Source organism: Klebsiella sp. H-Nf2, from assembly GCF_002806645.1.
Classification (GTDB): domain Bacteria; phylum Pseudomonadota; class Gammaproteobacteria; order Enterobacterales; family Enterobacteriaceae; genus Klebsiella; species Klebsiella variicola.
Window position 1 is genome coordinate 1250029 of sequence record NZ_PIBL01000001.1, and the last position, 57671, is coordinate 1307699.

Genomic DNA, 57671 nt, shown 5'->3' on the forward strand with positions numbered 1-57671 from the left:
ATGGCGATAACCAGGACAACGCAGACCCCCCATGCCCCTTTGGTGCTGTAAGGCTTTCCTTCATGCTTACGTAGCGCAGGCCAGGTGGCCGCTGCCAGCAGCATCAACCCGGCGGGTACCATCAAACGGGAAACGAGCGGCCAGAAGTCGAAGCCGGCATCAAACAGTGCCCAAATCAGGGTACCCACGAATACCAGAGCAAACAGCCACACCGCGGACGACTTGCGGCGGAAAAACTGAATCGCGGCGAGCAGGGTAATAACCCCGGCAATAAGGAAATACCAGCTTCCCCCCAGGGAAACCAGTTTATAACCGCCGATGACAAAGAACAGGCCTGTCGCAAGCAGTATCACGCCGACCAGCAGGCACCACAAGCCTAACCAGCCGGATGAGCGGGGATTCGTATCTGACATAATAACTCTCCTGATAACACCATGAAATAAAACTATTTCTTATTTAACTATCGATGTTTAACCCCGCAGTAAGCCAGACGGCATAAATGAAGCATAATGCCGGGATAGAAAATGGCGACAAAACATCGACGCCAGGAATTATATTGAATTGTTAATAGATTGTGTAAGTCCGTTATGTAAGATCTTGTATTTTATTTATTTGTTGATTGTTTTTTATGCAAGCCTGGCGTGATATAGCAAAAAAAAACGCAAAATACAATGAAACGGAAACAACTATAACAGACAGGAAATACAGAATAATATATTGCATTTTCATGTTTCACGTGAACATTAAATCAGCTAACAGCTTAAACTATGGTTATTACTCTTTTTTTAAAATTGACTGGATACGCATATCGATGCGGGTCACTTTTTCCTGATCGATATTAAGCCATAGGGTAAATACGGATTATCCACTGGTTTTCGGAAGGTATTACACCGGGCTTAGACAAGCGTCCTACATTCAGGAACGCAGTGATTTCATGGCCCCCAAAATTGCAGCACCCGTATGATAAAGGCACACATAACACGCTGACATTGGCCAATAAAAATCACGCCACAAGGTTAAAGTTGCAGATGATCATTTTTTAAATTCTATTAATTGCTTTGCGTAAAGTTCACGCAGGGTTATTGTAGGGGTATTCGTCATTGATTAAAAATTTTGAAAGGGAATAACAAATGTTTTCAATAAACGCTTCATTTTTTTGGGCTACTATTTTCGTACCTGACCCATGTAAGGAGCTTTTTGTGAACGTTTTGAAAAAAACAGCATTTCTTTCTCTGCTTGCCTTATATATCCCTGTTTCACAAGCCGCGGCGACGGAATATAACCTGGATCCGCAGCACACGTCGGTTGTTATTGCCTGGAACCATTTCGGCTTCTCTAACCCTACAGCCTATATCTCTGATGTTTCAGGAAAATTGTCTTTTGACAAAGAAAACCCTGAAAAATCTTCTGTTAACGTTACTCTGCCGGTAAAAACCATTGACACGCATGTCAAAGCGTTAACCGATGAATTTTTAGGCAAAGAATACTTCGATGTCAAAACGTTTCCCGAGGCCACTTTCCAGAGTACCAAAGTGGAAAGCAAAGGCGGAAATAAATATGATGTTGAAGGTAACCTGACCATTAAAGGCATCACCAAACCGGTAGTACTGCATGCAACCCTGAATAAGCAGGACATGCATCCGATGGTGAAAAAAGAGGCTATTGGCTTTGATGCGACGGGCGTGATCAAACGTTCAGACTTCAAGCTTGATAAGTATGTGCCAGCGGTGAGTGATAACGTGACCATCACGTTATCTACTGAAGCATATGCAAAATAAATTAACGCACGCGTAATAGCGTGCATTTTATTCAGGCGCGTTATCCAGACCGCCATCCTGAAAGGGAAACACTGGCGCAGATTATTTCAGCTCCGGTGGGGTTCATTTAGCCTCAAGCGCGATTTCCTGACAGCGCCTGTTTCATTATTCCCCTCAACTTACATCAGGTTGCATCTGCTGGTCTGGGGTGACATGCGTTCGACAACGCCGCACCCGTCTGGGTAACAATAAATGCTGCATGCCGATTAATTCCTGTGGCGCCAGGGATAGGTTCAGTCTGAAAGAAACGGCCCGGAATAACGTGGCGTGCATAGCATGCCTATTTCAATGAGACGTGAAATCAAGCCAGGTTCAGTCTGTCGTTGCATCGCTGCATGACAACACAAAGATTTCAATATGGCGAAGATAAAAGATGGCGAAGATAAAAGGGAATTCAGCGCAGAATTGAGAAAACGACAACGGCACCGCTCACGGTGCCGTTAATCTGCTCACTTAACAGTCGGGGAAGACAAACAGCAGAGCATGACGCTGCCGTTTCACCAGTCCCTTCCTGATAGCAAGGATCCGCATATTGCGGCGCGATTGGGCTTCCAGCCAGCGCGCTTTACGGCGATTCACCTGTCTCAGCATGCGCCAGCGCCCTACTTCCGTTCTACTACGCTTCATTGCAACGACTCTACGAGTGAAAATAGCCTCCATTATAAACCTCTGCCGGCAACTGACTACCGCTTTTGCTGCGTTTTTATTTGCCAGAAAAATACTGATGCGTAAACTCATCACATAACGTCATTCAAAAGGATTTTACATCTATGACAACCTTTTACACGGTGGTGAACTGGCTGGTCATTCTGGGGTACTGGCTGTTGATCGCCGGTGTAACATTACGAATACTAATGAAACGCCGCGCTGTCCCGTCCGCCATGGCATGGTTGCTGATCATTTATATCCTGCCGCTGGTGGGAATTATCGCCTATCTCTCCTTTGGTGAACTGCATCTCGGCAAACGCCGGGCGGAACGCGCCAGAGCGATGTGGCCCTCGACGGCCAAGTGGTTAAACGATCTCAAAGCCTGCAAACATATCTTCGCGGAAGATAACAGCCCGGTGGCCGAATCCCTGTTCAAGCTATGCGAACGGCGTCAGGGGATTGGCGGGGTGAAAGGCAACCAGCTGCAGCTGCTGACGGAATCTGACGACGTGATGCAGGCCCTGATCCGCGATATTCAGCTGGCCCGCCACAATATCGAGATGGTCTTTTATATCTGGCAGCCAGGCGGTATGGCCGACAGCGTCGCCGAATCGCTGATGGCCGCCGCCCGTCGCGGGGTTCACTGTCGGTTAATGCTCGACTCTGCGGGCAGCGTGGCCTTTTTCCGCAGCCCGTGGGCGGCGATGATGCGTAACGCCGGTATTGAGGTCGTCGAGGCCCTCAAAGTTAACCTGATGCGTGTGTTCCTGCGCCGGATGGATTTGCGTCAACATCGCAAAATGGTGATGATCGATAACTATATTGCCTATACCGGCAGCATGAATATGGTCGATCCGCGCTACTTTAAGCAAGACTCGGGGGTCGGCCAGTGGATTGACCTGATGGCGCGGATGGAAGGCCCGGTGGCGACCTCGATGGGCATCGTCTACTCCTGCGACTGGGAAATCGAAACCGGAAAGCGCATTCTGCCCCCGCCACCGGACGTCAATATCATGCCGTTCGAAGAAGCCAGCGGGCATACCATCCACACGATCGCCTCCGGCCCGGGCTTTCCGGAAGATCTGATCCATCAGGCGCTCCTCACCGCCGCCTACGCGGCGAAAGAGCATCTGATCATGACGACGCCCTACTTCGTGCCCAGCGACGACCTGCTGCACGCGATCTGTACCGCAGCCCAGCGCGGCGTCGACGTGAGTATTATTTTACCGCGCAAGAACGATTCACTGCTGGTGGGCTGGGCCAGCCGGGCCTTTTTCACCGAGCTGCTGGCAGCCGGGGTCAAAATTTATCAGTTTGAAGGCGGACTGTTGCATACCAAGAGCGTGCTGGTGGATGGCGAACTCAGCCTGGTGGGAACGGTGAATCTGGATATGCGCAGCCTGTGGCTCAATTTTGAGATTACGCTGGTCATTGATGACGCCGGTTTCGGCAGCGATCTGGCGGCGGTCCAGGATGACTATATCTCACGTTCGCGCCTGCTTGACGCCCGTCGTTGGCTAAAACGACCGCTCTGGCAGCGGATCGTCGAGCGACTGTTTTACTTCTTCAGCCCGTTGCTGTAAAACGTGCCCATCAGATACCGAATGAGTAGCAATCATGGATATGGATTTAAACAACCGCCTGACCGAAGACGAAACGCTTGAGCAGGCTTACGATATCTTCCTCGAGCTGGCGGCCGACAACCTCGACCCGGCGGACATCATTCTGTTTAACCTGCAGTTTGAAGAGCGCGGGGGCGCCGAGCTGTTCGACCCGGCAGCAGACTGGGAAGAGCATGTGGATTACGATCTGAATCCGGATTTCTTCGCCGAAGTGGTGATTGGCCTGGCGGATACCGATGGCGGGGAAATCAATGACATTTTCGCCCGTGTTCTGCTGTGCCGCGAAAAAGATCATAAGCTGTGTCATATTCTGTGGCGTGAGTAACGCTCACCAGCTAGTGAAAAGCCTGCCGTGATCCTCCCGGCAGGCTTTTTTTATGCTGGCAGCTTATTTCGGCAACGCATGCCCGCAGGCGTGACAAAAACGGGCGTTATCGTCATGGTCGCCCTGCTGACATTGCGGACACAGGCGACGCTGACGCCGACGATTCAGGGCGCTGGTCATATGGGTAGTGATAAGCCCGGTCGGTATCGCGATAATGGAGTAGCCGATCAGGATGAGGATCGACGCCAGAATGCGGCCCAGTGGGGTATGCGGGGTGATATCGCCATAGCCGACGGTAGTGATGGTCACGATGGCCCAATAGACCGAGGCGTTGAGCGTCGTAAAGCCGTATTCCGGTCCCTCAATCAAATACATTAGCGAGCCGAAAATCACCATCACAATGGCGATAAACGAATAAAACAGAATCAGCTGGTGGCGCGCACTGACGATTGCCCGCCAGAATACGTTGAGCGAAGGCATAAAACGCAACAGTTTGAGAATACGCAGCGCGCGGATCGCCCGCATTGCTCGCCAGGCAAAAACATAATTCAGGCTAATCTCCGGCCACAGCCACATCACATACAGCGGTAAAATCGTCGCCAGGTCAATCAGCCCCCAAAAACTGAAAATATAGTGGAGCGGATTGGGCCAGGTGGCGATACGCAGCAGGTACTCCACGGTAAAAACCGCGGTCACCAGCAGCTCCAGCCAGACGAAAATATGCCATTCATCTAATGTCAGATGATATTGCGTGCCCAGCCCCGACTCGATAAAAATCACCAGCACGCTGAGCAAGGCGAAAAGTCCGCACAGCCCTTCGAAGCGGCGGCCGGAACGTCGGTTCTGATCAAAAAGTAAATGATAAAGCCGCAGACGAGCGGCAGAAAGCATACCCACTTCGTTAACCTCGCAAAAAAAAGGGCTGACCTGCGTCAGCCCCTGAGATTATAACGGGTCTACCTTAAGGCAGGAAACCGCATGGCGGAAACTGCCCTCCAGTACCGGGCGGGTTTTCGCACACTCTGGCCCGGCGAGCGGGCAGCGGGTGCGGAACACGCAGCCCGACGGCGGGTTAATTGGCGAGGGTAATTCGCCCTCCAGCAACTGAATAGTTTTCGCTTTCTCGAGATCAGGATCGGGGATCGGTACCGCCGACATCAGCGCTTTGGTATAAGGATGCAGCGGATTATGGTACACCTCGTCGTAGGTGCCCAGCTCCACCGCATGGCCCAGATACATCACCAGGACGCGATCGGAGATATGTTTAACCACCGCCAGATCGTGGGCGATAAATATCAGCGACAGCCCCATTTCACGCTGCAGCTGCTGCAGCAGGTTGACCACCTGAGCCTGAATCGACACGTCAAGCGCAGATACTGGCTCATCGCAGATAATCAGCTTCGGCTCAAGGATCAACGCCCGCGCGATGCCGATACGCTGGCACTGACCGCCGGAGAACTCGTGCGGATAGCGGTTGATCAGGTTAGGCAGCAACCCGACCTTCATCATCATCGCTTTGACGCGATCGCGAACTTCCTGACGCGACATCTTCGGATGATAGGTGCGCAGCGGTTCGGCGATAATCTCCCCGATGGTCATGCGCGGGTTCAGCGATGCCAGCGGATCCTGGAAGATCATCTGGATATCGCTGCGCACGTCGCGCCACTCTTCCTGCTTCATGCCCAGCAGATCTTTCCCAAGCCAGGCCACTTTGCCATCAGTCGCTTTCACCAGGCCAATAATGGCGCGGGCGAAGGTCGATTTGCCGCAGCCTGACTCCCCTACTACCCCCAGGGTTTCCCCCTCATAGAGACGCAGTGTCACGCCATCCACCGCTTTCAGCGTTTTCGACGGCTGCCAGAACCACTGCTTGCCATCTTTGATATCGAAATGCACCTTCAGGTCGGCAATCTCGAGCAGAACTTTTCGTTGTTCAGTTACGGCGTTCATAGCAGATCCCCCACCGGTTTAAAGCAGGCGCGCAGGCGGCCTGGCGCGAACGACTCCAGCGGCGGTGCGCTGCTACACTGCTCCATGGCGTGCGGACAGCGCGGCTGGAATGGGCAGCCTTTCGGCAATCGCAGCAGGTTTGGCGGGTTGCCAGGGATGGTTAACAACGCATCGCCTTCGGCATCCAGGCGTGGAACCGCATTCAACAGGCCAATAGAGTATGGATGCGACGGCTGATAGAAGACATCGCGCGCCTGACCGTACTCCATGGTGCGCCCGGCATACATCACCAGCACTTTATCGCAGATCCCGGCCACCACTCCGAGGTCGTGGGTGATCATGATGATGGCCGTATTAAATTCGCGTTTAAGCTCATTCAACAGCGTCATGATCTGCGCCTGCACGGTGACGTCCAGCGCGGTAGTGGGTTCATCCGCTATCAGCAGCCGGGGCCGGCACAACAGCGCCATGGCAATCATCACACGCTGGCGCATCCCGCCGGAGAATTCGTGCGGAAACATCTTCATACGCTTGCGCGCTTCCGGCATTTTTACCGCGTCGAGCATCTTCACCGACTCTTCAAACGCTTCGGCTTTGCTCAGTCCTTTATGCAGCATCAGGACTTCCATTAACTGCTCGCCCACCCGCATATACGGATTGAGCGACGTCATCGGGTCCTGGAAAATCATCGAGATTTGCTCGGCGCGCAGTTTGTTCAGCTCGCGTTCGGGCAAATTGAGGATCTGCCGGCCGTTAAAGGTGGCGGAGCCCCCGATACGACCGTTGGCCGCCAGCAGTCCCATCAGGGCGAAGGCGGTTTGCGATTTACCGGAGCCAGATTCCCCCACAATGCCGAGCGTCTCGCCCGCCTGCAGGGTGAAGTTCAGGTCATTGACGGCGGTGACATCGCCATCCGGCGTTTTAAAGGTGACGCGAAGATCTTTCACGTCCAGCAGCAGGCCGCTGTGACTCTGCGCTTGCGGCGCTTTTGCCGTTTCAATCATGGTCATGGCAGCGCTCCTTAGCGGTCTTTCGGGTCGAGGGCATCACGCAGACCATCGCCGATAAAGTTGAAACAGAACAGGGTCACCACCAGGAAACCCGCCGGGAACAGCAGCAGCCAGGGCGAGACCTCCATTGAGTTGGCGCCATCGCTGAGCAATGCTCCCCAGCTGCTGAGCGGCTCCTGGGTTCCCAGCCCGAGGAAGCTGAGGAAGGATTCGAAGAGGATCATGCTGGGGACCAGCAGCGAGGCATACACTACCACCACCCCCAGTACGTTGGGGACGATATGGCGCAGCACGATGCTGGCCGTGGAGACCCCACCGACCTGCGCGGCTTCGATAAACTCTTTGCGCTTCAGGCTCAAGGTCTGTCCGCGAACGATACGGGCCATATCCAGCCAGGAAACCATGCCGATGGCGACGAAGATTAACAGGATATTCTGACCAAAAAAGGTGACCAGCAGGATAACAAAGAACATAAACGGGAAGGAGTTGAGGATCTCCAGCAGACGCATCATCACCGAATCCACTTTGCCGCCGAGATAACCGGAAAGCGAACCGTACAGCGTGCCGAGGATCACCGCCACCAGCGCCGCCGCCACCCCGACCATCAGCGAAATACGCCCGCCGATCGCCACACGCACCAGCAGGTCGCGCCCGGAGGAGTCGGTCCCGAAGTAGTGGCCTGAAGCCATATCCGGCGCGTTGGACATCATGCCCCAGTCGGTATCGAAGTAGGAGAACGACGACACCATCGGCGCAAGGGTGACAAACAGCGCAATAAGCACCAGCATGATCAGGCTGGTCACCGCGGCGCGGTTATGCATAAAGCGGCGACGCGCATCCTGCCAGAGGCTACGCCCCTCCACTTCCAGCTTCTCACTGAAGTTTTCCAGCGCCTCGCTATTTTTCTTACTTAACATCATGGCGAACTCCGGCTTCAGTAGCGAATCTTCGGATCGATAACGGCGTACAGCACGTCAACGATGGCGTTGAACAGGATAGTCAGGGCGCCAACGAGGATCGTCAGGCTCAGCACCAGCGAGTAGTCGCGGTTAAGCGCCCCGTTAACGAACAGCTGACCGATCCCCGGCAGGCCGTAAATGGTTTCAATGACCATTGAGCCCGTGATGATGCCCACAAAAGCTGGCCCCATATAGGAGAGCACCGGCAGCAGCGCCGGCTTCAGCGCATGGCGCAAAATAATGCGGCGCATCGGCAGCCCTTTTGCCCGCGCGGTGCGGATAAAGTTAGAGTGCAGCACTTCAATCATCGAGCCGCGGGTAATACGCGCGATGCTGGCAATATAGGCCAGAGAAAGCGCCACCATCGGCAGGATCATAAACTTCAGCGCTCCCCCGTTCCAGCCGCCCCCCGGCAGCCAGTGCAGGGTAATGGCAAAGATCATCACCAGCAGCGGCGCGACCACAAAGCTCGGAATAACCACGCCGGTCATGGCTACCCCCATCACCGCGTAGTCCCATCGGGTGTTTTGCTTCAGGGCGGCTATCACCCCGGCGGCGACGCCGATCACCACCGCCAGTAAAAAGGCGGCGAAGCCCAGTTTCGCAGAAACCGGGAAGCTGGCAGCCACCAGATCGTTGACCGAATAATCTTTGTATTTAAAAGAGGGACCAAAATCGCCATGCGCCAGCTGCTTCAGATAATTGAAGTACTGCGTCATGATAGGGTCGTTTAAATGGTATTTTGCTTCAATATTCGCCATGACTTCCGGCGGCAGGGTGCGCTCCCCGGTAAAAGGACTTCCCGGCGCCAGACGCATCATGAAGAATGAGATGGTAATAAGAATAAATAGTGTCGGAATCGCTTCCAGACAGCGACGAAAGATAAATTTTAACATTGCCCGTACCTTCTGGCGTGTGCCTTTGCACTGCTCTCAAATAAGACACGATGGAGCGAGCACAGGCCCGCTCCACGTATTGCCATTAATGTTTGATAACGTAGAGATCTTTGGTATAGACGTTATCCATCGGGTCTTTACCGGTATAGCCCCCTACCCACGGTTTCACCAGGCGGGCGTTGACGTAGTAATAGACCGGTACAATCGCGCTGTCTTTATCCAGCTGCTGTTCCGCTTTCGCATAGGCTGCCGTACGCTGCGCTTCATCAGACGCTTTTACGGATTCAGCCATAATCTTGTCGAACGCCGGGCTCTTATAGTGCGCAGTGTTCATTGAGCTGTCAGAGAGCATGGTGTTCAGGAAGGAAGTTGGCTCGTTATAGTCGGCGCACCAGCCCGCGCGTGCCACGTCATAGGTGCCCTGGTGACGGGTATCGAGGAACGTTTTCCACTCCTGGTTAACCAGCTTCACGTCAATGCCCAGGTTTTTACGCCACAGCGAGGCGGCGGCAATCGCCAGCTTCTTGTGCAAATCGGAGGTGTTATACAGCAGGTTAAAGGTTAACGGTTTATCCGCGGTGTAACCGGCTTCGGCCAGCAGTTTCTTCGCTTCTTCGTTACGTTTTTCCTGCGACCAGGTGAACCATTCCGGCTCGCTCAGCTTCGCGCCATCGGTGTAAGGCGGTGTGTAGCCGTAGGCCGGCAGATCGCCCTGTCCTTTCACCTTGTTAGCAATAATGTCGCGATCCAGACCCAGCTTCAGCGCGGTACGGACGCGTACGTCGGTAAACGGCGCTTTCTGGTTGTTGATTTCGTAATAATAGGTACACAGATACGGGTCAACATGCAGCTCGTTCGGGATCTCTTTTTTCAGCTTCTGGAAGAGTTCGATCGGCAGTTGGTTATAAGTCATGTCCAGTTCACCGCTGCGATAGCGGTTAACATAGGTCACTTCAGAAGAGGTCGGCAGCCAGGTGACGGTGTTAATGACGGTTTTAGCATTATCCCAGTAGTGCGGGTTGCGCTCCATCACGATACGTTCGTTGACCACCCAGTCTTTCAGCGTGTAGGCACCGTTGGTGACGATATTGCCAGGCTGTGTCCATTTCTCGCCAAATTTTTCAATGGCCGGTTTGTAGACAGGAGACATCGCCGGGTTAACCAGCAGCTTATAAAAATAAGGGACTGGCTCACTGAGGGTGACTTCCAGCGTGTGGTCGTCAATGGCTTTTACACCCAGTTCGCTCGGGGCTTTCTTGCCGTCAATGATTTCGTCGACGTTAAGGATATGACCATATTGCGGATAGCTGGCATAAGGAGACGCTGTTTTCGGGTCCACCAGACGCTGCCAGCTGTATACGAAGTCCTGGGCGGTAACCGGCTCGCCGTTAGACCATTTCGCATCTTTACGCAGATGGAAGGTCCAGACTTTAAAATCTTTATTATCCCAGCTCTCTGCTACGCCAGGGATCGGGTGGCCATCTTTCGGCGAAGTATTCAGCAACCCTTCGAAGAGGTCGCGGCTAATATTGGCCTCGGGTACCCCTTCAATTTTATTCGGGTCCAGCGATTGCGGCTCAGCGCCGCTATTTCGTACCAGCGTTTGCTTATCCGACAGCTGCACACCGGCCGGGACATCCGCTGCCATAGCCATATTGCCGGCAATGAGTGCGGATAGCACTCCCGCGGCGATCAAACGTTTTTTAGTGATGATGGTCATTGTGTTGTAACTCCAGTCATTATAATTACTGGTTTTTTAACCAGCCTGTTTTTTTCCCGTTTAAGGGGATCTGTCCAACGCAGGAGCGTTTGCGATTGGCAGATTGCTATCACCGACTTATTTATTACGACCGCTCGAACGGCAGTCTTAACGTCGATTCGTTCCCCCTCGCTGGAGGGCAGTTCCGGCGCAGTGAGATTATTAAAAATGATTCTCATTTACGCACATAATTCAGCTGACGATAACGGCGGAAAGTACCAAAAGGTAAACACCTCCGCCAATGCAATTTGCAAATATGTTACCGGATTCTCTTTTATTGCTGATGCTGATCGCGATGCTTAAGGTTTCCGCGAACCAGTGATAAAAAAATATCATTATTAATCATAACGATATGATTACTTTATCGTCTGGCGAACCGAGCATTGCTTGAAAGATGCTTTTTTGTACAAAAATTTAACAACAGGTTACTTTTTAGCACATTCATCTACAGCCTTGTTAAAATTACTAATATCATTTCGATGATCCGACAGCAAGTGCCAGAGAATGATGTGAGGAAAATAACATCACAGGAAGGAAGAGCGTGAGCGGAAAACAATGAACAAAAACAGATATCTTAATGAAAAATATGAAATTACAGATATTATCGCAAAACGTTATCTCAACAGCCGATCTCGCGCTGGTTAATAGGTTTTGCTAATAATCGCGCAAGCGCGAAGTGAAGCCTCCACGCTTGCATGGTGTTCCACTAATTAAGCAGTCCGGGGAACAGCGCTTTAATACCGGTTACGATAAATTCGATCCCCAGGGCCATCAGCAACAAGCCCATGATACGGGTGATGACGTTGATTCCCGTCTGCCCCAGCAGACGAACCAGCCACGGCGCCATTCGGAAAATGCCCCAGCAGCAGAGAGCGAATACCGCTATCGCCAGTGAGAACCCGACCAGGTGCATCCAGGAATGATATCGGGTACCCCAGACGATGGTTGAACTGATTGCCCCCGGTCCGGCCATTAAAGGGAGCGCGAGAGGCACGACGCCGATGCTCTCCCGGACCGCCGTCTCCGACTTCTCCTGCTTGTTCTGCTTATCTTCGCCGAGCTTGCCGCTGATCATCGACATCGCAATGGTGACCACCAGGATGCCGCCGGCAATGCGGAAGGAATCAATCGAGATGCCAAAAATCTGCAGAATGCCATCGCCGAGAAACAACGACGTCAGGAGGATGATCGCCACCGACAGGTTTGCGGTCAGGTTGGTCTTGTTGCGTACCGCTGCCGGTTGGTAGCTGGTCATACTGATGAACACCGGAATGATGCCAACCGGGTTGACCAGGGCAAATAAGCCAATGAAAAACTTGAAATAGGTAGCAAAATCGAACAGTGGTTGAGTCACAATGGGCTCCGCAGCATCATCAAAATTGGCGGTTGACTATTAACAGCATAAAATAACTGCGCGAAACATACGCTTTTTGCATGCAATATTCATTATAAATATGCATAACCCGGTGATATGTATCGAATGTTAGTTATTTGTAACTTTAATGCTAATCGTTTTTTTAATTTCAAAACCCTTCTATTACACTTGATCGAACCGGTTAAAAAGCAGCCAGCTGAAAGGTATCAGCCACGCCAATACTTGATCTAAATCACGTATTTTGTACTCAGAAGTGAGTAATCTTGATGACACCAACAGAGTGGAAGGCAGCAGTACCTGAAAGTTAAAGAGATAAAGCTTTTTTAGTAAATCGGTAAAACAGTGTCCTGATTTTTCTACATAAACATTTACATGCAAGCTGTTAACAGCCTGTCTATAATGTCGAATCGAGCGACTGATTTACTAAAAAAGTTTAACATTATCAGGAGAGCATTATGGCTGTTACTAATATCGCTGAACTGAACGCGCTTGTTGAGCGTGTAAAGAAAGCCCAGCGTGAATATGCCAGTTTCACTCAAGAACAAGTCGACAAAATCTTCCGCGCCGCCGCTCTGGCCGCTGCAGATGCTCGAATCCCTCTCGCCAAAATGGCCGTTGCCGAATCCGGCATGGGTATCGTTGAAGACAAAGTAATCAAAAACCACTTCGCTTCCGAATACATTTACAACGCATATAAAGACGAAAAAACCTGTGGCGTCCTGTCAGAAGACGACACCTTTGGTACCATCACTATCGCTGAACCTATCGGCATCATCTGCGGTATCGTACCGACCACGAACCCGACTTCAACAGCCATCTTCAAATCGCTCATCAGCCTGAAGACACGTAACGCCATCATTTTCTCCCCGCATCCGCGTGCTAAAGAAGCCACCAACAAAGCGGCTGACATCGTACTGCAGGCTGCCATTGCTGCTGGCGCGCCGAAAGACCTGATCGGCTGGATCGATCAGCCGTCCGTAGAACTGTCTAACGCGCTGATGCATCACCCGGACATCAACCTGATCCTTGCGACCGGTGGTCCAGGCATGGTGAAAGCGGCGTACAGCTCCGGTAAACCAGCTATCGGCGTTGGTGCCGGTAATACCCCGGTGGTCATTGATGAAACGGCTGACATCAAACGCGCTGTTGCTTCCGTGCTGATGTCTAAAACCTTCGATAACGGCGTTATCTGTGCTTCTGAGCAGTCCGTTGTTGTCGTTGATTCAGTGTATGACGCAGTTCGCGAACGTTTCGCCAGCCACGGCGGCTACCTGCTGCAGGGGAAAGAGCTGAAAGCGGTTCAGGACATCATCCTGAAAAATGGCGCGCTGAACGCCGCTATCGTTGGTCAGCCAGCGGCAAAAATCGCTGAACTGGCAGGCTTCACCGTTCCTGCTACGACTAAGATCCTGATTGGCGAAGTCACTAACGTTGACGAAAGCGAACCGTTTGCTCACGAAAAACTGTCTCCGACACTGGCGATGTATCGTGCGAAAGATTTCGAAGACGCAGTGATCAAAGCGGAAAAACTGGTCGCCATGGGCGGTATCGGTCATACCTCTTGCTTGTACACCGACCAGGACAACCAGCCGGCTCGCGTGGCTTACTTCGGCCAGATGATGAAAACCGCACGTATCCTGATCAACACCCCGGCTTCTCAGGGTGGTATCGGTGACCTGTACAACTTCAAACTCGCGCCTTCCCTGACTCTGGGTTGTGGTTCCTGGGGTGGTAACTCCATCTCTGAAAACGTTGGTCCGAAACACCTGATCAACAAGAAAACCGTTGCTAAGCGAGCTGAAAACATGTTGTGGCATAAACTTCCGAAATCTATCTACTTCCGTCGTGGCTCTCTGCCTATCGCACTGGATGAAGTGATTACTGATGGTCACAAACGCGCGCTGATCGTGACTGACCGCTTCTTGTTCAACAACGGCTATGCCGATCAGATCACTTCCGTACTGAAAGCAGCGGGTGTTGAAACCGAAGTCTTCTTCGAAGTTGAAGCTGACCCGACCCTGACCATCGTACGTAAAGGTGCCGATCTGGCGAACTCCTTCAAACCAGACGTCATCATCGCGCTGGGCGGCGGTTCCCCGATGGATGCGGCGAAAATCATGTGGGTCATGTACGAGCACCCGGAAACCCACTTCGAAGAACTGGCGCTGCGCTTTATGGATATCCGTAAACGTATCTACAAGTTCCCGAAAATGGGCGTCAAAGCCAAGATGGTGGCGATCACCACCACTTCCGGTACCGGTTCTGAAGTCACTCCGTTCGCCGTGGTGACCGATGACGCGACCGGTCAGAAATATCCGCTGGCAGACTACGCGCTGACCCCAGATATGGCCATCGTCGATGCCAACCTGGTGATGGATATGCCGAAATCGCTGTGTGCGTTCGGTGGTCTGGATGCCGTGACTCACGCCCTGGAAGCTTACGTTTCCGTGCTGGCTTCTGAGTTCTCTGACGGCCAGGCTCTGCAGGCACTGAAACTGCTGAAAGAGTACCTGCCGGCTTCCTACCACGAAGGTTCCAAGAACCCGGTAGCCCGTGAGCGCGTACACAGTGCTGCGACTATCGCCGGTATCGCGTTTGCGAACGCCTTCCTCGGGGTGTGTCACTCCATGGCGCACAAACTGGGCTCCCAGTTCCATATTCCGCACGGTCTGGCCAACGCCCTGCTGATCTGCAACGTTATCCGCTACAACGCGAATGACAACCCGACCAAGCAGACCGCGTTCAGCCAGTACGACCGTCCGCAGGCTCGTCGTCGCTACGCTGAAATCGCCGATCACCTGGGTCTCTCCGCACCGGGCGACCGCACCGCAGCGAAAATCGAGAAACTGCTGGCATGGCTGGAAAGCATCAAAGCTGAGCTGGGTATTCCGAAATCTATCCGCGAAGCTGGCGTTCAGGAAGCTGACTTCCTGGCCAACGTTGATAAGCTGTCTGAAGATGCATTCGATGACCAGTGCACCGGCGCTAACCCGCGCTACCCGCTGATCTCCGAGCTGAAACAGATTCTGCTGGATACCTACTACGGCCGCGAATTCGTCGAAGGCGAAACTGCTGCGAAAACCGAAGCTGCTCCAGTGAAAGCTGAGAAAAAAGCGAAGAAATCCGCTTAATCAACAGCCGTAAACGCTCTGCAAGCCCCGTCAGATGACGGGGCTTTTTTTATGCCTGCCTGTAGCCATCCCTGAGCACAAGGCTTCCTGGATATAAAAAAGGCGCCCACAGGCGCCTGTACGAGCTTCTGAGCGGCTCAGCAGGAGTGACGCTGGTTTTGTACCTGGGTTAAAGAACCCACGCTCAGCGCCTCTTTATAATGCTTACGACAGACGGAGACATACCGCTCATTGCCGCCGATGACGACCTGCTCGCCTTCATTATAAGGTCGCCCCTCTTGATCGAGACGTAGCACCATGCTGGCCTTACGCCCGCAGAAGCAGATGGTTTTCAGCTCCACCAGCTTATCGGACCACGCCAGTAAATACTGGCTTCCGGTAAAGAGCTCGCCGCGAAAATCCGTCCGCAGTCCATAGCAAAGCACCGGAATATCCAGCGTATCGACAACTTCGGACAGCTCATGAACCTGTTCGCGCGTCAGAAACTGGCTTTCGTCCACCAGCACGCAGTGAATCGGCTTGAGCTTGTGCTCTGCCGCAATATCGTTAAAGAGTGACGTCTGCGGATTATACAACCGGGCCGGCGAGGAGAGACCGATACGCGAGCTGACTTTTCCAGCGCCAAAGCGGTCATCTATCTCAGCGGTATAAACGACGGTACGCATCCCCCGCTCCTGGTAATTGTACGAAGATTGCAACAGAGCGGTCGACTTACCTGCATTCATTGCAGAGTAGTAGAAATAAAGTTGTGCCATCGGCTGCGTGACCCCAATCAAAGTGTTTTATCGCGGCGGCGATTGTACCATATTTTATGCGTACAGCCGCCCTTTCAGCAGGGGTATTGTCGCGGCGCTGAAGGGCCTGGAAACAGAAAGGGTTAAGAGGATGAATTGAATTTACAGGGCCATTATTTGTACGCCCCGTTACGCTATCAGCGCGGTAACCATTGTCTTTTCGTGCTTATAGGGCCAGTACCCATGGGCTATAAGCGGTCTTGCGCATTGTTTTATATTAAGGCGCGTAACCAAAAATGCGCTAATACTGACGAGGGTTATTTACCCATGTAAAGGATAATTTTTCTCACCGAACCTCAGAAAAAGCATACGGTCTCAGTGTTTTAGCCAGCCTTCCGCTCATGGCTATAAGGAGGAAAGATGTGAAGCAGCACGAGAATTTTAACTTAAATTAATTAATTCCCGCGACAAATAACCAGTAATTTTGAATTCCTTACATTCTCCCCTATTGCACAACGCATTTTATCGCTCTATTATTACTTCAACAAACCACCCCACAATATAAGTTTGAGATTACTACAATGAGCGAAGCACTTAAAATTTTGAACAACATCCGTACTCTTCGTGCGCAGGCAAGAGAATGCACCCTTGAAACGCTCGAAGAAATGCTGGAAAAATTAGAAGTCGTTGTTAACGAGCGCCGTGAAGAAGAAAACGCCGCCGCGGCAGAAATTGAAGAACGTACGCGTAAGCTGCAGCAATACCGTGAAATGCTGATTGCTGACGGTATTGACCCGAATGAACTGCTGAGCACCATGGCTGCCGTTAAAGCCGGTACCAAAACTAAGCGTGCTGCACGTCCGGCTAAATATAGCTATGTAGACGAAAACGGCGAAACCAAAACCTGGACTGGCCAGGGCCGTACTCCTGCGGTGATCAAAAAAGCAATGGACGAACAAGGTAAATCACTGGACGATTTCCTGATCTAATCTCCGTTGTCGCAATATTAAAAATCCCGCTCCGGCGGGATTTTTTTTGCCCTCAGGCTCGATAAACAAAAACCGGGAGTCGCTGACGCGCTCCCGGTTTCAGGCTTTCAATAGCACTGCGGATTACTTCGTCACCGCGGTTTCCAGCCAGGCTTTAAAATCTTCACCAAGCGTCTTGTGGCGAATGCCATATTCGACAAATGCCTGCATGTAGCCGAGCTTATTGCCGCAGTCATGGCTCTTGCCTTTCATATGATAAGCTTCAACCGTCTCTTTCTCGATCAGCATATCAATTGCGTCAGTCAGCTGAATTTCATCACCGGCGCCCGGAGGGGTCTTCGCCAGCAGCGGCCAAATATCTGCACTGAGGACATAGCGCCCTACTACCGCCAGGTTAGACGGCGCAACGTCAGCTTTTGGCTTCTCGACCACGCCCACCATCGGCACGCTTTCGCCCGGCTTCAGGGATTCACCTTTACAATCGACCACGCCATACGCGGTCACATCCGCGACAGGCTCAACCATAATCTGGCTGGCGCCGGTCTCATCAAAGCGAGAGATCATCTCCGCGAGGTTATCGCGGCTCAGATCGGACTCAAACTCATCCAGAATAACGTCTGGCAGAATAACCGCCACCGGCTCATCACCCACTACCGGATGAGCACAAAGTACCGCGTGGCCAAGGCCTTTCGCCAGGCCCTGGCGAACCTGCATAATTGTCACGTGCGGCGGGCAAATAGACTGCACTTCTTCCAGAAGCTGGCGTTTTACACGTTTTTCCAGCATCGCTTCCAGCTCAAAACTGGTATCGAAATGGTTTTCGATAGAGTTTTTCGACGAGTGCGTTACCAGAACAATTTCAGTAATTCCTGCAGCGATACATTCATTAACAACGTACTGAATTAACGGCTTATCTACCAGCGGCAGCATTTCTTTTGGAATCGCTTTGGTGGCAGGCAGCATCCTGGTGCCTAATCCCGCAACCGGGATAACCGCTTTTCTGACTTTAGAATTAAGGGCAGCCATTGAAATCTCCTGGACTGTTTGTTTTTTAAACTTCTCGTTACAAATAACGTGTCGAGTATATCAGCCAACCGCGTATTCACTGGTCTGAAAAGGTTCCGATAGCCTCGAATTAGGACTTTTACGCATAAAACTGCTCGATGGTACCACCAGTAAAGGGCTACAGGTAATGCCGTCTGCTTAGATATAAACGCAATTGCTCATTCCGCAGACAACATTAAGCGTAAACGCCCTCCGGCCCCCCAAATTTGGCACTGCCATGAGGCGCAGCGCTGGCTAATTTGATTAAGATAGGCATCACCCAGCGTCCCTAAAGGAACGCCATTACTTATCTGAATTTGATGCTCACCGGTATTCAACGTGCCATTGAGGCCTGCTGACACCAGAATTAAATTTTTCAAACCGCTGTGGTAATAACCCACCAGTAAAGGGAACTGACCGGGAAGATTCGCCTGACGCAGCAACTGATTGACCTGTTTTAACAAACTCCCCATTTCAGGTAGCCGTTGCCCCTGATGCGCCAGTTGCTCCTGCAGCAGACTATTGAACAACGCGCGCAGTAATAATGCCGCCAGCACGCCATTATCCCCTGCTCGTGTGACATCCAGACAATAGAAAGCCAAATCATTTTCCGAGAGCGGCGCAATATCGAGCACCAACCCCGGCTTATCCGCCGACACCAGCTGTCGATAATGAATGCGGCAATGCGACATTTCCTGTTGCACTGGAGGTTGCAGCTCCTGCAGCAGCCTCGACGCGGCGGTCGGATTACTGACCAGCGCGTCCCAGTCCTCAAATAAACGCTCTTCCTCTTCCACACGTGAACTAAACATCGCGGGATACAGGCAGGCATAAACGGTTTCACGCAGGCGATCGAAATCTTTCACCGGTTTTAACAGCACATCCTGGACGCCCAGCCGTAACGCTTTGGCAATATCCGCCATGTTTTCGGTGGCGGAAATCATCAGAATCGGCAGCTGCTCGCCGCGGTTACGCAGCGTCTCGACCAGTTCCAGACCGTTCATTCTCGGCATTGAGATGTCGCAAATCATCAGGTCTGGACGCACCTCGGTCATTTTATGCAGGGCATCCATGCCATCTTCCGCCAGCCAGGTTGTTGCTCCCAGCGAGGTCAGCCATCCATGCAAGAGTGAGCGGAAAACGGGTTCGTCTTCAACTATCAGAATCTGTTTCCCCGCCAATGGCTGCGTCATGATATCTCCCCTGGCTGACGATAATTCAATAGTGGCACGCTATTCTCACTATCGCCTGTCAGATTTTACTTAAGTCAGGTACTTGTACGTCAAACCGCTGTACGCACTAAGGGTAATAGTTCATCCATTTTCTTTTCCACGGCCAAATGGCCCGCGGCAATCGCCTCTCCTGCGCGATGGAAGTCGAGCGTCGACACTTGCGGACAGTATGGCTGCAGCAGGATATCCGGCGGGTCACCCGCCATGCGGTTGCGTTTAAGACGGTTCTCCAGAACCTGGATAGACGTGGTCATGATCTCCATCGCCGTCGGCGTCACGGCCGTACGACGGGAGCTCATTTGCGTCAACCGCGCGCGCAGACGAGTATGCCATGGGCCCTCCTTCTCTTCGGCTTCCGGCCGCGGCGTTTCGAGGGAGAATAAATCTTGCTGCATGAGATGGGCATCATGTTGCAGGTCAACGGCAATCACGATATCGGCCCCCATTGCCCGCGTCAGCGACACGGGAACCGGGTTGACCACCGCGCCATCGACCAGCCAGTAACCATTATGCCTTACCGGCGCCATCAATCCTGGCATACTGCAGGAGGCTCGAACGGCTAAGTGCAGGTCGCCTTCAGTAAACCACAGTTCCCGGCCGGTGCTTAAATTGGTCGCGACGGCAGCAAACCGACGTTCGCAGCGTTCGATATCGGTCACCGGCATGATGCGACGGTAATGGTTAAATACCTTTTCACCGCGCAGCAGACCCCCACGTCGCCAGGAGAGGTCCATCAGCTTCAGGACATCCCAGTTGCTAAATGAGCAGATCCATGACTCGAGCGCCGGGAGCCGGTTGCAGGCATACGCCGCCCCTACCAGCGAACCGATAGAGCACCCCGCGACGATATCAATCTCGATACCAGCCTGACGGAGGGCATTGATGACGCCAATGTGCGACCATCCTCGGGCAGCTCCCGCCCCTAACGCCAGACCAATTTTAAGCTTTCTCATTATTACTGATAACTATCCTTCCACTCTGAGCGTGGCAACATTGTCACGGCTCAGTTAACATAAACACCTTTGGCGTTGAAGCGCCGTAACTCTTTCTTCCATGGAGGCAGTCTTGTCGCAATTATGCCCCTGTGGCAGCGCACTGGAGTATAGCTCATGTTGCCAGCGATATCTGTGCGGCGCAGAGCTTGCGCCAGGCCCGTCACAGCTTATGCGCTCCCGCTATAGCGCGTTCGTCATGAAAGACGCCGACTATCTGATTAAAACCTGGCATCCGTCCTGTCAGGCACAGGCGTTTCGCGCCGAACTGGATAAGGGGTTTAGCCAGACCGAGTGGCTTGGCTTAACCCTGTTCGCCAGTGATGAAGGGCGAGCACCACATGAAGGCTTTGTCAGCTTTGTCGCCCGCTTTAATGACAATAACCGTCCGGGCGCCATTATTGAACGTTCCAGATTCTTAAAAGAAAATGGACAGTGGTACTATATCGACGGGACACGACCGCTGATTGGTCGTAATGACCCCTGCCCTTGCGGCTCAGGTAAAAAATTTAAAAAATGCTGCGGCCAGTAACGCTGCCGTAGCGCTAGCAAACACTACAGGATTTTCCTCGCGATGCATTCATTACAACGTAAAGTACTACGCACTATTTGCCCTGATCAGAAAGGCCTCATCGCGCGTATCACCAATATCTGCTACAAGCATGAACTCAACATTGTGCAGAACAATGAATTTGTTGACCACCGTACCGGTCGTTTCTTTATGCGCACCGAACTGGAAGGCATTTTTAACGACGCTATTCTGCTGGCCGATCTCGACAGCGCCCTGCCGGAAGGCTCTATCCGCGAACTGAATCCGGCAGGCCGTCGCCGCGTGGTCATTCTGGTGACGAAAGAGGCGCACTGCCTCGGCGACCTGCTGATGAAAGCCAACTACGGCGGACTGGATGTCGACATCGCCGCGATTATCGGCAACCATGACACGTTGCGCCCGCTGGTAGAGCGCTTTGGTATTCCGTTTGAGCTGGTCAGCCACGAAGGGTTAAGCCGCGAAGAACACGACAAGCAGATGGGAGATGCCATTGCAGCCCACGATCCGGATTACGTGGTACTGGCCAAGTATATGCGCGTCCTCACCCCGGAGTTTGTCGCCCGCTTCCCGAACAAGATCATCAATATTCACCATTCGTTTTTACCGGCGTTTATCGGTGCCCGTCCCTATCATCAGGCCTATGAGCGCGGCGTGAAGATCATTGGCGCCACCGCCCACTACGTGAATGACAATCTGGATGAAGGCCCAATCATCATGCAGGACGTGATTCACGTCGATCATACCTATACCGCAGAAGATATGATGCGCGCTGGGCGCGATGTTGAGAAAAACGTCTTGAGCCGGGCGCTGTATCAGGTACTGGCGCAGCGCGTCTTCGTTTACGGTAACCGGACGATTATTCTTTAATCGACTGAGAAATGAATTGGTTAGCTTTACGGCGTTACGCGTAAAAATCAGGCAACCAGTTTATTTTTGTCAAACGAATGCTTTACAGGGGCGCATCATTTGGTATGATGCGCCCCGCTTCCCGAGAAGGAAGCGGGCCAGTACAAAGCATTACCCCGTGGTGGGGTTCCCGAGCGGCCAAAGGGAGCAGACTGTAAATCTGCCGTCATCGACTTCGAAGGTTCGAATCCTTCCCCCACCACCATTATTCACTACAGTGATATGGTTTCCCCGACAAGCGTAAACGATGTTTGCACTTAGCGGGAAGGGTAAGAACCTTCGACTAAGGTTCGACTCGAGTGCCAGCGAGAGAACGTTGCCACAGGCAACGGCCCGAAGGGCGAGGAGCGATAGCGACGAGTTATCCTTCCCCCACCACCATTCATTTTGCTGAATAGCCTACAATGTGATTTTACCCCTGGTGGGGTTCCCGAGCGGCCAAAGGGAGCAGACTGTAAATCTGCCGTCATCGACTTCGAAGGTTCGAATCCTTCCCCCACCACCATCTCCCCATGTCATGTCCAGCTTAATCTACCTACGATATTCTATATTCTGCCCTACGGGGAAGGATGAGAAGCTTCGACTAAGGTTCGACTCAAGCGTAGCGAGAGAACGTTGCCGCAGGCAACGGCCCGAAGGGCGAGGAGCGATAGCGACGAGTTATCCTTCCCCCACTACTGTTGCACTCTCTTCAGCCACCTGTGCTGCTATCTCCTCGCTCGCGCTTCGCTTAGCGAGGCTACACGCTATATTCTACTCCACGGGGAAGGATGAGAAGCTTTGACCAAGGTTCGACTCGAGCGTAGCGAGAGAACGTTGCCGCAGGCAACGGCCCGAAGGGCGAGGCGCTTTAGCGCCGAGTTATCCTTCCCCCACCATTCTCGCGCTCTCTGCAACCACCTGTACTGCTATCTCCTCGCTCGCGCTTCGCTTAGCGAGGCTACACGCTATATTCTGCCCTACGGGTTGTACTGCTACCTCCTCGCTCGCGCTTCGCTTAGCGAGGCTACAGGTGGTGCCGTTTGGTAGCCCGGACAGGTGCGCAGCACCGTCTCCGGGAAAACTCACAGCGGTGGCAACCGCCTTTTTACCGGCGAGCTTTTCACCACCGAGGTGTTACACTGCGCATACTCGGCCAGACCGTCCAGCAGGGTATCCAGCTGGGCAATATCGCGCACCACGAGGCGCATCACGAAACAATCTTCCCCGGTCACTTTGTCACTTTCAATGCATTCCGGCATCGCCTGGATATATTTATCCACCTTCTGCAGCAGCCCAGGCAGCGGCCGGACCCGCACCAGCGCCTGCAGGCTGTAGCCCAGCGCGGCGAGATTCACCCGCGCCCCATAGCCCTGAATGACGCCCCGCTCCTCCAGGCGCTTCACCCGCTCGGCCGTGCTCGGCGAGGTCAGCCCCACTCGCGCGCTCAATACCTTTAGCGAGACTCTGGCATCCTGAGTCAGGCAAGTGAGGATCGCCCGGTCAATTTCATCAAGTGCGTCATTCATGTTTTTCACCTAATTATAAAAGGCATTCGCCTCTTTCTACCTTAATTCAGCCATATCACCCTGTCAGGGTTTTTCGCACAATAACTGAAAAATTGTGGAGGTGAAAAATGCAACTTACCCGCGGCGTCTGGCAAATGAGCCTGGCAATGATAATCTCCGGCTCGATCGGCGCGTTCGTGCTGCTCTCTGGTTTGCCGGTGATGGATGTGGTGTTCTGGCGCTGCCTGATTGGCGCGCTAACCTTGCTGGTGTTTATCGTGTTAAGCGGCCAGCCCTTCAGCCGGCTAACGCGTTTCACTCTCGCTCTGGCGGTGATTGGCGGCGCGGCGCTGGTCGTCAACTGGCTGCTGCTGTTTGCCGCCTATTCGCGGATCTCAATCGGTATGGCCACCGTGGTCTATAACACCCAGCCGTTTATGCTGGTACTGATGGGGATGGTGCTGGGGGAACGGGTCAGCGCCGTGAAATGGGGATGGCTACTGCTGGCCTTTGGCGGCGTAGTGATCCTGTTGTCAAGCGAGCTGACGTCCGCGCATGGAGAGGGGCTCACTACCGGCGTTTTGCTGGCGCTGGGCGCGGCATTCTTCTATGCCCTGACCGCCATCATCGCGCGCAAATTGCATCCGCTCCCCGCACAGCATATCGCCTTCATTCAGGTGCTCGTTGGCGTCGTGATGCTGCTGCCGCTGGTGCATGCCCCCGAATGGACGGCCAGCTTCCCCTGGCGCTATCTGCTGATCCTCGGCATCGTCCATACCGGGATCATGTATCAGCTTTTATATAGCGCGATACAGAAACTGCCGACGCCCATTACCGGTTCGCTCTCCTTTATTTATCCGCTGGTGGCAATGGTGGTCGACTATCTGGTCTTCCACCATGCGTTGACCCCTGTGCAGTTGATTGGCGGGATGCTTATTCTGTTTGCCGCCGCAGGGAATAACCTCGGCTGGGGCGAAAAAAAACCCCGCCGCGGCGGGGTCAGTGAGCAGTCGCGGGCCAGTTAGCGACGGGCGCGGACAATCTGGTATTTGCGCGTCAGGTATTCGACCGGCGCGCTCCAGATATGAACCAGACGGGAGAACGGGAACAGCAGGAACAGCGTCATCCCCAGCACCAGGTGAACGCGGAAAATAAACGCCACGCCATCCAGATGCTGTGATGCACCGCCGTGGAACGTCACCACCGACTGCGCCCAGCCAACCAGCTTCATCATTTCACTGCCGTCCATATGCTGGGCTGAGAATGGGATCGTCAGCAGGCCGAGCGCACACTGCACCATCAGCAACGAAAGGATCAGAATATCCGCTCCGGTGGTGGTGGCGCGAACGCGCGGGCTGAGCAGACGACGCTTGAGCAGCAGTAACCCGCCCACCAGGGTCATCACGCCGCAGGCGCCGCCGGCGATCATCGCCATCTTCTGCTTGACGTCGATCGGCAGAAAGGACTCATACATCCAGTGCGGGGTCAGCATGCCGAGGAAGTGGCCGGCGAAAATACCCAGGATGCCGATATGGAACAGGTTCGACGCCAGGTTCATCCCCTTACGGTCCAGCATCTGGCTGGAGGCGGCGCGCCAGGTGTACTGGCCATAGTCATAGCGCAGCCAGCTGCCGATCAGAAACACCGAGCCCGCAATGTACGGATAAATGTCAAAGAAGAACATATTCAGGAAGTGCATTATTGCTGTCCTCCGTTAGAGATATTCAGATATTGCGGGGCCACGGCTCCGGCAAAACGACGCTGGTGAGCGGAGATCTCCGACTCGCCGCAGCCCTGGTCGGCAAAGAATTTGACCTGTTCTTCTTCCCAGACCGCGTCCAGCGCCTGCGGCGTATCGTCGCGCGCCTCGTCGGCAATCTTCTCCGCCACCTTCTGACTGTCGACCTGGGTATTGGCCAGCTTCAGCAACAGCTCGAACAGCACCGCATAGCGACTATCGCGCTGCTGCAGGCGTGCGCTGAGCAAGCCGAGGATCGGCGCAACGTCCCGCAGGCCGCGAAGTGCTTCCTCTTCCGGCAGTTGCGCCAGATACTCCAGATACAGCGGCAGGTGATCCGGCAGCTCATGGCTATCCAGCAGCAGTCCGTGGCGCTCATACTGCGCCATCAGGTCCACCATCGCCTGCCCGCGGTCGCGGGATTCGCCGTGCACGTGTTCAAACAGCAGCAGCGAGGTAGCGCGGCCGCGGTCAAACAGTTCGCTATACGCCGACTGGGCGTCCAGCGGATCCTGAGCCACTAAATCGCGCAGGAAAACGCCCAGCGCGTGGGCATCCTCTTTGCTGAGTTTCTCTGATGACGCGAGCGCCTCGAACATCTCTTGCTGATGCTGCCATAAGGCAGCGTCAGGGTATTCGAGCAGACGCGACATAATCACGAGTTCAATCATGCGTGCGGCTCCGTTTTGCTGGTGACGTCAATCGCGTCGATACGACGGCTGTTGAACAGGTTGAACTGGCTATCAGAGCCGTGGCAACCATCGCCGAAGGTAAAGCCGCAGCCGCTCTTCTCCGGGAAGGCATCGCGAGCCTGTTCACGATGGCTGCTCGGCACCACGAAACGATCTTCGTAGTTAGCGATGGCCAGATAGCGGTACATCTCCTGGGCCTGCGCTTCGCTCAGCCCCACCTCTTCCAGCGCGCGGGTATCGACGACGCCGTCAACGGTTTCCGCACGCTTATAGTGGCGCATCGCCAGCATGCGTTTCAGGGCCAGCAGGACCGGCTGGGTATCGCCCGCGGTCAGCAGGTTCGCCAGGTATTGCACCGGAATACGCAGGCTTTCCACGTCCGGCAGGATCCCGTTGCTACCCAGTTCACCGGCATCGGCGGCGGACTGAATCGGCGACAGAGGCGGCACGTACCAGACCATTGGCAAGGTGCGATATTCTGGGTGCAGCGGCAGGGCCAGCTTCCAGTCCATCGCCATTTTGTAGACCGGCGACTGCTGCGCGGCCTCAATAACGCCCTGCGGAACGCCATCTTTTAACGCCTGTTCAATCACTTTCGGATCGTTTGGATCGAGGAATACGTCCAGCTGGCGCTGATACAGATCTTTCTCGTTCTCGGTGCTGGCGGCGTTTTCAATCGCGTCCGCGTCGTACAGCAGGACCCCGAGATAGCGGATACGGCCCACGCAGGTTTCGGAGCACACCGTCGGCATTCCGGATTCAATACGCGGGTAGCAGAAGATGCACTTCTCGGACTTCCCGCTCTTCCAGTTGAAGTAGATCTTCTTGTACGGGCAACCGGTGATACACATCCGCCAGCCGCGGCACTTGTCCTGGTCGATCAGCACGATGCCGTCTTCTTCACGCTTATAGATGGCGCCACTCGGGCAGGTCGCAACGCAGGCCGGGTTCAGGCAGTGCTCGCACAAGCGCGGCAGATACATCATGAAGGTGTTTTCGAACTGACCGTACATCGCCTTCTGCATGTTGTCGAAGTTCTGATCTTTGGCGCGTTTTTCGAACTCGCCGCCGAGGATCTCTTCCCAGTTCGGACCGCTGGTGATCTTGTCCATCCTCTGGCCGGTGATCAGCGAGCGCGGGCGGGCGATCGGCTGATGTTTGCTTTCCGGCGCGTTATGCAGATTCTGGTAGTCATAGTCAAACGGCTCGTAGTAATCATCGATCCCCGGCAGATGTGGGTTGGCGAAGATTTTACCCAGCAGCATCGCGCGGTTGCCCATGCGCGGCTGCAGTTTACCGTTGATTTTGCGGATCCAGCCGCCCTTCCATTTTTCCTGGTTTTCCCAGTCGTTCGGGAAGCCAACGCCAGGTTTGCTCTCCACGTTGTTGAACCAGGCGTATTCCATCCCTTCCCGGCTGGTCCAGACGTTTTTACAGGTCACCGAACAGGTATGGCAGCCGATGCACTTATCGAGATTCAGCACCATGCCGACTTGTGAACGAATTTTCATTTTACGCTCTCCTGTACCTGGTCGTTGCCTTCGCCGTCTAACCAGTTAATGTTCTTCATCTTACGTACCACTACAAACTCATCGCGGTTGGAGCCGACGGTACCGTAGTAGTTAAAGCCATAGGCCAGGTGGCCGTAGCCGCCGATCATGTGGGTCGGTTTTGGCGTAATACGGGTGACGGAGTTGTGGATCCCGCCGCGCTGACCGGTGATTTCAGAGCCCGGCAGGTTCACGATGCGTTCCTGGGCGTGATACATCATGGTCATCCCGGCCGGTACACGCTGGCTCACCACCGCGCGCGCCGTCAGGGCGCCGTTGGCGTTAAACACTTCGATCCAGTCGTTATCTTCGATACCCAGATCTTTCGCATCCGCTTCGCTCATCCAGACAATCGGCCCGCCGCGCGACAGGGTCAGCATCAGCAGGTTATCGCTGTAGGTCGAGTGGATACCCCATTTCTGGTGCGGGGTCAGGAAGTTCAGCGCCTTCTCCGGGTTGCCGTTGGACTTCTCGCCCATCACCGCTTTCACCGAACGGGTGTCGATCGGCGGACGATAGACCAGCAGGCTTTCGCCAAAGTCGCGCATCCACTGATGATCCTGATACAGCGACTGACGGCCGGACAGCGTACGCCAGGGGATCAGCTCGTGAACGTTGGTGTAGCCGGCGTTATAGGAGACATGCTCGTCTTCCAGTCCAGACCAGGTCGGGCTGGAGATAATCTTCCGCGGCTGCGCCTGAATGTCGCGGAAGCGGATCTTCTCATCTTCTTTGTTCAGCGCCAGGTGCGCGTGCTCGCGACCGGTGATCTCGCTCAGCGCTTTCCACGCCTTCACCGCCACCTGACCGTTGGTCTCCGGCGCCAGGGTGAGGATCATTTCCGCGGCGTCGATGGCCGTTTCCAGCTTCGGCTGGCCTTTCGCCGGGCCTTCCGCCTTGGTGTAGTTGAGCTTACGCAGCAGATCCATCTCGCTCTGGGTGTTCCAGGCGATGCCTTTCCCGCCGTTACCGATGGTTTCCAGCAGCGGGCCGATCGAGGTGAAACGCTCGTAAGTCGCCGGATAATCACGCTCAACCGGAATAATATGCGGCGCGGTTTTCCCTGGGATCAGGTCGCATTCGCCTTTTTTCCAGTCTTTTACGTCAAACGGCTGCGCCATTTCCGCGGCGGAATCGTGTTGAATCGGCAGCGTCACGACGTCGGTTTCTTTGCCGAGGTGGCCGACGCAGACTTCGGAAAATTTCTTCGCAATGCCTTTATAGATATCCCAGTCGCTCTTCGATTCCCAGGCGGGGTCAACGGCGGCAGACAGCGGGTGAATAAACGGATGCATGTCCGAAGTATTCATGTCGTCTTTTTCGTACCAGGTGGCGGTCGGCAGCACGATGTCGGAATAGAGACAGGTGCTCGACAGACGGAAGTCGAGGGTCACCACCAGATCCAGTTTGCCGTCGAGGCCGTTATCCCGCCATTCGACTTCTTCCGGCTTCACGCCGCCCTGCTTGCCAAGGTCTTTGCCCTGAATGCCGTTCTCGGTACCCAGCAGGTACTTGAGCATATACTCATGGCCTTTACCGGAGGAGCCAAGCAGGTTGGAGCGCCAGATAAACAGGTTACGCGGGTGGTTTTTGCCGTTTTCCGGCTGTTCGGCCGCAAAGCGAATCGAGCCCTCTTGCAACGATTTCACGGTGTAATCGACCGGCGTCATGCCGGCTTTCTTCGCTTCGTCAGCGATACGCAGCGGGTTCACCCCTAACTGCGGCGCCGACGGCAGCCAGCCCATGCGCTCTGCGCGCACGTTGAAGTCGATCAGGTGACCGCTGTAACGGGATTTATCCGCCATCGGCGACAGCAGTTCCTGCGCGGTGACGGTTTCATAGCGCCACTGGCTGGAGTGGTTATAGAAGTACGATGTACTGTTCATGTGGCGTGCCGGACGCTGCCAGTCGAGGGCGAACGCCAGCGGCTGCCAGCCGGTCTGCGGACGCAGTTTTTCCTGGCCCACATAGTGCGCCCAACCGCCGCCGCTCTGACCGACGCAGCCGCAGAAGATCAGCATGTTGATCAGGCCGCGGTAGTTCATGTCGAGGTGGAACCAGTGGTTGAGGCCCGCCCCGACGATAATCATCGAGCGACCATGGGTCTTATCGGCGTTATCGGCAAATTCGCGTGCAGTGCGGATGATATGCGCGCGGGAGACACCGGTGATCTTCTCCGCCCAGGCGGGGGTGTAGGCTTTCACTTCATCGTAGCCGGTGGCGCAGTTATCATCGTTCAGACCGCGTTCCAGGCCGTAGTTAGCCATGGTCAGATCGTAAACGGTGGTCACCAGGGCGGTAGAGCCGTCGGCCAGTTGCAGGCGTTTGGCCGGCAGTTTGTGCAGCAGAATATTTTCGAGGTCGACTTTATTGAAGTGCTCAGAACCTTCGCCGCCGAAGTACGGGAAGCCGACGTTGGCGACCTCGTCATGGCTGCCCAGCAGGCTCAGACGCAGCTCGATCTCTTCGCCAGTTTTACCGTCGCGCTGTTCGAGGTTCCATTTGCCTTTGTCGCCCCAGCGGAATCCGAGGGAACCGTTCGGTACGGTCATGTCGCCCTTCTCGTCAAAGGCGACGGTTTTCCATTCCGGATTATTCTCCTGACCAAGGGAATCCACGAGGTCGGCCGCGCGCAGCGTGCGGCCGGCGGCGTAATAACCGTCGCGCTCCTCAAGCATCACCAGCATCGGCATGTCGGTATAGCGGCGCACATAATCGGTGAAGTACTGGCTCGGCTTATCGAGATGGAACTCGCGCAGCATCACATGGCCCATCGCCAGCGCCATCGCGGCATCGGTACCCTGCTTCGGCGCCAGCCACAGATCGCAGAGTTTGGCGATTTCGGCGTAGTCCGGAGTGATCGCCACGGTTTTGGTGCCTTTGTAGCGGACTTCGGTAAAGAAGTGGGCATCCGGGGTACGGGTCTGCGGCACGTTGGACCCCCAGGCGATAATGTAGCTGGAGTTATACCAGTCGGCAGATTCCGGCACATCAGTCTGTTCGCCCCAGGTCATCGGCGAGGCTGGCGGCAGGTCGCAGTACCAGTCGTAGAAGCTCAGGCAGGTGCCGCCGATCAGCGACAGATAACGGGCGCCGGACGCATAGGAAACCATCGACATCGCCGGGATCGGCGAGAAGCCGGCCACGCGGTCCGGACCGTAAGTTTTGACGGTATAAACGTTTGAGGCGGCAATCAGCTCATTCACTTCCTGCCAGGAAGAGCGCACAAAACCGCCGCGACCGCGAGCCTGTTTAAAGCTTTTGGCTTTATCGGCGTCTTCAATAATCGAGGCCCATGCCTCAACCGGATCGCTATGCTGCACTTTCGCTTCCCGCCACATCTTCATCAAACGTTTACGCATCAGCGGGTATTTCAGGCGGTTAGCGCTGTACAGATACCAGGAGTAGCTGGCGCCGCGCGGGCAACCGCGTGGTTCGTGGTTCGGCAGGTCCGGACGGGTGCGCGGGTAGTCAGTCTGCTGCGTTTCCCAGGTCACCAGACCGTTTTTCACATAAATCTTCCAGCTGCATGAGCCGGTGCAGTTGACACCGTGAGTGGAACGCACAATTTTGTCATGCTGCCAACGTTGACGGTATCCATCCTCCCAGTCCCGGTTGGTGTTTAGAAGCTGGCCGTGCCCATCGGCAAAGGTTTCACCCTTCTGTTTGAAGTAGCGAAACCGGTCCAGGAATTTACTCATCGGGTTTCTCCTGATATGGAGCCTGACGGCTCTCTGATAAATCGACATTGCTGGATTTGCAGCGAAGGTAACGCTATGAAAGAGGGCGAGAATTGATGGCGATCAATCCGGACTGGCTTGCTAAAGCGGAGGGAAACTGCAATTACCACCAAGGTGGTAGGAAACTCAATTTTTTAACTTTATGTTTTTTAATGGTTTTTAACGAAAAATGGGTCGCGTGGCTCGGGATTGTTAACAAAGGAGGTATTAAGGGGTAGAGCGGTGACGCTGGCAAGCCGTCCCTTCCCGGCTCAGTGGCCAAAACGAATAAAATCGCCCATTAGTATGTTGTAACTAATTAAGCCAGTAAAAAAAGGCGCCTCCTTCGGGAGTACGCCTTTACGAAGCGACATCGACTATGGCGGATTATTGACGCTTACGGCCGTATACCGCCCAGGTGATCACCACGCAGGCAATATAGAAGACGAGGAAGATTTTCATCGCGCCGGCCGGCGAGCCGGTCAGATCCAGCGAAATGCCGAATGCTTTCGGGATAAAGAAGCCGCCGATGGCGCCTATCGCCGAGATAAAGCCCAGCGCTGCCGCGGTATCGGTCGCCGCCTCGCGCATCGCCTGCGCTTCGCTGCCGCCCTGGGCCTTCACGCGGTCCATGGTCAGCTTACGGAAGATCACGGAGATCATCTGGAAGGTGGAGGCGCTCCCCAGCCCGGCGGTCAGGAACAGCACCATGAACACCGCGAAGAAGGCGATGAAGTTGCCGCCCTGGCCGTTAGTCGGCAGGGTCAGGAACAGCAGCGCGCAGAAGACAGCCATCACCACGAAGTTGACCAGCGTCACGCGAGTCCCGCCGAGACGATCGGAGATCGCCCCGCCCATCGAACGCGCCAGCGCGCCAATAAAGGGGCCGAAGAAGGCGTAGTGCAGGATCTGCACGTCCGGGAACTGGGTTTTCGACAGCATGGCGAAGCCGGCGGAGAATCCGATGAAGGAGCCGAAGGTGGCCAGATAGAGCAGCGCCATGATCCACAGGTGCAGGCGTTTCAGCACCGGCAGCTGTTCGCTCAGCGAGGCTTTAGAAGCCGACAGGTCGTTCATAAAGAACCACGCCGCCAGAGTAAAAATAATCAGGAAAGGTACCCAGATCCACGCGGCGTTTTCCAGATACAGCATTGAGCCGTCCGGCTGCTCGCTGCCGGTCCCGCCAAAAATGGCAAACACAGAGACCGACACCACCAGCGGCGCGACCAGCTGCATCACGCTGACGCCCATATTACCGAGGCCGCCGTTGACGCCGAGCGCCCCGCCCTGCTTCGCTTTCGGGAAGAAGAAGCTGATGTTGGCCATACTGGAGGCAAAGTTGGCCCCGGCGAAGCCGCACAGCAGCGAGATAATCACGAAGACGCTAAACGGCGTGGAAGTATCCTGGACCGCAAAGCCCAGCCAGACGCACGGAATAATCATGATCCCGGTGCTGAACGCCGTCCAGCGACGGCCGCCGAACAGCGGCACCATAAAGGCGTAAGGCACGCGCAATAAGGCGCCAGACAGCGCCGGCAGCGCGGTCAGCATAAACAGCTGATCGGTCGTAAACTGAAAGCCCACTTTGTTGAGATTAACGGCGACGGCGCTGAACAGCATCCACACGCAGAACGCCAGTAACAGACAGGGAACGGAGATCCATAGATTACGGCTCGCCACACGGTGACCGCGCTGTTGCCAGAATTCAGGATCTTCAGGGCGCCAGTCGGTAATGACCGAGCGGTTAGCCTTCTCCGGTAGGGAAGATTGACTCATAGATACCTCTGATTATTCATATTTCCTGCCGCTACCTTAGGGGTTGCCCGGGGCGGTAAGTTGATATAAATCAAAGGAAAAGCGCGCACTAATTTGTGCAAAAATAAACCATGCTCCGAAGTGAGTAGAGAATGGTGAGGAAAAAAGTGTGGTTTTTCACGCGGCTGCCGGGTTGCGTATAACCCCACCCCCAATAGCGCCTACCACCGACAATTAAGGAGTAACTCTTTAGGGGTATGGGTATACTCCAGGGGATAGCCGAGAATAAGCGCCACTCCCGGAGAGATCACCGGTCAGGAGCCACGCATTCCATGTTAAAACGTCTTTTTACTCCGCTGACGCTGGTCAATCAACTGGCGTTAATCGTGCTGCTCGCCACCATTATTGGCGTCGCCGGCATGGCGATCTCCGCGCGCCTGGTGAACGGCGTCCAGGGCAGCGCCCACGCGATTAACAAGGCCGGTTCATTGCGTATGCAAAGCTACCGGCTGCTGGCGGCGATCCCGCTGAATGAAAACGATCAAAAGCTGGTGGCGGACATGACTGCCACCGTCTTCAGCCCCGAGCTGCAAAATTCCGCCCGCCGCGACGGCCAGGAACAACAGTTAAAAGCGCTGCAGCAATACTGGCAGCAGGCACTGGCCCCCGGCATGCAGCGTGCGGTTAACCAGGCGGAAGTGGCCCAGGATGTCGCCGACTTTGTCGATCGTATCGACCAGCTGGTCACGGCATTCGACCACACCACCGAGCAGCGTATCGAGCGGGTAGTCTGGATCCATCGCATCCTCGCCATTGGTATGGCGCTGCTGCTGATTTTTACCATCATCTGGTTACGCGCCCGCCTGCTGCGGCCGTGGAAACAGCTGCTGGGCATGGCGCGGGCGGTCAGCCAGCGCGATTTCACCCAGCGGGCGCACATCAGCGGGCGTAACGAAATGGCGACCCTCGGCATGGCGCTGAATAACATGTCGGAAGAGCTGGCGGAAAGCTACGCCGTGCTCGAGCGGCGGGTGCAGGAGAAGACCGCCGGACTGGAACAGAAGAACGAGATCCTCGCTTTCTTATGGCAGGCCAATCGTCGGCTGCATTCCAGCGCCCCGCTCTGCGAGCGGATTTCACCGGTACTGAATGGCCTGCAGGGGCTGACGCTGCTGCGCGATATCGAGGTACGGGTTTACGACCTGGAAGACGAAGATAATCACCAGGAGTTTACCTGCCACTCGGATTATGAATGTGATGATAAAGGCTGCTACCTCTGCCCACGCAATCTGCCGCCGCTGCCGGATGGCGGAACAACGCTGAAGTGGCGGCTGTCGGATGCGCATAATCAGTACGGCATTCTGCTGGCGACGCTGCCGGTTGGCCGCCATCTCAGCCACGATCAGCAGCAACTGGTGGATACCCTGGTGGAACAACTGACCAGTACCCTGGCGCTGGACCGCCATCAGGAGAAACAGCAGCAGCTGATCGTCATGGAAGAGCGGGCTACTATCGCCCGCGAGCTGCACGACTCCATCGCCCAGTCGCTGTCCTGTATGAAGATGCAGGTCAGCTGTCTGCAGATGCAGGGCGACGCCTTACCGGCGGAGAGCCGCCAGCTGCTGGGGCAGATACGCAACGAGCTGAATACCTCCTGGGCCCAGCTGCGGGAGCTGTTAACCACCTTCCGCCTGCAGCTGACCGAGCCGGGCCTGCGCCCGGCGCTGGAGGCCAGCTGTCAGGAGTACAGCGCCCACTTCGGCTTTACGGTACAGCTTGATTATCAGCTTCCGCCGCGCTTTGTACCGTCGCATCAGGCCATTCACCTGCTGCAGATCGCCCGCGAAGCGTTAAGCAACGCCCTGAAGCATGCCAGCGCGACCAAAGTAACCGTGACGGTGTCACAACGCGATAATCAGGTCCGTCTGGTGGTGGCGGATAACGGCCGCGGCGTGCCGGATCACGCCGAGCGGAGTAACCATTACGGTTTAATTATTATGCGGGATCGCGCCCAGAGCTTGCGCGGTGACTGTCAGGTACGACGCCGGGAAACCGGTGGAACCGAAGTGATCGTCACGTTTATCCCGGAAAAAACGTTTTCCATCCAATAAGGAGACCCCCATGAGTCAACAGGAACGGGCAACCATCCTTCTCATTGACGACCATCCGATGCTGCGCACCGGCGTAAAACAATTGATCAGCATGGCACCAGACATCCAGGTGATTGGCGAGGCCAGCAATGGTGCGCAAGGTATCGAGCTGGCGGAGTCGCTGGATCCGGACCTGATCCTGCTCGACCTCAATATGCCGGGCATGAATGGCCTGGAAACGCTGGACAAACTGCGTGAGAAATCGCTTTCTGGCCGGGTGGTGGTCTTCAGCGTCTCCAACCATGAAGAGGACGTTGTCACCGCCCTGAAGCGCGGCGCCGATGGCTATCTGCTGAAAGATATGGAGCCGGAAGATCTGCTGAAAGCCCTGCAGCAGGCCGCCGCCGGAGAGATGGTGTTAAGCGAAGCGTTAACCCCGGTGCTGGCCGCCAGCCTGCGCGCCAACCGCGCCACCTCCGATCGCGACATCAGCCAGTTGACCCCGCGCGAGCGCGACATCCTCAAGCTGATCGCCCAAGGACTGCCGAACAAAATGATCGCCCGTCGCCTGGATATCACCGAAAGCACCGTCAAAGTACACGTGAAGCACATGCTGAAGAAAATGAAGCTCAAATCCCGGGTGGAAGCCGCGGTATGGGTCCACCAGGAGCGAATTTTCTAAGGCGAGTCCGTCCAGGAGACGCCAGGCGTGGTGAACTTGACCAGCGGCTCGGTCAGCGCCAGAGCGATCTCATTGGAGGAGACGCGCTGCCCCTGTTTATCCTCCACCACCACCGACAGGCGCCAGCGGTTCGCGGCGCCCGGTTCACTGTTCCACACCGGCATGATCACGCTCCAGCCATCCGGGCTGGCGCCATCCACCGGCGGCGTCAGGCTAAGCGCCTGGGTGTCACCCTGCCAGTGCAGCGCCTTGATACCGTGCAGGCTATGGATCTGCAGCTTCAGTTGCACCGTCTCTCCGGACTGCAGATCCCAGGGCGGCGTGGCCAGATAGACTGTCAGATTTTTGCGCTGACGATACTCCACCACCGGCAGATTATCCCGCTCCGGACTATCGAAGCGGCTCCCGCGCAGCGAATTGCTGATCGCTACCTCGTCAGCGGCCAGCTGCTGCTTAAGGGGTACGCCGAAGCGGTAGTTTAGCTTCAGGCCCACATTGTTCTGGCTGACGCCATTTTCCCCCTGCTTATGCTTAGCGGTAACGGTGACCAGCGGGACCGGGGTGTAATTGAGCCCAACGGAGACGGCCACCGGATTATGGTAGCCGGTGCCGGTGTGAAAAAGATCGACGCTATCGCCGAAGTACTGTTCGACGCTGACGCTGGTATTAATGTGCTGGTAGAACGGTAGCCGCGCCTGGGCGGTGACGTCATACCCCGCGGCCATCCGCTGCTCCTGAGTCTGATTATCGCGCAGTTGCCAGTCGCCCAGCGGATGGTAGTAGTTTGCCGACAGCCGGAGATATTCTCCCCACGCCTCCGCGCCGACGCTGCCGCGCGCCAGGCTTTCGCTCAGCACTTTGTCGTAAAACGAGTTATAGCCCAGCAGCCAGCCACCGACCCGCCAGCGCTGGCCAAGTCCAATGTTGCCCACCAGATCGTTCTCGCGCCGGGTCACCGAATACTGGTTCCAGGTCAGGTAACGGTCGTTATCCTGCAACGGCACAAACCAGCTCCCTTTACTGCCGGTGAACTTACCCTCTTTATCGACCAGCAGGTCGACATTGGCGTTGCCCCATGGTGACAGCCAGCTCTCCAGCTCATGGCTCACTTCATTGCCGATTTTGCTGATGGCGAACAGCTGCGCCTGCTCGCCCGCCGTCAGTCCGTTATCGCTCATGCTGGCCTCGCCAAACTTCTTCGCCACTTCGGCAAAGTGCCGGGCGTCGTCATCGACCTGGGGAGCAATCCCCATATCGGGCAGCGGATCTTGCGCTTGTGTGGGGCGAGTGGTGTCGCTGGCGGTCAGCGCCCAGACGGGAACGCCCGGCAGCAGCAGGAGACAGGTCAACGTTGGCAACAAACGGAAGGACACAGGCATCAACAGATTTTGAGCAGGCTCACAAAAATGGGAAGAAGTGTTAGTTTATCGTTTTTTCCCTGCTCCCGCAGCCCTGTGGGCAATTCCAGGAATATGCTGAAACCGGTTGGGCAACATATCACCCAACCGGAGCCGTCACTGCGCGCCACCGTTACGCCTGGGTTCGGGTTCGTTGCGCCGCCAGCAGCGCGTTGAGCTCCGGCACGCAGGAACCGCAGTTGGTCCCGCATTTCAGCTTCGCTCCCAACGCCCCGACGCTGGCGCAGCCGCTGGCGATAGCCTCGCTAATTGACCGTTCCCCCACGCCAAAGCAGCTGCAGACGATCCGCCCCCGCGGGGCGACGGCGGCGCCCGGTCGGCCGCTAAGCAACGCATGTCGCTGGACGGCATCGGACGGCGGCGCGGCAAAGGCGGCGCTTATCCATGCGCTATCCACCGCCGGCTCGCGCGCATCGCTCCACCAGCCGAGCATCAGACTCCCCTGATGCCAGGCCAGCAGGTTCCATACCGCGCCGCCGTCAGCCACCTGTAGCTGCCAGCCGCGCTGCGCGCACCACGCGCTGATCCACTGTCGGGCAGACGCCTCCCCGGCCAGCGAATAGTGCAGCACGCCAGGCGCTGCCCGCCGCCGCCAGTGCCAGGCCGCTGGAAACGGCAGCGGTTCGCGACAAAGCAGTTCGCTGTGCCAGGCCGGTTGCCAGGCGGCGATGGCCACCGCCGCCTGTTTACTTTCCGGCTGGCCGGAGTACGGGTCGGTGACGGCGGTCAGCAGATTATTCACCCGCCCCTGGCGGGCAAACTGATTGTTCCAGTGCATCGGAACAAACAGCGAGCCGGGGCGTTGCCCTTCATTGATCGTCACTTTCGCCACCATCACCCCATGCCGCGACCAGATCCGCGCCAGCCCGTCGGCGGGAAGCTGGTAGCGAACGGCATCCTGCGGCGCCACCTCCACCACCGGCTCCGCGATGTGCTGCATCAGCCGCGGCACCGTGCCAGTGCGGGTCATGGTGTGCCACTGATCGCGGATCCGCCCGCTGTTGAGGATCAGCGGATAAAAGACATCGGTTGTCGCCCGGGTCGGTTGAGGCGTCACCGGCACCATCCGCAGCCTGCCATCGCCATGCCAGCCGCGCACGATATCCCAGGCGGCTTCGCTGCGGCTGACCGGCCAGCGCACCGGCGCCATGGCGTCCCACGCCTCACGGCTGAGATCCGCCAGCGCGCCGATATCAAACGCCCGCTGACCGTCGTTTTCGAAACCGGACAGCGCCGCATGCTCGCGGAAGACGTCATGCGGATGCTGCCAGGCAAACGCCTCGCGATACCCCAGCGCCTGCCCCACTCTGGCGATGATCCACCAGTCCGCTTTCGCCTCCCCCGGCGGCGGCAGAAAGCTGCGCTGACGGGAGATCCGCCGCTCCGAGTTGGTGACCGTGCCATTCTTTTCGCCCCAGGCCAGCGCCGGAAAGCGGATGTGGGCGAAATGTCCGGTATCGGTCTCAGCGGCGACATCCGAGACGATCACCAGCGGACAGGCGGCCAGCGCCTGGCTCACCGCGTGGCTGTCAGGGAGCGACACCACCGGGTTGGTACCCATGATCCAGACCGCTTTGACCTCGCCGCGGCCAATGGCGGCAAACAGCTCCACGGCGGTCAGCCCCGGGGTCTGCGCCAGCCGTTCCGTCCCCCAGAAGCGGGCCAGCCGCTGCAGATCGTCTGGCACAAAATCCATGTGCGCCGCCAGCATCGTCGCCAGCCCGCCAACTTCGCGGCCGCCCATGGCGTTGGGTTGACCGGTCAGCGAAAAGGGGCCACAGCCGCGGCGGCTATACTTCCCGCTGGCCAGATGGACGTTGATGATAGCGTTACATTTGTCGCTGCCGCTGGCGGATTGATTGATTCCCATGGTGTAGAGGGTGATCGCCCGCGGGGCGGCGATGAACTCGCGATAGAAGGCCGCCACCTCATCGGCAGCCAGGCCGCAAAAATCCGCCACCTTCGCCACGTCCCAGCCACTCGCCTCGGCCAGCGCCTGCGAGCCATCGCGAAAGCCATCGACGCAGGCTCCGGCTTGCACCAGGGCGTTAAGTAATCCCACAAACAACCCACCGTCGCTTCCCGGGGCCAGCGCCAGATGGCGGTCAGCGATCTCGCAGGTGGCGGTGCGTCGGGGGTCGATCACCACGATCCGCAGTTGGGGATTATCCCGCTTCGCCTGCGCCAGCCGCTGGAACAGCACCGGATGCGCCCAGGCGGCGTTCGAGCCGACCAGCACCACCAGATCGCTGTTTTCCACATCGTCGTAGCTGCAGGGCACCACGTCGGCGCCAAAAGCCCGCTTGTAGCCGGTCACCGCTGACGACATGCACAGCCGTGAATTGGTATCGATGTTCGCCGCGCCGATAAACCCCTTCATCAGCTTATTGGCGGCATAGTAATCCTCCGTTAACAGCTGGCCGGAGGCGTAAAAGGCCACCGCCTGCGGGCCATGCTGGTCGATGACCTGTTGCAGGCGCGCAGCGGTCTCCGCCAGCGCCTGAGGCCAGGCTACCTGCTGGCCGTCGACCTCCGGCGCCAGCAGCCGCCCCGCCAGGCCCGTGGTCTCCCCTAATGCCGCCCCTTTGACGCACAGACGGCCGAGGTTCGCCGGGTGCTGATCGTCGCCGCGCACGCTCACCTGCCCCGCGTCGTCCACGCTCGCCAGTACGCCGCAGCCCACACCACAGTAAGGACAGGTCGTTCGGATGGTCTGCATCAGGAGGCCTCCGCGCGCGCCAGCAGCTGCTGGCTGCCCACCCATACTTTGCCGTTTTCCACTTTTACCGGCCAGGCGCGTACCGCCTGTTCACTGCCGTCGCACGGCCAGCCGTCGCGCAGGCGAATCCGCTGTTTGTACAGTGGGGAGATCACCACCGGCTCGCCGCCGACGTCCCCTAACAGCCCGCGTGACAGCACGTTGGCCGCGCTGCCCGGCTCGCGGTTGTCCAGGGCGTAGACCCGCTCACCGAAGCGGAACAGGGCAATCTGCCGCTCCCCTAAGCGGGCGCCAATCCCCGCCTGCGCCGGGATGGCGTCAAGGTCGCATACCGCCTGCCACGGCCGGGATGGAAGTTCGCCTTCGGGCAACGTCTCAGTCAGCAACAGCTGCGGCTGACCACGCAGCTCGTGGCGCTGCACCGCCTCGTCCGGCTGGTCGCTGTTCACGAAGGAGCGGAACAGCGCCAGACGCTGCGGATCGTTGAGGGTGGTCTGCCACTCGCACTGGTAGCTGTCGACGATCCGGGCCATCTCCTGCTCCAGCTCCTCGCCAAGGCCGAGACTATCCTCCAGCACCACCTGCCGCAGATAGGCGACGCCGCCCTCCAGGTTATCCATCCAGGTGCTGGTCCGCTGCAGGCGATCGGCGGTACGGATATAGAACATCAGCAGACGATCGATGCTGCGGATCAGCGTCGCTTCGTCGAGATCGCTGGCAAACAGGTCGGCGTGACGCGGTTTCATCCCGCCGTTGCCGCAGACGTACAGATTCCAGCCTTTATCGGTGGCAATCACCCCGATATCTTTCCCCTGGGCTTCGGCGCATTCGCGGGTGCAGCCGGAGACCGCCATCTTGATTTTGTGCGGGGCGCGCAGCCCTTTATAGCGATGCTCGAGCCGCACGGCGAGCCCGGTGGAGTCCTGCACGCCGTAGCGACACCAGGTTGAGCCGACGCAGGATTTCACCGTGCGCAGCGACTTGCCGTAGGCGTGGCCGGTTTCAAACCCGGCGTCGGCCAGCTCGCGCCAGATAGCCGGCAGCTGTTCCAGCCGCGCGCCAAACAGATCGATACGCTGGCCGCCGGTCACTTTGCTGTAGAGCTGGTAACGTTTGGCGATCTGCCCGATAGCGATCAGCCCGTCCGGCGTCACTTCCCCTGCCGCCATCCGCGGCACCACCGAATAGGTTCCGTCCTTCTGAATGTTGGCGAAATAGCGGTCGTTGGTATCCTGCAGCGGCAGGTGCGCCGGCTTCAGCAGGTACTCGTTCCAGCAGGAAGCCAGCACCGAGGCCACCAGCGGTTTGCAGACATCACAGCCGTGTCCCTGGCCGTAGCGGCTAATCAGCTGCTCGAAGGTATGGATATGATTGACCCGTACCAGGTGGTAAATCTCCTGGCGCGACCACGGGAAATGCTCGCAGACGTCTTTTTTCACTTCGACGCCCTGCTCCGCCAGCTGGTACTCCATCACCTGTTTCACCAGCGCGCTGCAGCCGCCGCAGCCGGTGGCCGCTCTGGTGCAGCTTTTTATCGCCGCCATATCCCCCGCCCCATTGTTCACCGCCTGGCAGATATCGCCTTTGCTGACATTATGGCAGGAGCAGATCGGCGCGCTGTCGGGCAGCGCCGCGACGCCGAGCGCCTTCGGCGCGGCGCCCTCCAGCGCGGGCAGGATCAGGCTCTCCGGACGCGGCGGCAGCGCCATGCCGTTCAGCATCATCTGCAGCAGCGTGGCATAGTCGCTGGCCTCCCCCACCAGCACGCCGCCAAGCAGGGTTTTGCCGTCCTGACTGACGACGATTTTTTTGTACACCTGCTGCGGACCGTCGGTCCATTGATAGCTCTGGCAGCCCGGCGTGCGCCCCTGCGCATCGCCAAATGAGGCGACGTCTACCCCCAGCAGCTTCAGTTTGGTACTCATGTCGGCGCCGCTAAAGCAGGCGTCTTCTCCCGCGAGGGTGGCCGCGGCGATACGCGCCATCTGGTAGCCCGGCGCCACCAGACCGTAAATTTTATTGTCCCACAGGGCGCATTCGCCTATCGCCAGCACGTCCGGGTCAGAGGTGCGGCACTGGCCGTCGATGTGAATGCCCCCGCGTTCGCCCACCTGCAGCATGCAACCGCGGGCCAGCGCGTCCTGCGGACGGATCCCCGCCGAGAAGACCACCATGTCGGTCCGCAGCGCGCCGCCGTCGGCAAAGTTCAGCCGCAGGCCGTCGGCCTCGCGCACGATGGCGGTGGTCGCTTTGCTGGTATGCACCCCCACGCCGAGGGCGACGATCTTCTCCCGCAGCATCGCCGCCCCGCCGTTATCCAGCTGGACGGCCATCAGGTTTGGGGCAAACTCCACCACGTGCGTGTCCAGCCCCAGCTGTTTCAGGGCGTTGGCCGCCTCCAGCCCGAGCAGGCCGCCGCCGATAACCACCCCGGTCTTCGCCGCGGCGGCATGGGCGGCGATACGGTCAAGATCGTCAAGGGTGCGGTAGACAAAGCACCCGTCGAGATCGTTGCCAGGGATCGGCGGAACAAAGGGATACGAGCCCGTCGCCAGCACCAGTTTATCCCAGTGGGTTTCATGCCCCTCGGCGTCCCGCACCAACCGCGCGTCGCGGTCGATCGTCGCCACCGCCTCGCCGAGGCGGAGTTCGATGCCGTGCTGGTGAAAGAAATCATCGGCCACCAGCGATAGCGATTGAGCGCTGCGCCCGGCGAAATAGTCGGAGAGATGCACCCGGTCGTAGGCGGCGTAACGCTCTTCGCCAAACACCACGATTCGATATTGCTGATGCAGGTTGCGGCTCACGCATTGTTCGAGAAAATGGTGGCCGACCATGCCATGTCCCACCAGCACTAATACAGGTTTCGTCATCGTCATTATTCCTGCAGCCTGCGGCTGCGTTGAAGAGGAGTCAAAAAGCCAGTCCGCGGTGGCAGGCTCGTCGCTTTCCAGGCGCGCGGTGAGCGCGGCGGCGGCGGTGCAGTCGCCCATCAGCAACACGCCGCGCAGGCGGCCGTCGCGCAGCAGCAGGCGACGATAGTGGCGGTCGATGGGGTCCCAACTGGTATAGATGTCATCCTGTTCGCCGGCCTGCTGCTCCCCGACACTAAAGAGTTCAATGCCGGTGACCTTCAGGCGGGTCCCGGCGTCCTGCCAGACAAAGCCCTCGCCGGGGGCGCCGCACAGGCGATCCGCCAGTACTTCAGCCTGGCGCAGGCAGGGAGCCACCAGCCCCCAGGTCTGGCCGTCAATTTCGCAACATTCCCCGATGGCGCTGATCCCCGGCAGCGAGGCGGCCATCTGGCGGTCAACCACGATCCCCCGCTGACACAGCACGCCGCTCTGCGCCGCCAGACGGCTGTTAGGCTGCACGCCGGCGGCCAGCACCACTCTGGCGGCGCGGAAAGCGCGCCCGTCTGCCAGCCGCACGCCATCCTCTTCGATGGCGGCGATCCGGCATTCCAGCACGCAGCGGATGCCGCGCGCTTCAAGCTGCTGCCTGAGCTCATCGGCGGCAAAAGCGTCGGTCAGCGGCGCCATTAATCCGCTGCCGCGATGCAGAAGAGTGACCTCTCCGCCGTGGCGACGTAGCGCCGCCGCCGCTTCCACACCGAGTACTCCGCCGCCAATCACCACCGCCGGGCCGGGTATCGCCAGAATTCGTTCCACGTCCGCCAGAGTGCGGAAGGGGATAACCTGCGGACGATTACTGCCCGGCAGCGGCGGGATAAAAGGCCGCGAACCGGTGGCGAACACCAGCTCGTCCCACGGCAGCCAGGTTTCCGCGATGCGCAGCCGCCGTTGCTCAACATCGACTTCATCGACCGCCTCGCCGGACCGCAGGCACACCCCGTGCCGGGTGTACCACTCCGCCGGCAGCAACGGGAGCTGCGCCGCCGTTTTTTCGCCAGCCAGCAGCGGCGAGAGCTGAATGCGGTTATAGGCCGGCTGCGGCTCGTCGCCGACGACGGTAATGGCAAACCGCGCGGGGTCGCGCTCAACCAGTCGCTGCACCAGTCGGGTGGCCGCCATGCCGTTACCGATCACCACCAGTCGCCGCGTCATGACCGCCCCCTTACGCCGCTTTCGGCTGTTTTTCATACAAAAAATGCAGGATCTGCTGACGCAGATGGTGATACCGGCTGTCGTCCGCCAGCTGAACGCGGTGACGCGGACGCGGCAGATCGACCGCGAGGATCTCGCCGACCGTCGCCGCCGGACCGTTGGTCATCATCAGCACCCGATCCGAGAGCAGCACCGCTTCATCAACGTCGTGGGTGATCATGACGATGGTGGTATTAAGCTCCTGCTGGATATGCATCACCGTGTCCTGAAGATGAGCGCGGGTCAGCGCGTCCAGGGCGCCGAAGGGCTCATCAAGCAACAGCACCTTCGGCTTCATCGCCAGCGCCCGGGCGATACCTACCCGCTGCTTCATGCCGCCGGAGATCTCCCCGGGACGTTTGTGCAGCGCATGCCCCATCTGCACGCGTGCCAGGTTGTGTTCGATCCACTCCCGGCGCTCACTCTTGCTCATGGTGCGACGGAACACCTGATCCACCGCCAGCGCCACATTATCGAAACAGCTCAGCCACGGCAGTAGCGAGTGGTTCTGGAAAACCACCGCCCGCTCCGGCCCGGGCCCGGCGATTTCCCGGTTATCGCACAGCAGTCCGCCCTCGGTGGGCGTCGTGATCCCGGCGATCAGATTCAGCAGGGTCGATTTCCCGCAGCCCGAGTGGCCGATCAGACTGATGGTCTCCCCTTCGACGATATCGAAGGAGACATTCTGCAGCGCCAGGAACTCGCCGCTGGCGGTGTTAAAGCGCTGGCTGACGGCCTGCACCTGAATTAATGGTTTCATGTTGGCTCCTTATTTTTCCTGCCAGCTAAAGCGGCGGGCGAGCAGCATCAGACCCTGCTCCAGCAGCAGGCCGACGACGCCGATAATGACGATGGCGATGATGATGTTTTCCACATTGAGGTTGTTCCACTCGTTCCAGATCCAGAAGCCGATCCCCAGCCCGCCGGTGAGCATTTCCGCCGCCACGATCACCAGCCAGGCGATGCCGATGGAGAGACGCACGCCGGTGAGCACCGCCGGCAGCACTGCCGGAAAGAGAATTTTGCGCATCACCGTCCACTCCGAGAGCTGGAGGACGCGGGCGACATTGAGATAGTCCTGCGGGATCCGCCGTACGCCTTCCGCGGTGTTGATCACCATCGGCCAGATGGAGCAAATAAAAATGGTCCAGCTGGAGGCCGGCTCCGCCTTCTGGAACAGCAGCAGGCCAATCGGCAGCCAGGCCAGCGGGCTGACCGGGCGCAGCAGGGCAATCAGCGGATTAAACATGCGGGCGAAGAACAGCGAACGGCCGATCAAAAACCCCAGCGGAATGCCCGCCAGCGCCGCCAGGCCGAAGCCCACCGCTACGCGCTGCAGGGAGGCCAGCACGTTCCAGCCGATGCCCATGTCATTGGGCCCGTCCTGATAGAACGGATCGGCAAACAGCGTCAGCGCCGAGTCCAGCGTGCTCAGCGGCGTGGGAAAGCCTTTGCTGTGCATCGCCGCCAGCTGCCAGGCCAGCAGCAGCACCCCCAACCCCAACAGCGGGGGCAGCAAGCGCTGAGTGAGCTCACGCAGCCAACGCGTGACGGTTGGCGTGGTACGCCGGACCTGCACCGGCGGCAGGATAATCACTTCGCCAGACGCGTTCTCCACGCTGACGACCGGTTGCTTACGTTGTGCCTGCTTCATCTCATGCCCCCTTACGTTGAATGGCAAAATGGCGGGCGTAGCCTTCCGGGTCGGACCCGTTCCAGACCGTACCGTCCATCAGTGTGCTGCTGCGCATCGTGGCTGCCGGTGCGCTGATCCCGCCGACCGCCTGGGCGGCAGCCTGCCAGACGTCGATGCGGTTAATGCGTGACGCCACCGCGAGGTAATCCGGAGCCTGCTTCAGCAGTCCCCAGCGGCGGAACTGGGTGAGGAACCACATTCCGTCCGACAGCCAGGGGAAACTCACCTCGCCCCCGGCCCAGAAGCGCATCGGATGGGCATCCTGCCAGCGGCGGCCGAGGCCGTTGTCATACTCCCCAAGCATCCGGCCGGTGAGGTACTGCTCCTTGGTATTGAGCCAGCCGCGTCTGGCGAGCAGGCGGGCCGTCTCCTGAGTGTTCTCCGGCGAGGCGGCGATCCAGCGCTGCGCCTCCATCAGGGCCGCCACCAGCGCGCGGGCGGTGTTCGGGTTGCGTTCCACCCAGTCGCGACGGGTGCCCAGCACCTTTTCCGGATGCTCGGGCCAGATATCCTGGGAAGTGGCCGCGGTGAAGCCAATGCGGTCGTTAATGGCGCGGGCGTTCCACGGCTCGCCGACGCAAAAGCCGCTCATATTGCCGATGCGCATGTTCATCACCATCTGCGGCGGCGGCACCACGACGGTGCGCACATCGTTAAAGGGATCGATGCCGGCGCTCGCCAGCCAGTAGTAGAGCCACATGGCATGGGTGCCGGTGGGAAAGGTATGGGCGAAGGTGTAGCTGCCTGGCGCGCTGCGGTCGATCAGCCGTTTCAGCCCGCCGAGGTCGGTTACCCCTTTCTCCTGCAACTCGCCGGATAGGGTAATCGCCTGGCCATTACGGTTGAGGGTCATCAAATTGGCCATCGCCTGCGGCTTGCTGGCGATCCCCAGTTCAAGACCGTACAGCAGGCCGTAGAGAATATGTGCCGCGTCCAGCTCGCCGGCCACCAGCTTGTCGCGCACCGCCGCCCAGCTGGCTTCCTTACTCGCCACCAGGGTGATGCCATACTTTTTGTCAAACCCCTTCGCCGCGGCGATGGCCAGCGGCGCGCAATCGGTCAGCGGAATAAATCCGACCCGCACGCGGGTTTGCTCCGGTTTGTCCGATCCGCCGGCCCATGCGGCCTGCATCACCCCCGGCAGCAGCATCGCGCCGCCCAGCGCGGCCCCTGCCTGCAGCAAGCGCCGCCGGGAAATTGAAAACTTGTCGCTCATATCCGCTCCACCACGCGCAAAAAAAAAGCGTCCGACAGTGCATACGCACTGCAGGACGCCTTTATCCACGGACACCCGAACCGCCATTGGTTCGTTGTCCGGACTTTTATTCACTCAATAAGTAATGCAAACGGGATGCCAGCTTTGGCAATGGCGCACTGGCAGGCTTTTTCCCAACGTTGGCCGGTTTTTCACGTAAAAGTGCACCGCCGGCAGGCAGAGAATGCCCATCGATTGTGCATCTACTCCTTTGGTGTTAGCGGCCAAATCGCCTTCACCATCAGCAGCGCGCGGGCTATCTCAACCATGCGCTGATTTTTGTCCATGGCCATCTTGCGCAGCGTCTGCCAGGCCTGCTCCTCCTGCATTCCCTGGTGCGTCATCAGCAGGCTTTTCGCTTTTTCGATCAGCTTGCGTTCTTCGAGCGCGTCTTTCAGCGAGGCCAACTGGCTGGAGAGCTGCTGTAGCTCATAGGCCTGCTGGCGCACCAGCGGCAGCAGCTGTTTATCCAGATGCGGCGTCAGGGTATCGACTTCCTCGCCGGGCAGCCAGCCAGGCGCGTCGTCCACTAACAGCGCGTCGGTGGCGTTCAGTAGATCGTCGATCAATTGCTCTTCCACTTCGCGCAGGTGTTCAAGCCGCTGGGTTTGCAGGCCAAACCAGCGCAGCGCCGTTTCCCCGCCGTCGGCGGCCGGCTGGCGGGTGCAGGCGATCCGCCGCAGCTGCTCAATGTCCAGGCCGGCCTGGCATTGGGTGATAAACAGCTGGACGGTAGCCGGGCTGCCCAGCGCCTGAAAGCTATCGAAGCAGGGCTGCTGACCGTCAATACGGTCCACCAGCTGCTGGCGCAGGCTGTCGCTGAACTCGCCGCGGGTAAAGCCCAGAGCGCCCAGCGCGCGCTCCTGACCCACCAGCTCTTTACCCTGCATAAAGCTGTACAGCGCGACCATGCGGCCGGCCACCGGCGGATCGTCAATGCTGTCATTGAGCTGCGGGACGATGTTCAGCAGATGGCGGATGACACGGCTGAACTGCTCCGTCGCGGCTTCCGCGGCAATCTGCCGGCGGGCGATCTGCTCGCGCAGCGCCGGAAGCTGCAGCAGATCGCCAACCGCCCTGGCAATGCGCCAGCACAGCGCGCTGCCGGCGACCGTACGTGCCCGTTCGAGACTGGCATAGAACAGCGCTAACCGCTCATCAACCAGCGCCCCGCCCGCCCGACACTCCGCCGCATACAGTTGGCCGCCCGAGCAAAGAAAAATATTCGACGCCCCGCGCTCGCACTGCAGCATATGCACCAGCGCGCTGAGCTGGCTGGCCAGTTCCCCCAGTTGGCTAAGCTGCTGAAGCTGTTGTTTTTGCAGGCGACGCGCCAGCTGCAGCCAGGCCGTCTCATCGTGCGCGTGACCAGTCGTATTATTCATACCCCTCCTCCGGGTTAACGCTTTATACTGCGGTAAAGCAATAACCGTGCCTTTAAGAAGGAGTTTGTATGCAACGTATTGTGATTATCGCCAACGGCGCCGCCTATGGCAGCGAATCCCTGTTCAACAGCCTGCGCCTGGCCATTGCCCTGCGCGAGCAACAGTCCGACCTCGATCTCAGGCTGTTTCTGATGTCCGACGCCGTCACCGCCGGGCTGCGCGGGCAGAAGCCGGCGGAAGGATACAATGTGCAGCAGATGCTGGAGATCCTCACCGCCCAGCAGGTGCCGGTGAAGTTGTGCAAAACCTGCGCGGACGGCCGCGGCGTCAGCGCGCTACCGCTGATTGACGGCGTGGAGGTCGGTACTCTGGTTGAGCTGGCCCAGTGGACGCTGGCGGCAGATAAAGTGCTGACCTTCTGAAGGTAGGCCGTCGAACGGGATGAAATGTCACGTATTGGCGCTTGAAGAGACAAAAAAAACGTTAGCTGAATGCTTTCAGGAACAACGTCATTTTTGTTTAATCTTTATCCCTTTTTTTGATCAAAATCAGCATCCCGGCCCGCGCCGTTTGGTGTGATGCACAGAGCAAAGTGTGAACAATATCACGCGAGGACTGGGTGGGCAGGATGCTGTAGCGGGACAGAAACGGGGTACAAAAATGGCGATGGTTAAAGCAAGTTTGACGTTATTTGGTGGTGACACACTGGTGGTGCGGTGTTCAGAGCGCTGCCATATTCATCTAATGAGCGCGAAGGTCCCGGGCGATAGCCATGCGGATATTCTGAGCGTGCAGGATCGGGATAGCGCCTATCTGACGGTGCCCTACAGCGGCACCTGGAACGTGCTTATCGACAGTCACAGCCAGTCACTGGAGCACTCCATCAGCTACGTTCCGGCCTGACCGTCACTTCCAGAACTTACGCCCGGCCATGCCGGGCGTTTTTCTTTTCCGCGCGCTCAGGCCAGGCCCGGCGTCGGGCTCTCGCCCAACAGCGCGCGTACGCTGGCCACGAGGTCATCAAGACTGGCATCGTGCATACCCAGCGTGCTCAACGCCTGCTCAAGCGAAAAAAGGTACTGGGCGTTGGTGCCGAGCGGCCCGCTGGCCCGGGCGATCAGCGGGGCGATAACCTGGGCGCTGGTATCCGGTTCAAACAGTGGATGGCGCGGATCCATAATAAACACCAGGGCATTCACCGTCCGTCCGTCGTCCAGCTCCAGCTTGCACCAGGTGGGCAGATAGCAGCCGGTGATCATCTCCCGCTTCCACAGCAGGGTCAGCTCTTCTTCCAGCGTGTCGTCAGGCAGACGATAGGCAACGCCGGTGGTTCGGCCGCCCTCTTTGAGAGCCAGCATGCGGCCCGGCTGGCAGGCGCTACCGCGCCCGGCGGTCAACCGCAGGCAAAACGCACGATGCCAGCCCGGCAGCGTACCGGTGCAGGACTCGCGATAATTGAGCGCCGGGTTCCAGATAAGCGAACCGTAGCCAAAGATCCATACTGAGCCATCATCCGGACGACAGGCCAGCGTCGCCGCCAGCGAGGCTGCACGTTGTTCTGCCGACCAGAGTAGCGATTCCTCAATAGCGCCAAACGCTGTCTTACAATCCGCATTCATTAAGAAATCACGAGTTAACACTGTTTACTACCTCCGCCACTGCCCGCTTCCCGGCGTTCGTCTCATGCATCCGTCAATATTGCTGAAATATTATCCAGCTTTATCTTTCAATAAGCAATGCGCGGGGCGCTGGCAAGCATAAAAGCGGCGTCAGCAATTATTTTTTCTTATGCCACTTATCGTCATCGCCTTTCTCGTAGCTGTTTTTCACTGCTGCCCAGGCGACTTTATGCGCCGTCTCTTCGCGGCTGGCGTCATCGCGCCGCTCGTCTTTATCTTTATATTGATCCCAGGCGCTGTTAAACGCTTCTTTATAAATTTCCTGCGCATGGGCAGGCAGAACATGCTGAACGCTGTCGGGGAGCTCTTGTTTACTGTGATAGGGCATAATATTCTCCTGTTTTAGCATAAAACCTAAGTCTGGAACGCAGTGGACAGGCTATCAAGGCGAGGATGAGTGAAAAATGAATTTTAGTAATCATCTGAATAGTAAGTACAAAATAATAGTAATCGAAAATTATAATAAACTAATCAAGATATCTCTCGACACCCGTAAACTTAAGTAAAAAACCAGCGGCAATTTATCAAAATCTGTTACTTTATCGCCCTACGTTTTTATAATTATAACACCTGCATAAATGGAGATGGTTCATGACCCATGCACATGAGGCGGTAAAAACCCGCCATAAGGAGTCTTCCCTCGTCTTTCCGGTGCTGGCGCTGGCGGTGCTGTTTTTCTGGGGAAACAGCCAGTCACTGCCAGTGGTTATCGCGATTAATATCCTCGCGCTGGTCGGTATTTTAAGCAGCGCTTTCAGCGTGGTCCGCCACGCCGACGTCCTCGCCCACCGCCTGGGCGAACCCTATGGCTCCCTGATTTTAAGCCTGTCGGTGGTTATCCTTGAGGTCAGTCTGATCTCCGCCTTAATGGCCACCGGCGACGCCGCGCCGACCCTGATGCGCGATACGCTCTACTCCATTATCATGATCGTCACCGGCGGTCTGGTCGGTTTCTCCCTGCTGCTGGGCGGGCGTAAATTCGCCACCCAATATATGAATCTGTTCGGCATTAAGCAGTATCTTATCGCCCTGTTTCCGCTGGCGATTATCGTGCTGGTGTTTCCGATGGCGCTGCCGGGCGCAAACTTCAGCACCGGGCAATCGCTGCTGGTGGCGGTGATCTCGGCGGCCATGTACGGCGTTTTCCTGCTGATTCAAACCAAAACCCATCAGAGTCTGTTTGTTTATGAGCATGAAGACGACAGCGACGATGACGACCCGCACCACGGTAAACCGTCTGCCCACAGCAGCGGGTGGCATACCGCCTGGCTGCTGGTGCACCTGGTGGCAGTGATCGCGGTCACCAAAATGAACGCCAATCCGCTGGAAACGCTGTTGACCAGCATGAACGCCCCGGTGGCCTTTACCGGCTTCCTGGTGGCCCTGCTGATCCTGTCGCCGGAAGGCCTTGGCGCCCTCAAAGCGGTGCTCAACAACCAGGTACAGCGAGCGATGAACCTGTTTTTCGGCTCCGTACTGGCCACCATCTCGCTGACGGTGCCGGTGGTCACCCTCATCGCCTTCCTGACCGGCAATGAGCTGCGCTTTGGCCTTGGCGCCCCGGAGATGGTGGTGATGGTCGCCTCGCTGGTGCTGTGCCATATCTCCTTCTCCACCGGGCGCACCAATGTGCTGAACGGCGCGGCCCACCTGGCGCTGTTCGCCGCCTATCTGATGACCATTTTCGCCTGACCCCGCTTACCCGCCCGGCGGAGTCCGGGCGAAAAAAAAGCCTGCCGGTGTTAACACCGGCAGGCTTTTTCAGTGATGCGGTCAGGCTTACTTGCTGGTATCCAGCTCGTCGAAGCTTTTCACCAGATCGTCAATCGCTTTCATCTGCTTGAGGAACGGCTCCAGTTTATCCAGCGGCAGCGCGGACGGGCCGTCGCATTTCGCGTGCTCCGGATCCGGATGCGCTTCGATAAACAGACCGGCGATACCTACCGCCATACCGGCGCGAGCCAGTTCGCTCACCTGCGCACGGCGGCCACCGGAAGCAGCGCCAAACGGGTCGCGACACTGCAGCGCGTGGGTGACGTCAAAAATGACCGGCGAGTTGTTGGAGGCTTTCTTCATCACGCCGAAGCCGAGCATATCCACGACCAGGTTGTCGTAACCGAAGTTAGCGCCGCGGTCGCACAGAATCACTTTGTCGTTACCGCCTTCGATAAACTTATCGACGATGTTACCCATCTGGCCCGGGCTGACGAACTGTGGCTTCTTGACGTTGATCACCGCCCCGGTCCTGGCCATCGCTTCCACCAGATCAGTCTGGCGCGCGAGGAAGGCCGGAAGCTGGATCACGTCCACCACGTCAGCCACCGGCTGCGCCTGGCTGGCTTCATGAACGTCGGTGATGATTTTCACGCCAAAGGTCTGCTTCAGCTCCTGGAAAATCTTCATCCCTTCTTCCAGACCCGGACCACGATAGGAGTGGATGGAGGAACGGTTGGCTTTATCAAAGGAGGCTTTGAAGACGTAGGGGATGCCAAGCTTCTGCGTAACGGTGACGTAATGTTCGCAGATGCGCATCGCCAGATCGCGCGACTCCAAGACGTTCATCCCGCCAAACAGCACGAACGGCAGGTCGTTCGCTACGTTGATATCACCAATGCTAACCACTTTTTGTTTCATAAGTTCGCCTTATCAGGGTGTAACCGGAATGGTTCCAGACTAATGCAATGTAATTTGTTTGTGCGAAATCGTGTTGATCTGCGCGCGGATCATCTCACTGATCGGATCCTCCGGGCACTGCTCAACGAAATAGCTCAGATCCAACAGCGCCACGTGATCGCAGTCCAGCTGGGCGTATATCAGCCCGCGGTCGCGGATCTCGTACGGATCTTCCGGGTTAAACTGCAGCAGCGCCTCACTGGCGCGCAGGGCCAGCTCCATCTGCCGCTCTTCCATCAGCGCTGACTTCAGGGTATCCAGCAGTTTGCGGATCACTTCGGCGTTGTCGGCTTCGTCGAGATCTTCATTAAACAGTTCCGCCACCGGCCCGATGTTGCCCTTCAGCCATACCTCCAGGGTATGTTCGTCAAGGGTATCTCCGTTAAACGGATTAATCAGCCACATCTCTTCGCTGGTTTCCGGGTCCGCACGCAGCAGCATCTGGGTCGGGAAGATCACCGGCACCACTGGTAACCCCAGGCGCTGAGCGATCCACAGCAGGATGGCACCTAACGATACCGCGCTGCCCTGGCGGTTGATCAGCACTTTATCCAGCCACAATGCGTCGGAAAGACGATAAATGCCCTGCGAAGCGCCAAAGCCCCACTCTTTGTAAAACAGCGCCAGCAAGCGTTCTATCTGGCGTTCCTGGTCCCACGAAGTCGCAATCTCTTCCTGCGCCAGGCGCAGCAGCCGCTGCAGCTCTTCCTCGACAAAATGCGTCGGAAAATCGTCGCGGACCTGCTCAGAAATGAGGACCATGCCATCACATAATGGCGCTTTGTTAAATTCGAAATCCGCTAATGACCCCATGCCCTACCCCAGTATCGGTATTCTTGTGATGGCGAGTTGAATGATGATAAACAACACCACCAGCGCCAGCAGAAACGCGATAAAGCGGCTCTGCTGACTGCGCGGACGACGGCGGCCCAGCGCGATAAAACCTAATGCGATGTAAATGATAACGCCAAACAGCTTTTCAGTCAGCCATGCGCCGTCTTCGGTGAACGGCAGGTAGTGCGTTATCGCCATTAAACCCGCACCGCTGAGAAACAGCAGCGTATCGCTGCAGTGCGGCGCAATTCGCACCCACCGCTGGTTCAGCAGCGGGCTCTGGTGATACATCCACCAGTAACGTAAAACGAACAATCCTACCGACACCACCACGCTGGCGATGTGCAGGTAGAGGACAGCCGTGAATAAGTTCATCAGCCAACGTTCTCCATGTCGGGTAAGTGTCCGAGAGTCAGACGTTCATTGTCGCCATAGTCGCGACAAGTTGAGACGTCGAGATAGCCCGCTTCGCGGAACAGGGCGCGAACTGCCTCGCCCTGGGTCCAGCCATGCTCCAGCAGCATCCAGCCGCCGGGCTGCAGATACTGCCGCCCCTCGCGGATAATCTGCGCCAGATCGGCCAGCCCCTGGTCGGCAGCGACCAGCGCCGTCAACGGCTCAAAGCGCACATCGCCCTCGGCGAGATGCGGGTCGGCGGCGTCGATATAGGGTGGATTACTGACGATCATGGCGAAACGCTGCCCGGCCAGCGCGCTAAACCAGTCGCTTTGCCGTATCGTCACGTTAGCGATGTCCAGATGGGCGGCATTGCGCAATGCCAGCGCCACGGCGTCCGGCATCACGTCCACCGCGGTGACCTCACAGTCCGGACGCTCGCTGGCCAGCGCCAGGGCAATGGCGCCGGTCCCGGTGCCGAGATCGAGAATACGGCACGGCGCGGCAGGCAGTCGCGCCAGCGCTTGCTCCACCAGACGCTCGGTATCCGGACGGGGGATCAGCGTCGCCGGGGAGACAAACAGCGGCAGCGACCAGAACTCACGCTGCCCAACCAGATGGGCGATAGGTTCCCCGCGCTGGCGACGCTGCAGGAGCGCCTCCAGCGTCGTCGCCTCGTCAGCAGACAGCATCGTTTCGCCGAAGGCCAAAATCCAGGTGCGCGCCCGGCCGGTAACATGTCCCAGCAGGATCTCGGCATCGCGTCGCGGGCTGTCGCTTTCACGTAGCCGGGCGATCGCCTGCTGCAGCCAGGCCTGAAAGGTCATCATTCCTGCTCGGACAGCGCCGCCAGCTGATCGGCCTGATATTCCTGAACAATCGGCTCAATCAGCATATCGAGTTTGCCTTCCATGGTTTCATCCAGACGGTAAAGCGTCAGGTTGATGCGGTGGTCGGTCACGCGCCCCTGTGGGAAGTTGTAAGTACGGTTGCGGTCGCTACGATCGCCGCTGCCCAGCAGGTTACGGCGCGTGGAGGCTTCCGCCTGCTGACGCTTGGCCACTTCGGCGGCGCGGATACGCGCCCCCAGCACTGACAACGCCTTGGCTTTGTTTTTATGCTGGGAACGTTCGTCCTGACACTCCACCACGATGCCGGTCGGCAGGTGAGTAATACGGATAGCCGAGTCGGTGGTGTTGACGTGCTGACCGCCTGCGCCGGAGGAGCGGAAAGTATCGATGCGCAGATCCGCCGGGTTAATGTCCGGCATTTCGGCTTCCGGCAGCTCCGGCATCACCGCCACGGTGCAGGCGGAGGTATGAATACGCCCCTGCGATTCGGTGGCCGGCACACGCTGCACGCGATGGCCGCCAGATTCAAATTTCAGCCGACCGTAAACGCCGTCGCCGCTGAATTTGGCGATCACCTCTTTGAAACCACCGTGTTCACCTTCGTTGGCGCTGAGGATTTCCACCTGCCAGCGGCGCGATTCGGCGTAGCGGCTGTACATGCGGAACAGATCGCCGGCAAACAGCGCCGCTTCGTCACCGCCGGTTCCGGCGCGCACTTCCACGAAAGCGTTACGCTCGTCATCGGGATCTTTCGGCAGCAGCAGTACCTGCAGCTGTTGCTCCAGCTGGTCGCCTTTATCTTTGGCGTCACGCAGCTCTTCCTGCGCCATTTCGCGCATTTCCGGATCGTCGAGCATCATCTGCGCAGTTTCGATATCCTCCTGCACCTGACGCCAGTCGGTATAACAGCGCGCCACATCGCTCAGTTGAGCGTATTCCCGCGACAACGCGCGGAATTTATCCTGATCGGCAATCGTCGCGGCATCGCCGAGCAGCGCCTGCACTTCTTCATGGCGCTCGTACAACGCTTCCAGTTTGGCAACAATAGAAGACTTCATAGGCGTGAATTCACCCTGTCCTGAAAATAAGAGAAAGGTGCGCTATTCCAGCCCGAGGCTGTTGCGCAGAATATGCAGGCGTTCGTCGTCCCCGTCACGGGCGGCCTGCTGAAGAGATTTGGTTGGCGCGTGGATCAGGCGGTTGGTCAGCTTACGCGCCAGATCCTGCATAATTTCCTGGGCATCACCGCCCTGCTCCAGCGCGGCCAGCGCCTTCGCCGTCAGCTCCTCACGGACCTGCTCAGACTGAGAACGGTATTCGCGAATCGTCTCGCTGGCGCTCTGCGCGCGCAGCCAGGCCATAAATTCGCTGGTTTCCTGCTCGACGATCGATTCCGCCTGCACCGCCGCGGCCTTACGCTGCGCCAGGTTATGCTGAATGATGTTTTGCAGATCGTCGACGCTGTAGAGGTAGGCGTTGGCCAGCTTGCCGACCTCCGGTTCGACATCGCGCGGGACGGCGATATCCACCAGCAGCATCGGCTGGTTACGCCGCGCCTTGAGCGCGCGCTCCACCATACCTTTGCCGATGATCGGCAGCGGACTGGCGGTGGAGCTGATAATAATGTCGGCCTCTTTCAGGCGTTCGTCGATATCGCTGAGAGCAATCACCTCGGCGCCTACTTCGTCCGCCAGCACCTGGGCGCGTTCGCGGGTGCGGTTGGCAATGACCATTTTGCGTACGTGATGTTCGCGAAGATGGCGCGCCACCAGTTCGATAGTTTCACCGGCGCCGACCAATAACACGGTGACGCTGGAAAGCGATTCAAAGATTTGCCGCGCCAGGGTACAGGCGGCGAACGCGACAGAAACGGCGCTGGCGCCGATATCGGTTTCGGTACGCACGCGCTTCGCCACCGAGAACGATTTCTGAAACATCCGCTCCAGTTCGCTGACGTTAAGGTGGCCGCGACTGGAGTCGGCAAAGGCCTTTTTCACCTGGCCGAGGATCTGCGGTTCGCCCAGCACCAGCGAATCGAGGCCGCTGGCGACGCGCATCAGATGGCTGACGGCGTCGTTATCCTGGTGCCAGTAGAGGCTCTTACGCAGGTCTTCTTCGTTGAGGCCGTGATAGTTGCACAGCCAGCGGATCAGCGCTTCCTGCAGGTTATCCTGCTCTTCGACGCTGAGATAGAGTTCCGTACGGTTGCAGGTCGACAGCACTACCCCACCCTGCACCATCGGCTGAGCCAGCAAGCTCTCCAGCGCCTGATCGAGCGTTTCCGGCGAAAACGTCACGCGTTCTCGCAGGTCGACCGGCGCTGTTTTGTGATTGATGCCAAGAGCTAAAAGGGTCATTGTGAGGGAGTAGTACCAGCGTTGCTAAGGTTAGTCTGAGTGCATCATACAGGATGCGCGTAATCAATAAAAGAGAGGCTCCCCTTTTGGAGTAATAGCCAAAGCAAGACCGCCATTAACGTTAATTTTTTGATTTCAGACTACTTGAACGTAGACGCTATCGCCCGGCGACGCTAGCATTAAGGGTTATAAATGTAACCTGCTACACAAATCGGCCCGCTGTTCCCCTGCCGCCGTTTTTCCCTGTAGACATCAAGGATTTGTCATCATTATGAATCGACTGTTCCGCCTGCTGCCGCTGGCCAGCCTCGTCCTCACCGCCTGTTCTCTTCATACGCCACAAGGGCCTGGCAAAAGCCCGGATTCGCCGCAGTGGCGTCAGCACCAGCAGGCTGTTCGCAGCCTCAACCAGTTTCAGACTCGCGGGGCGTTTGCCTATCTTTCCGATGAGCAAAAAGTCTATGCCCGCTTCTTCTGGCAACAGACCGGCCAGGACCGCTATCGCCTGCTGCTAACCAACCCACTGGGCAGCACCGAGCTGTCGCTGACCGCGCAGCCGGGCAGCGTGCAGCTGATCGATAACAAAGGCCAGACCTACACCGCCACCGATGCCGAAGAGATGATAGGCCGCCTGACCGGGATGCCAATCC

At 57.4% G+C, this 57671-nt stretch carries 50 protein-coding genes, 2 tRNA genes and 3 other RNA genes (2 of these 55 only partly in view); 20 read left to right on the forward strand and 35 right to left on the reverse strand.

All coding sequences use genetic code 11. The annotated features are described in order from the left end of the window. Positions 1-413 carry the start of a glucose/quinate/shikimate family membrane-bound PQQ-dependent dehydrogenase gene (locus CWM58_RS06205; protein ID WP_061154215.1) on the reverse strand. Its footprint begins 2017 nt before the window's first position, so only the first 413 of its 2430 coding nucleotides appear in the window; it begins with the start codon at positions 411-413; the stop codon falls past the left edge of the window. A gap of 717 nt (positions 414-1130) precedes the next feature. Between CWM58_RS06205 and CWM58_RS06210 the strand changes: the two genes are divergently transcribed. Continuing rightward, the gene (locus CWM58_RS06210; protein WP_162677339.1) at positions 1131-1778 is read left to right on the forward strand and encodes a YceI family protein; all 648 of its coding nucleotides are present in this window, start codon (positions 1131-1133) and stop codon (positions 1776-1778) included. A 492-nt stretch (positions 1779-2270) separates the two neighbouring features. Here CWM58_RS06210 and CWM58_RS28105 read toward each other — a convergent pair whose 3' ends face one another. Further along, positions 2271-2444 (reverse strand): YciY family protein, encoded by a 174-nt coding sequence (locus tag CWM58_RS28105; RefSeq protein ID WP_123235798.1) that lies wholly within the window; start codon positions 2442-2444, stop codon positions 2271-2273. A 143-nt stretch (positions 2445-2587) separates the two neighbouring features. Here CWM58_RS28105 and cls point away from each other — a divergent pair, with 143 nt between their 5' ends. Beyond that, entirely contained in the window at positions 2588-4048 is a 1461-nt protein-coding gene (gene cls / locus CWM58_RS06220; RefSeq protein ID WP_008804416.1) for a cardiolipin synthase, read from the forward strand. A 34-nt stretch (positions 4049-4082) separates the two neighbouring features. Beyond that, on the forward strand, positions 4083-4412 hold the full coding sequence (locus tag CWM58_RS06225; protein WP_061154212.1) for an HI1450 family dsDNA-mimic protein: 330 nt from the start codon (positions 4083-4085) through the stop codon (positions 4410-4412). Between the two features lie 63 nt (positions 4413-4475). Here CWM58_RS06225 and CWM58_RS06230 read toward each other — a convergent pair whose 3' ends face one another. The 8 genes from CWM58_RS06230 to CWM58_RS06265 all read right to left on the reverse strand — a co-directional run bounded on the left by CWM58_RS06230 (position 4476) and on the right by CWM58_RS06265 (position 12739). Continuing rightward, positions 4476-5303 carry an ion transporter gene (locus tag CWM58_RS06230; RefSeq protein WP_012541359.1) on the reverse strand — a complete coding sequence of 276 codons (828 nt, stop codon included), beginning with the start codon at positions 5301-5303 and terminating at the stop codon, positions 4476-4478. Between the two features lie 54 nt (positions 5304-5357). Then, positions 5358-6362 (reverse strand): murein tripeptide/oligopeptide ABC transporter ATP-binding protein OppF, encoded by a 1005-nt coding sequence (gene oppF / locus CWM58_RS06235; protein ID WP_008804414.1) that lies wholly within the window; start codon positions 6360-6362, stop codon positions 5358-5360. Further along, the gene (locus CWM58_RS06240; protein ID WP_004151853.1) at positions 6359-7372 is read right to left on the reverse strand and encodes an ABC transporter ATP-binding protein; all 1014 of its coding nucleotides are present in this window, start codon (positions 7370-7372) and stop codon (positions 6359-6361) included. Before CWM58_RS06240 ends, oppF begins: the two co-directional genes overlap by 4 nt. Before the next feature lie 11 nt (positions 7373-7383). Beyond that, entirely contained in the window at positions 7384-8292 is a 909-nt protein-coding gene (gene oppC / locus CWM58_RS06245; protein ID WP_061154210.1) for an oligopeptide ABC transporter permease OppC, read from the reverse strand. A gap of 14 nt (positions 8293-8306) precedes the next feature. After that, a complete protein-coding gene (gene oppB, locus CWM58_RS06250) occupies positions 8307-9227 on the reverse strand; it encodes an oligopeptide ABC transporter permease OppB (RefSeq protein ID WP_061154209.1) in 921 nt (306 codons plus the stop codon). Between the two features lie 85 nt (positions 9228-9312). Beyond that, positions 9313-10947 (reverse strand): oligopeptide ABC transporter substrate-binding protein OppA, encoded by a 1635-nt coding sequence (gene oppA, locus CWM58_RS06255; protein ID WP_074385536.1) that lies wholly within the window; start codon positions 10945-10947, stop codon positions 9313-9315. Between the two features lie 745 nt (positions 10948-11692). Further along, entirely contained in the window at positions 11693-12340 is a 648-nt protein-coding gene (locus CWM58_RS06260) for a YchE family NAAT transporter (RefSeq protein ID WP_061154207.1), read from the reverse strand. Between the two features lie 183 nt (positions 12341-12523). Next, a complete protein-coding gene (locus CWM58_RS06265; protein WP_071839070.1) occupies positions 12524-12739 on the reverse strand; it encodes a hypothetical protein in 216 nt (71 codons plus the stop codon). Between the two features lie 77 nt (positions 12740-12816). On the opposite strand from CWM58_RS06265, the gene adhE reads away from it, so the two are divergent. Next, positions 12817-15492: a bifunctional acetaldehyde-CoA/alcohol dehydrogenase gene (adhE, locus tag CWM58_RS06270; RefSeq protein WP_074385535.1), complete on the forward strand. Its 2676-nt coding sequence runs from the start codon at positions 12817-12819 to the stop codon at positions 15490-15492. Positions 15493-15629: 137 nt separating this feature from the next. Here the strand turns inward: adhE and tdk are convergent, their stop codons facing one another. Continuing rightward, on the reverse strand, positions 15630-16247 hold the full coding sequence (tdk, locus tag CWM58_RS06275; RefSeq protein WP_061156354.1) for a thymidine kinase: 618 nt from the start codon (positions 16245-16247) through the stop codon (positions 15630-15632). Positions 16248-16254: 7 nt separating this feature from the next. Here tdk and CWM58_RS28415 point away from each other — a divergent pair, with 7 nt between their 5' ends. Together CWM58_RS28415 and hns are read left to right on the forward strand one after the other, a co-directional pair. Then, the gene (locus CWM58_RS28415) at positions 16255-16386 is read left to right on the forward strand and encodes a hypothetical protein (protein WP_165785134.1); all 132 of its coding nucleotides are present in this window, start codon (positions 16255-16257) and stop codon (positions 16384-16386) included. Between the two features lie 421 nt (positions 16387-16807). Next, positions 16808-17215, forward strand: coding sequence for a histone-like nucleoid-structuring protein H-NS (gene hns / locus CWM58_RS06280; protein ID WP_002910103.1), 408 nt, complete (start codon positions 16808-16810; stop codon positions 17213-17215). A gap of 123 nt (positions 17216-17338) precedes the next feature. Here hns and galU read toward each other — a convergent pair whose 3' ends face one another. From galU to rssA, 3 genes are all read right to left on the reverse strand, one after another. After that, positions 17339-18241 (reverse strand): UTP--glucose-1-phosphate uridylyltransferase GalU, encoded by a 903-nt coding sequence (gene galU, locus CWM58_RS06285; RefSeq protein WP_061154205.1) that lies wholly within the window; start codon positions 18239-18241, stop codon positions 17339-17341. A 197-nt stretch (positions 18242-18438) separates the two neighbouring features. Beyond that, positions 18439-19452: a two-component system response regulator RssB gene (gene rssB / locus CWM58_RS06290; RefSeq protein WP_061154204.1), complete on the reverse strand. Its 1014-nt coding sequence runs from the start codon at positions 19450-19452 to the stop codon at positions 18439-18441. Between the two features lie 89 nt (positions 19453-19541). After that, positions 19542-20444, reverse strand: coding sequence for a patatin-like phospholipase RssA (gene rssA, locus CWM58_RS06295; RefSeq protein WP_061154203.1), 903 nt, complete (start codon positions 20442-20444; stop codon positions 19542-19544). A 112-nt stretch (positions 20445-20556) separates the two neighbouring features. Here rssA and CWM58_RS06300 point away from each other — a divergent pair, with 112 nt between their 5' ends. The 7 genes from CWM58_RS06300 (at position 20557) to CWM58_RS06330 (ending at position 22820) form a co-directional block, all read left to right on the forward strand. After that, a complete protein-coding gene (locus tag CWM58_RS06300; protein ID WP_133122413.1) occupies positions 20557-21015 on the forward strand; it encodes a YchJ family protein in 459 nt (152 codons plus the stop codon). Positions 21016-21057: 42 nt separating this feature from the next. Next, entirely contained in the window at positions 21058-21900 is an 843-nt protein-coding gene (gene purU / locus CWM58_RS06305) for a formyltetrahydrofolate deformylase (RefSeq protein ID WP_061154201.1), read from the forward strand. 159 nt (positions 21901-22059) lie between these two features. Further along, a tRNA-Tyr gene (locus CWM58_RS06310) sits at positions 22060-22144 on the forward strand. Positions 22145-22187: 43 nt separating this feature from the next. Beyond that, positions 22188-22320: non-coding RNA, RtT sRNA (locus CWM58_RS06315), on the forward strand. 39 nt (positions 22321-22359) lie between these two features. Continuing rightward, positions 22360-22444: transfer RNA gene (locus tag CWM58_RS06320), tRNA-Tyr, on the forward strand. 43 nt (positions 22445-22487) lie between these two features. Beyond that, a non-coding RNA gene (locus CWM58_RS06325) (RtT sRNA) lies at positions 22488-22619 on the forward strand. Between the two features lie 69 nt (positions 22620-22688). Beyond that, positions 22689-22820: non-coding RNA, RtT sRNA (locus CWM58_RS06330), on the forward strand. A gap of 183 nt (positions 22821-23003) precedes the next feature. Here CWM58_RS06330 and CWM58_RS06335 read toward each other — a convergent pair. Then, positions 23004-23447 (reverse strand): Lrp/AsnC family transcriptional regulator, encoded by a 444-nt coding sequence (locus tag CWM58_RS06335; RefSeq protein ID WP_100680535.1) that lies wholly within the window; start codon positions 23445-23447, stop codon positions 23004-23006. A gap of 107 nt (positions 23448-23554) precedes the next feature. Between CWM58_RS06335 and CWM58_RS06340 the strand changes: the two genes are divergently transcribed. After that, complete coding sequence (locus tag CWM58_RS06340) at positions 23555-24451, forward strand: DMT family transporter (protein ID WP_012541354.1); 897 nt, start codon at positions 23555-23557, stop codon at positions 24449-24451. Here the strand turns inward: CWM58_RS06340 and narI are convergent. The 5 genes from narI to CWM58_RS06365 all read right to left on the reverse strand — a co-directional run bounded on the left by narI (position 24448) and on the right by CWM58_RS06365 (position 32901). Continuing rightward, positions 24448-25125, reverse strand: a complete 678-nt coding sequence (gene narI, locus CWM58_RS06345; RefSeq protein WP_002910189.1) for a respiratory nitrate reductase subunit gamma — start codon at positions 25123-25125, stop codon at positions 24448-24450. The genes CWM58_RS06340 and narI overlap by 4 nt on opposite strands. Then, entirely contained in the window at positions 25125-25835 is a 711-nt protein-coding gene (narJ, locus tag CWM58_RS06350; protein ID WP_100680536.1) for a nitrate reductase molybdenum cofactor assembly chaperone, read from the reverse strand. The genes narI and narJ overlap by 1 nt, the downstream gene beginning before the upstream one ends. Then, positions 25832-27367 (reverse strand): nitrate reductase subunit beta, encoded by a 1536-nt coding sequence (gene narH / locus CWM58_RS06355; protein WP_061154198.1) that lies wholly within the window; start codon positions 27365-27367, stop codon positions 25832-25834. The genes narJ and narH overlap by 4 nt, the downstream gene beginning before the upstream one ends. Further along, on the reverse strand, positions 27364-31107 hold the full coding sequence (locus CWM58_RS06360) for a nitrate reductase subunit alpha (RefSeq protein ID WP_061154197.1): 3744 nt from the start codon (positions 31105-31107) through the stop codon (positions 27364-27366). Before CWM58_RS06360 ends, narH begins: the two co-directional genes overlap by 4 nt. Before the next feature lie 405 nt (positions 31108-31512). Continuing rightward, a complete protein-coding gene (locus CWM58_RS06365; protein ID WP_061154196.1) occupies positions 31513-32901 on the reverse strand; it encodes a NarK family nitrate/nitrite MFS transporter in 1389 nt (462 codons plus the stop codon). Positions 32902-33212: 311 nt separating this feature from the next. Between CWM58_RS06365 and narX the strand changes: the two genes are divergently transcribed. Together narX and narL are read left to right on the forward strand one after the other, a co-directional pair. Then, positions 33213-34991: a nitrate/nitrite two-component system sensor histidine kinase NarX gene (gene narX, locus CWM58_RS06370; protein WP_061154195.1), complete on the forward strand. Its 1779-nt coding sequence runs from the start codon at positions 33213-33215 to the stop codon at positions 34989-34991. A 10-nt stretch (positions 34992-35001) separates the two neighbouring features. Next, positions 35002-35652, forward strand: coding sequence for a two-component system response regulator NarL (narL, locus tag CWM58_RS06375; protein WP_002910198.1), 651 nt, complete (start codon positions 35002-35004; stop codon positions 35650-35652). Here narL and CWM58_RS06380 read toward each other — a convergent pair. From CWM58_RS06380 to nasR, 7 genes are all read right to left on the reverse strand, one after another. Continuing rightward, a complete protein-coding gene (locus CWM58_RS06380; protein ID WP_061154194.1) occupies positions 35649-37031 on the reverse strand; it encodes a YchO/YchP family invasin in 1383 nt (460 codons plus the stop codon). The two genes, narL and CWM58_RS06380, sit on opposite strands and share 4 nt — an antisense overlap. A gap of 151 nt (positions 37032-37182) precedes the next feature. Beyond that, complete coding sequence (locus tag CWM58_RS06385; protein ID WP_100680537.1) at positions 37183-39789, reverse strand: nitrate reductase; 2607 nt, start codon at positions 39787-39789, stop codon at positions 37183-37185. After that, positions 39789-43856, reverse strand: coding sequence for a nitrite reductase large subunit NirB (nirB, locus tag CWM58_RS06390; RefSeq protein ID WP_100680538.1), 4068 nt, complete (start codon positions 43854-43856; stop codon positions 39789-39791). Before nirB ends, CWM58_RS06385 begins: the two co-directional genes overlap by 1 nt. Before the next feature lie 10 nt (positions 43857-43866). Next, on the reverse strand, positions 43867-44655 hold the full coding sequence (locus tag CWM58_RS06395) for an ABC transporter ATP-binding protein (protein WP_004145418.1): 789 nt from the start codon (positions 44653-44655) through the stop codon (positions 43867-43869). A 9-nt stretch (positions 44656-44664) separates the two neighbouring features. Beyond that, positions 44665-45549: a nitrate ABC transporter permease gene (gene ntrB, locus CWM58_RS06400; RefSeq protein WP_100680539.1), complete on the reverse strand. Its 885-nt coding sequence runs from the start codon at positions 45547-45549 to the stop codon at positions 44665-44667. A gap of 1 nt (position 45550) precedes the next feature. After that, the gene (locus CWM58_RS06405; RefSeq protein WP_032733486.1) at positions 45551-46807 is read right to left on the reverse strand and encodes a CmpA/NrtA family ABC transporter substrate-binding protein; all 1257 of its coding nucleotides are present in this window, start codon (positions 46805-46807) and stop codon (positions 45551-45553) included. Between the two features lie 242 nt (positions 46808-47049). Then, positions 47050-48231 (reverse strand): nitrate regulatory protein NasR, encoded by a 1182-nt coding sequence (gene nasR / locus CWM58_RS06410; RefSeq protein ID WP_048330434.1) that lies wholly within the window; start codon positions 48229-48231, stop codon positions 47050-47052. Between the two features lie 68 nt (positions 48232-48299). On the opposite strand from nasR, the gene CWM58_RS06415 reads away from it, so the two are divergent. Both CWM58_RS06415 and CWM58_RS06420 read left to right on the forward strand, forming a co-directional pair. Next, complete coding sequence (locus tag CWM58_RS06415; protein ID WP_008804393.1) at positions 48300-48653, forward strand: DsrE/DsrF/TusD sulfur relay family protein; 354 nt, start codon at positions 48300-48302, stop codon at positions 48651-48653. 238 nt (positions 48654-48891) lie between these two features. Next, positions 48892-49134 (forward strand): DUF1883 domain-containing protein, encoded by a 243-nt coding sequence (locus CWM58_RS06420; RefSeq protein WP_002910387.1) that lies wholly within the window; start codon positions 48892-48894, stop codon positions 49132-49134. A 56-nt stretch (positions 49135-49190) separates the two neighbouring features. Here the strand turns inward: CWM58_RS06420 and CWM58_RS06425 are convergent, their stop codons facing one another. Together CWM58_RS06425 and chaB are read right to left on the reverse strand one after the other, a co-directional pair. Further along, on the reverse strand, positions 49191-49871 hold the full coding sequence (locus CWM58_RS06425; RefSeq protein WP_074385521.1) for a gamma-glutamylcyclotransferase: 681 nt from the start codon (positions 49869-49871) through the stop codon (positions 49191-49193). A gap of 136 nt (positions 49872-50007) precedes the next feature. Further along, positions 50008-50238 carry a putative cation transport regulator ChaB gene (chaB, locus tag CWM58_RS06430; RefSeq protein ID WP_061154189.1) on the reverse strand — a complete coding sequence of 77 codons (231 nt, stop codon included), beginning with the start codon at positions 50236-50238 and terminating at the stop codon, positions 50008-50010. Between the two features lie 263 nt (positions 50239-50501). Between chaB and chaA the strand changes: the two genes are divergently transcribed. Then, complete coding sequence (chaA, locus tag CWM58_RS06435; RefSeq protein ID WP_100680540.1) at positions 50502-51602, forward strand: sodium-potassium/proton antiporter ChaA; 1101 nt, start codon at positions 50502-50504, stop codon at positions 51600-51602. 87 nt (positions 51603-51689) lie between these two features. Here the strand turns inward: chaA and kdsA are convergent, their stop codons facing one another. The 6 genes from kdsA to hemA are packed head-to-tail and all read right to left on the reverse strand — an operon-like array spanning position 51690 to position 57021. Continuing rightward, positions 51690-52544: a 3-deoxy-8-phosphooctulonate synthase gene (gene kdsA, locus CWM58_RS06440; RefSeq protein WP_100680541.1), complete on the reverse strand. Its 855-nt coding sequence runs from the start codon at positions 52542-52544 to the stop codon at positions 51690-51692. Between the two features lie 39 nt (positions 52545-52583). Next, positions 52584-53396: an invasion regulator SirB1 gene (gene sirB1, locus CWM58_RS06445; protein WP_074385519.1), complete on the reverse strand. Its 813-nt coding sequence runs from the start codon at positions 53394-53396 to the stop codon at positions 52584-52586. A 3-nt stretch (positions 53397-53399) separates the two neighbouring features. Further along, positions 53400-53792 carry an invasion regulator SirB2 gene (gene sirB2, locus CWM58_RS06450; protein WP_008804389.1) on the reverse strand — a complete coding sequence of 131 codons (393 nt, stop codon included), beginning with the start codon at positions 53790-53792 and terminating at the stop codon, positions 53400-53402. Continuing rightward, positions 53792-54640 (reverse strand): peptide chain release factor N(5)-glutamine methyltransferase, encoded by an 849-nt coding sequence (gene prmC / locus CWM58_RS06455; RefSeq protein WP_100680542.1) that lies wholly within the window; start codon positions 54638-54640, stop codon positions 53792-53794. Before prmC ends, sirB2 begins: the two co-directional genes overlap by 1 nt. Then, positions 54640-55722: a peptide chain release factor 1 gene (gene prfA / locus CWM58_RS06460; RefSeq protein WP_061154184.1), complete on the reverse strand. Its 1083-nt coding sequence runs from the start codon at positions 55720-55722 to the stop codon at positions 54640-54642. The genes prmC and prfA overlap by 1 nt, the downstream gene beginning before the upstream one ends. 42 nt (positions 55723-55764) lie before the next feature. Next, on the reverse strand, positions 55765-57021 hold the full coding sequence (hemA, locus tag CWM58_RS06465) for a glutamyl-tRNA reductase (RefSeq protein WP_008804386.1): 1257 nt from the start codon (positions 57019-57021) through the stop codon (positions 55765-55767). Positions 57022-57292: 271 nt separating this feature from the next. Here hemA and lolB point away from each other — a divergent pair, with 271 nt between their 5' ends. Continuing rightward, positions 57293-57671 carry the 5' portion of a lipoprotein insertase outer membrane protein LolB gene (gene lolB / locus CWM58_RS06470; RefSeq protein ID WP_061154183.1) on the forward strand. It continues 233 nt past the right edge of the window, so 379 of the gene's 612 nt are visible here — the first part of the coding sequence; the start codon lies at positions 57293-57295; its stop codon lies beyond the right edge, outside the window.

Bases quoted from the DNA above. Each gene is read 5' to 3' on its own strand.
- CWM58_RS06210 (WP_162677339.1), top strand. From the start codon at position 1,131: ATGTTTTCAATAAACGCTTCATTTTTTTGGGCTACTATTTTCGTACCT.
- CWM58_RS28105 (WP_123235798.1), bottom strand. From the start codon at position 2,444: ATGAAGCGTAGTAGAACGGAAGTAGGGCGCTGGCGCATGCTGAGACAG.
- cls (WP_008804416.1), top strand. From the start codon at position 2,588: ATGACAACCTTTTACACGGTGGTGAACTGGCTGGTCATTCTGGGGTAC.
- CWM58_RS06225 (WP_061154212.1), top strand. From the start codon at position 4,083: ATGGATATGGATTTAAACAACCGCCTGACCGAAGACGAAACGCTTGAG.
- CWM58_RS06230 (WP_012541359.1), bottom strand. From the start codon at position 5,303: ATGCTTTCTGCCGCTCGTCTGCGGCTTTATCATTTACTTTTTGATCAG.
- oppF (WP_008804414.1), bottom strand. From the start codon at position 6,362: ATGAACGCCGTAACTGAACAACGAAAAGTTCTGCTCGAGATTGCCGAC.
- CWM58_RS06240 (WP_004151853.1), bottom strand. From the start codon at position 7,372: ATGACCATGATTGAAACGGCAAAAGCGCCGCAAGCGCAGAGTCACAGC.
- oppC (WP_061154210.1), bottom strand. From the start codon at position 8,292: ATGATGTTAAGTAAGAAAAATAGCGAGGCGCTGGAAAACTTCAGTGAG.
- oppB (WP_061154209.1), bottom strand. From the start codon at position 9,227: ATGTTAAAATTTATCTTTCGTCGCTGTCTGGAAGCGATTCCGACACTA.
- oppA (WP_074385536.1), bottom strand. From the start codon at position 10,947: ATGACCATCATCACTAAAAAACGTTTGATCGCCGCGGGAGTGCTATCC.
- adhE (WP_074385535.1), top strand. From the start codon at position 12,817: ATGGCTGTTACTAATATCGCTGAACTGAACGCGCTTGTTGAGCGTGTA.
- tdk (WP_061156354.1), bottom strand. From the start codon at position 16,247: ATGGCACAACTTTATTTCTACTACTCTGCAATGAATGCAGGTAAGTCG.
- hns (WP_002910103.1), top strand. From the start codon at position 16,808: ATGAGCGAAGCACTTAAAATTTTGAACAACATCCGTACTCTTCGTGCG.
- galU (WP_061154205.1), bottom strand. From the start codon at position 18,241: ATGGCTGCCCTTAATTCTAAAGTCAGAAAAGCGGTTATCCCGGTTGCG.
- rssB (WP_061154204.1), bottom strand. From the start codon at position 19,452: ATGACGCAGCCATTGGCGGGGAAACAGATTCTGATAGTTGAAGACGAA.
- rssA (WP_061154203.1), bottom strand. From the start codon at position 20,444: ATGAGAAAGCTTAAAATTGGTCTGGCGTTAGGGGCGGGAGCTGCCCGA.
- purU (WP_061154201.1), top strand. From the start codon at position 21,058: ATGCATTCATTACAACGTAAAGTACTACGCACTATTTGCCCTGATCAG.
- CWM58_RS06335 (WP_100680535.1), bottom strand. From the start codon at position 23,447: ATGAATGACGCACTTGATGAAATTGACCGGGCGATCCTCACTTGCCTG.
- CWM58_RS06340 (WP_012541354.1), top strand. From the start codon at position 23,555: ATGCAACTTACCCGCGGCGTCTGGCAAATGAGCCTGGCAATGATAATC.
- narI (WP_002910189.1), bottom strand. From the start codon at position 25,125: ATGCACTTCCTGAATATGTTCTTCTTTGACATTTATCCGTACATTGCG.
- narJ (WP_100680536.1), bottom strand. From the start codon at position 25,835: ATGATTGAACTCGTGATTATGTCGCGTCTGCTCGAATACCCTGACGCT.
- narH (WP_061154198.1), bottom strand. From the start codon at position 27,367: ATGAAAATTCGTTCACAAGTCGGCATGGTGCTGAATCTCGATAAGTGC.
- CWM58_RS06360 (WP_061154197.1), bottom strand. From the start codon at position 31,107: ATGAGTAAATTCCTGGACCGGTTTCGCTACTTCAAACAGAAGGGTGAA.
- CWM58_RS06365 (WP_061154196.1), bottom strand. From the start codon at position 32,901: ATGAGTCAATCTTCCCTACCGGAGAAGGCTAACCGCTCGGTCATTACC.
- narX (WP_061154195.1), top strand. From the start codon at position 33,213: ATGTTAAAACGTCTTTTTACTCCGCTGACGCTGGTCAATCAACTGGCG.
- narL (WP_002910198.1), top strand. From the start codon at position 35,002: ATGAGTCAACAGGAACGGGCAACCATCCTTCTCATTGACGACCATCCG.
- CWM58_RS06380 (WP_061154194.1), bottom strand. From the start codon at position 37,031: ATGCCTGTGTCCTTCCGTTTGTTGCCAACGTTGACCTGTCTCCTGCTG.
- CWM58_RS06385 (WP_100680537.1), bottom strand. From the start codon at position 39,789: ATGCAGACCATCCGAACGACCTGTCCTTACTGTGGTGTGGGCTGCGGC.
- nirB (WP_100680538.1), bottom strand. From the start codon at position 43,856: ATGACGCGGCGACTGGTGGTGATCGGTAACGGCATGGCGGCCACCCGA.
- CWM58_RS06395 (WP_004145418.1), bottom strand. From the start codon at position 44,655: ATGAAACCATTAATTCAGGTGCAGGCCGTCAGCCAGCGCTTTAACACC.
- ntrB (WP_100680539.1), bottom strand. From the start codon at position 45,549: ATGAAGCAGGCACAACGTAAGCAACCGGTCGTCAGCGTGGAGAACGCG.
- CWM58_RS06405 (WP_032733486.1), bottom strand. From the start codon at position 46,807: ATGAGCGACAAGTTTTCAATTTCCCGGCGGCGCTTGCTGCAGGCAGGG.
- nasR (WP_048330434.1), bottom strand. From the start codon at position 48,231: ATGAATAATACGACTGGTCACGCGCACGATGAGACGGCCTGGCTGCAG.
- CWM58_RS06415 (WP_008804393.1), top strand. From the start codon at position 48,300: ATGCAACGTATTGTGATTATCGCCAACGGCGCCGCCTATGGCAGCGAA.
- CWM58_RS06420 (WP_002910387.1), top strand. From the start codon at position 48,892: ATGGCGATGGTTAAAGCAAGTTTGACGTTATTTGGTGGTGACACACTG.
- chaB (WP_061154189.1), bottom strand. From the start codon at position 50,238: ATGCCCTATCACAGTAAACAAGAGCTCCCCGACAGCGTTCAGCATGTT.
- chaA (WP_100680540.1), top strand. From the start codon at position 50,502: ATGACCCATGCACATGAGGCGGTAAAAACCCGCCATAAGGAGTCTTCC.
- kdsA (WP_100680541.1), bottom strand. From the start codon at position 52,544: ATGAAACAAAAAGTGGTTAGCATTGGTGATATCAACGTAGCGAACGAC.
- sirB1 (WP_074385519.1), bottom strand. From the start codon at position 53,396: ATGGGGTCATTAGCGGATTTCGAATTTAACAAAGCGCCATTATGTGAT.
- sirB2 (WP_008804389.1), bottom strand. From the start codon at position 53,792: ATGAACTTATTCACGGCTGTCCTCTACCTGCACATCGCCAGCGTGGTG.
- prmC (WP_100680542.1), bottom strand. From the start codon at position 54,640: ATGACCTTTCAGGCCTGGCTGCAGCAGGCGATCGCCCGGCTACGTGAA.
- prfA (WP_061154184.1), bottom strand. From the start codon at position 55,722: ATGAAGTCTTCTATTGTTGCCAAACTGGAAGCGTTGTACGAGCGCCAT.
- hemA (WP_008804386.1), bottom strand. From the start codon at position 57,021: ATGACCCTTTTAGCTCTTGGCATCAATCACAAAACAGCGCCGGTCGAC.